Genomic DNA, 42,185 nt, shown 5'->3' on the forward strand with positions numbered 1-42,185 from the left:
GGGCGTCTGCGCTCCTCGGCGCCCCCGACAGCGCCGCCATCCCCAGGCCGCTCAGTCCTTGGCTGAATCCACCGTTGGCATACTGCAGCGGTCGAGGCCCACAGCGGCCTACGGCCGCTGTGGGCAGAAAGCCGCCAACCACTGGTCGACTCCAGCGACAATCGCCCCGCCCCCCACGCGCCCATCCCAGCCCACCATGTCCCGCATCTTCTGCATCGCCAACCAGAAAGGCGGCGTCGGCAAGACGACCACCTGCGTCAATCTGGCCGCCGGCCTGGCCAAGGTGGGGCAGCGCGTGCTGCTGGTTGACCTGGACCCGCAAGGCAATGCCACGATGGGCTCGGGCGTGGACAAGCGCAGCCTGGAGATGAGCGTCTACGACGTGCTGCTGGAAAGCGCCAGCGTGGCCGAGGCCCGCGCCCGCGCCGAGAAGGCCGGCTACGACGTGCTGGGCGCCAACCGCGAGCTGGCCGGTGCCGAGGTCGAGCTGGTCCCCCTGGAGCACCGCAACGAACGCCTGCGCCGCGCGCTGAAGGCTGCCGAGGCCGACTACGACTTCGTGCTGATCGACTGCCCGCCGTCGCTGAGCCTGCTCACCCTCAACGGCCTGTGCAGCGCCCACGGCGTGATCGTGCCGATGCAGTGCGAGTACTTCGCGCTCGAAGGCCTGACCGACCTGGTCAACACCATCAAGCAGGTCCACGCCAACCTCAACCGCGACCTGCAGCTGATCGGCCTGCTGCGGGTGATGTTCGACCCCCGCATCACGCTGCAGACCCAGGTCAGCGACCAGCTCAAGTCGCACTTCGGCGACAAGGTCTTCAACACCGTCATCCCGCGCAATGTGCGCCTGGCCGAGGCGCCCAGCTACGGCCTGCCGGGCGTGGTCTTCGATCCGGCGTCCAAGGGCGCGCAGGCCTTTGTCGAGTTCGCGCGCGAGATGGTGCAGCGCGTCGGCAGCCCCTGAACCCGCGCTAGACTCCTGCGCAGCCGGTCCACCGGCTGGGCTTCTCACGCGTTGTGGGTGCTCACACCAACGTGATCCCAGGGAGTCGATCCATGTCAGTTCTTCGCCGCAGCGCGCTGCGCCGCGCCGCCACCCTGCTGTCGTGCCTGCTGCTGGCCGCACCGGCCTGGTCCGCCACCTCCAGCTACGCCGACCTGCCCGGCAGCGCCGACCATCCGCTGGTCAAGCGCTTCGCCGGCTCCACCCTGGTGGGCTTCAAGAAGGCCGACTGGGACCAGGCCCTGCTGCCACTGTCCGACCGCGAAAGCAGCGACGGCCGCTCCAAGCTGCTGGACACGCGCATCGTCGAGGGCAAGCTCACCCGCCTGGTCTACCTGGCACCGCTGGGCAAGACCCCGCTGGAAGTGCACCGCAACTACGAGTCCGCCCTACAGGCGGCCGGCCTGAAGAAGCTCTACTCCTGTGACCGCGACTGCAGCAAGCTCTATTTCTCATGGACCAAGACCGCCGACATCGACGCCGGCATGGCCTGGTCCAAGGGCTCGATCGCCAGCGTCAACAGCGGCACCTACAACGTCTCCTCGCCGCTGAACTACGACGGCCGCATGCTGGTAGGTACCCTGAACCAAGGCGGTCGTGAGGTGTATGTGCTCACCTATACCTCCAGTGCCGTCGGCGAAGACACCCGCACCACCGCCACCTACCTGGAAATCGTCGAGCCCAAGGCCATGCCCACCGGTCAGGTCACAGTGGACGCCAAGGCGCTGCAGGCCGGCCTGCAAGCCGAGGGCAAGATCGCGCTGTACGGCCTGTTCTTCGACACCGGCAAGGCCGACATCAAGCCCGAGTCCAAGGCCCAGCTCGACGAGATGGCCAAGCTGCTGCAAAGCCAGCCCGCGCTGAAGGTCTACATCGTCGGCCACACCGACAACCAGGGCAGCCTGGACGCCAACCTGGCGCTGTCGCAGCAGCGCGCGCAGGCGGTGGTGGCCGCGCTGAGCGGCGCGCCCTACAAGATCGACGCGCGCCGCCTGCAGCCGCGCGGCGTGGCCAACCTGGCACCGCTGGCCAGCAATGTGGCCGAGGACGGCCGCGCGCGCAACCGCCGGGTCGAGCTGGTGGTGCAGTGAGGGGCGCCTGGGGTCGCCGGCCTCACAGGCCCAGCGACTCCTCGCAGCCCAGGTGCACATTCATCGCCTGCACCGCGGCGCCGCTGGCACCCTTGCCCAGGTTGTCCAGCCGCGCCATCACCACCGCCTGGGTGTCGTTGGCGAAGACGAACAGGTCCACCCGGTTGGTGTCGTTGCAGGCCTGCACGTCGAAGAAGCCGTCGGCCAGGGTGTCCGGGTCCGAGAGCGGCATCACGCGGATGAAGCGCTCGCCAGCGTAGTACTCGGCCAGCGCCTGCTGCAGCTGCGCGCCGGTCGTGCCGGGCTTCAGAGACGACAGATGCAAGGGCACACTCACCGCCAAACCCTTGTAAAAGCTGGCAACGATCGGCATGAACACCGGCGGCCTCGCCAGCCCGGTGTGGGCCTTCATCTCGGGCAGGTGCTTGTGCGCCAGCGCCAGCGCATAGGGGCGAGGCGCCGTCAGCGCCGCATCGCCACCCGCCTCGTACTGGGCGATCATGCTCTTGCCGCCGCCCGAGTAGCCGGTGATCGACGTGGCCGTGACCGGCGCATCGGCCGGCAGCAGCCCGGCCTGCACCAGTGGCCGCACCGCCAGCACGAAGGCGCTGGCGTGGCAGCCGGGGTTGGCGATGCGCTTGCCGGCGCGGATCGCGTCGCGCTGGCCCGGCGCCAGCTCGGGCATGCCGTAGGTCCAGCCCGGCACCGTGCGGTGGGCGGTGCTGGCGTCGATCAGGCAGGTCTGGGGGTTGGTGACCATCGCGGCCGCCTCGCGCGAGGCCGCGTCGGGCAGGCACAGGAAGGTGATGTCCGAGGCATTGATCAGGCGCGCGCGCTCGGCCGCGTCCTTGCGCTTGTCGGCATCGATCTTCAGCACCTCCAGGTCCGCACGGCCCGCGAGGTACTCGTGGATCCGCAAGCCTGTGGTGCCTTCCTGGCCATCCACGAACACCTTGAACGTCATGTCGATCTGCCCCGCGCGCACAAGCCGTGCGCAAGAATCCGAAGAACCGCTGATACTACGGTAGAAACCCGCGCCATGAACACATCGCCCCGCATCCTGCTGCTGCCCGGTTGGCAGGACTCCGGCCCCACCCACTGGCAAAGCCGCTGGGAAGCACTGCACGCCGACACCCGCGTGCAGCAGCACGACTGGCTGTGGCCCAAGCGCGGCGACTGGATGATGCAGCTGGAAGAGGCGCTGCTGGCCGACGCCCGCCCCGCCGTGCTGGTGGCGCACAGCCTGGGCTGCCAGCTGGTGGCCGCCTGGGCCGCCCACAGCAAGCACACCGCCCGCGTGACCGGCGCGCTGCTGGTGGCGCCACCCGACATCGAACGCGCCGACGCGCCGCCGCAGATCGCTGGCTGGGCGCCGATCATCCGCCGCGCGCTGCCCTTCCCCGCCATCGCCGTGATCAGCAGCGACGACCCCTACTGCAGCAGCGAGCGCGCCCACGAAATGGCCGGCGACTGGGGCGCGGCGGCGCTGGAGATCGGCCCCTTCGGCCACCTCAACGGTGACTCGGGCCTGGGCGACTGGGCCGAGGGCCGGGCGCTGCTGCGCAGCCTGGCCGAGCCGGTCGACGACGACAGCTGATCGCCGACAATAGGGGAATGAACCAACCCCAAGCTCACTCCGTTCGCGGCCCCCGAGGGGCGCGTCAGCGCCTACGGGCGGCCGGGCGACGCTGACATGGCAACCAAGAAACCCAAGGGTCTGGGCATGGGCCTGGAGGCGCTGCTGGGCCCCAAGGTCGGCGACGGCCCCAAGCCCGCCGAGACCCGCGACGGCGCCCCCGCCACGCTGGCCGTGGCCCAGTTGCAGGCCGGCAAGTACCAGCCGCGCACGCGCATGGACGAGGGCTCGCTCTACGAGCTGGCCGAGTCCATCCGCAGCCAGGGCATCATGCAGCCGATCCTGGTGCGCCCGGTGGGCGACCCGGTGCTCGCGCGCTACGAGATCATCGCCGGCGAGCGTCGCTTCCGCGCGGCCCAGCTGGCCGGCCTGAGCGAGGTGCCGGTGCTGGTCAAGCCCGTGCCGGACGAGGCCGCGGCGGTGATGGCGCTGATCGAGAACATCCAGCGCGAGGACCTGAACCCGCTGGAAGAGGCCCAGGGCCTGAAGCGCCTGGTCGATGAGTTCGGCCTGACGCACGAACAGGCCGCGCAGAGCGTGGGCCGCTCACGCAGCGCCGCCAGCAACCTGCTGCGCCTGCTGCAGCTGGCCGAGCCGGTGCAGAAGCTGCTGATGGCTGGCGACCTCGACATGGGTCACGCGCGTGCGCTGCTGGCCTTGCCCGCGGCGCAGCAGATCCTGTCGGCCACCGAGGTGGTGGCCAAGAAGCTCTCGGTGCGCGACGCCGAGAAGCTGGTCCAGCACGCGCTGAACCCCGGCCGCCAGACGCCGCTGCTGCGGGTCAAGAAAGAGAAGTCGCGCGACATCGCTCGCCTGGAAGAGCGGCTCGCCGACCGTCTGACCGCCGAGGTCGAGATCCGCGTGCAGAAGAAGACCAAGCGCGGCGAGCAGGGCGAGATCGCCATCCGCTTTGCGTCGATCGACGAGCTCAACGGCCTGCTCGAGAAGCTGGGCGCCGACGAGGGCTGACGCGAAGGCCCTTTTGAGTCAAGAGATCCCATGGCCACGCGTTGACCCGCGCGCTGAGCGTGGTACTTCAGATCTGGTTCAAGACGTGTTTAGGATCTACCTTAGCCGCGCTCGATTCCCCAAAAACGAACATACCCCCGCGGCCCTCCACCTTCATCAACCGCCCAGCCTTGTCGTCGGTCAAGGCCGTCCAGCGATCCTCAAGGTCGCGATAGGTCCTCGCCGCAATCTTGTCGACTCCATACCAGTGGTACAGCTCGTCCCAAGAGATGTGCGATACCCCGTTCAGCCAAGCCTCTTCAAGGCGGTTAAGTAAGTTGTCCTGATGACGGCGTTCCATCGAGTCCTCCTATGCTGAGGAAGAAATTTTAATTGAACAAAATTCTTTGTTCAATTAAGTTCCTTAGACTTCCGAGGCTTGCCTCACCCACGCTACCCGCGACATGCGTTGACTGGGCCATAAGGTGATAGTCACAAGACTCAAGGTACTCCTTGGTTGCCGCGCCAGGCAAGCCAGGTAAGGGCCGCGCCCACCGCGGCGATCGGCAGCAACGAGCCCAGGTTCAGCCAGGTCCAGCCCTGGGTGGTGATCAGCGCGCCTGACGAGAACGAGGTGACGGCCATCACCGAGAACATCACCGTGTCCATCGCGCCCTGCGCGCGGTTCTTTTCCTCGGGCCGGTAGGTGGTGGTGAACAGCGTGGTGGCGCCGGTGAACAGGAAGTTCCAGCCCACGCCCAGCACCAGCAAGGCCCACAGGAAATCCATCACCGCCACACCCGACAGCGCCAGCGCCACGCAGGCGGCGTTGAGCACCACGCCCGCGGCCATCACTGGGACCGCACCCCAGCGCTTGATCAGGTGGCCGGTGAAGAAACCCGGCACGAACATGCCCAGCACATGCCACTCCAGCACCAGCGCCGCGGCCGAGAACGGGTGCTGGCACTGCGCCATCGCGATCGGCGTGGCCGCCATCAGCAGGTTCATCACGCCATAGCCCAGGGCGCCGGCCAGGATGGCCACGACAAAGGCCGGCTGCTGCGCCAGCTCGCGCACACTGCGCCCCGGCGCCGCGCCGGGGGCCGGCGCCTGGTGCGGCGGGAACTCGATGAAGGACAGCGCCACCAGCGCCAGCGCCGCCACCCCGATCAGCGCCAGGTAGGCGCCAGCAAAGGGCACGGCCAGCCAGTCGCGCGTGGCGCTGGCCAGGTTGGGGCCCGCAAACGCACCGATGATGCCGCCGCCCAGCACCAGCGAGATCGCCATCTCCTTTTTCTGTGGCGCCACCAGCTCGGGCCCGGCGAAGCGGTAGAGCTGCGCATTGGCGTTGTAGAAGCCGGCCACCACGGTGGCCGCCAGCAGGCTCCAGAAGTCCTGCCGCCAGATCGCCCAGGCGCACCAGGCCGCCGTCAGCATCGCCACCAACAGACCCAGCTGGAACGAGCGCCGGCGCCCCCAGCGCGCCTGCACCCGCGCCACCAGCGGCGCACTGAGCGCGCCGCCCACCACATAGCCGGTCACCGGTAACGTGGCCATCCAGCCCACCGGAGCCAGCGCCAGCCCCACCAGGCCGTTGATGGCAATGAAGGTGACGTTGTTGGTGAGGAACAAACCCTGGCACAGCGCCAGCAACGCAAGGTGGCGGTTCATGCCCCCGATGTTCGCACCGGATTGGCGTCAACCCGCATGCACCCGGTGCGCGTTGAGGCCATCATGGGGCTGTCCAGGCCGCTGCGGAACCAAAGCCGTGCGGCATGGGTCTTGCGAGAAAAGCCATGACATGGTGCCGTTTCTCGCCCCTTGACAGAAGAGCGACCCGCGAGAAGCTGCGCCCCATGCACTGACCACACGGAAAGCTCTGATGACGCCCGGGTCTGTCCAGCCGGGACGCCATCAGAACTTCCCCGACGCCCCGCCGGCCTGATCCCCGGCGCGCGCCGCCTGATGCCCGACAGGAGGTCTTGCATGGACGTGATCAGCAGCTTCGCCGCGCGCTACGAGCGCACCCGTGAGGAAGAGATGTCCCTTGAGGACTACCTCGCCGAGTGCAAGCGCAATCCGCTGGCCTACGCCACCGCCGCCGAGCGCATGCTCAAGGCGATCGGCGAGCCGCAGATGGTGGACACGCGCAACGACCCGCGCCTGTCACGCATCTTCGCCAACAAGGTCATCAAGATCTACCCGGCCTTCGCCGAGTTCTACGGCATGGAGGACGCGATCGAGCAGGTCGTCTCCTACTTCCGCCATGCCGCGCAAGGCCTGGAAGAGAAGAAGCAGATCCTCTACCTGCTGGGCCCGGTGGGCGGCGGCAAGAGCAGCATTGCCGAGCGCCTGAAGGCGCTGATGCAGGAGGTGCCGTTCTACGCGATCAAGGGCTCGCCGGTGAACGAGTCCCCGCTGGGCCTGTTCGATGTGGCCGAGGACGGCCCGCTGCTGGAGGAACAGTTCGGCATCCCGCGGCGCTACCTCAACCGCATCATGAGCCCCTGGGCGGTCAAGCGGCTGGAAGAGTTCGGCGGCGATGTGCGGCAGTTCAAGGTGGTCAAGCGCTACCCCAGCATCCTCAAGCAGGTGGGCATCGCCAAGACCGAGCCGGGCGACGAGAACAACCAGGACATCTCCAGCCTGGTGGGCAAGGTCGACATCCGCAAGCTCGAAAGCTACGCCCAGGACGACCCCGACGCCTACAGCTACTCGGGCGGCCTGTGCCTGGCCAACCAGGGCCTGCTGGAATTCGTGGAGATGTTCAAGGCGCCGATCAAGGTGCTGCACCCGCTGCTGACCGCCACCCAGGAAGGCAACTTCAAGGGCACCGAGGGCTTCGGCGCCATCCCGTTTGACGGCGTGGTGCTGGCGCACAGCAACGAGAGCGAGTGGAAGGCTTTCCGCAACAACAAGAACAACGAGGCCTTCCTCGACCGCATCTACATCGTCAAGGTGCCCTACTGCCTGCGCGTCAGCGAAGAGGTCAAGATCTACGAGAAGCTGATCCGCAGCTCCAGCCTGGCCCAGGCCAAGTGCGCCCCGGGCACGCTGAAGATGATGAGCCAGTTCGCCATCCTCACGCGCCTGAAGGAGCCCGAGAACTCCAGCCTGTACAGCAAGATGCAGGTCTACGACGGCGAGAACCTGAAGGACACCGACCCGCGCGCCAAGAGCTACCAGGAGTACCGCGACTACGCCGGTGTCGACGAGGGCATGAGCGGCATCAGCACGCGCTTCGCCTACAAGATCCTCTCCAAGGTCTTCAACTTCGACAGCCAGGAGGTGGCCGCCAACCCGGTGCACCTGATGTACGTGCTGGAGCAGCAGATCGAGCGCGAGCAGTTCCCCAAGGAGACCGAGGAAAAGTTCGTCGCCTTCATCAAGGAGCAGCTCAGCCCGCGCTATGCCGAGTTCATCGGCAAGGAGATCCAGACGGCCTACCTGGAGAGCTACTCCGAGTACGGCCAGAACATCTTCGACCGCTACGTCACCTACGCCGACTACTGGATCCAGGACCAGGAGTACCGCGACACCGACACCGGCGAGGTCTTCGACCGCGCCGCGCTGAACGCCGAGCTGGAGAAGATCGAGAAGCCCGCGGGCATTGCCAACCCCAAGGATTTCCGCAACGAGATCGTCAATTTCGTGCTGCGCGCACGGGCCAACAACCAGGGCAAGAACCCGGTCTGGACCAGCTACGAGAAGCTGCGCTCGGTGATCGAGAAGAAGATGTTCTCCAACACCGAGGAGCTGCTGCCGGTCATCAGCTTCAACGCCAAGGCCAGCGCCGACGAGGCCAAGAAGCACGAGGACTTCGTCGACCGCATGGTGGCCAAGGGCTACACCGCCAAGCAGGTGAGGCTGCTGTGCGAGTGGTATCTCCGGGTCCGCAAGTCCAGCTGAGTCCGTCGCCGTCCCCCGTCTGAGGATGCTCCATGGCGTTGCAACAGATCATTGACCGTCGGCTGGCCGGCAAGAACAAGTCGATCGGCAACCGCGAGCGCTTCATCCGCCGCCACAAGGACCAGATCCGCGAGGCGGTGCGGCGCGCGGTGGATGGCCGCGGCATCCGCGACCTGGAGCGCGGCGAAGAGGTGCGCATCCCCAAGAAGGACCTCTCCGAGCCGGTCTTCCACCATGGCCAGGGCGGCCAGCGCGAGTACGTGCACCCAGGCAACCAGGAGTACGTGCAGGGCGACCGCATCGAGCGGCCCAAGGGCGGCCAGGGGCAGGGCGGCGGCAAGGGTGAGGCCAGCGACTCCGGTGACGGCGAGGACGACTTCGTCTTCGCGCTGTCCAAGGAGGAGTTCATGCAGATCTTCTTCGAGGACCTGGCGCTGCCCCACCTGATCCGCACCCAGCTCGCCGAGATCCCCGAGTACAAGACCCACCGCGCCGGCTTCACCACCGACGGCACGCCCAACAACCTGCATGTGGTGCGCTCGATGCGGGGCGCGCTGGGCCGGCGCATCGCGCTGGGCGGCGAGTCGCGGCGCGAGCTGCATGCGCTGGAAGACCGCGCCGCCGAGCTGCGCCGCCACCCCGCCGATGACCCCGTCACACAGCGCGAGCTGGCCGAGGTGGAGGCGCGCATCGCGGTGCTCAAGGCCCGCCTGGGGCTGATCCCCTTCCTCGATCCGATCGACCTGAAGTTCCGCAGCCGCGTGAAGACGCCGGTGCCCAGCTCCAAGGCGGTGATGTTCTGCCTGATGGATGTGTCGGGCTCGATGGACGAGCAGCGCAAGGAGCTGTCCAAGCGCTTCTTCATCCTGCTCTACCTGTTCCTGACGCGGCACTACGAGAAGATCGACCTGGTCTTCATCCGCCACCACACGCAGGCGCAGGAAGTGAACGAGCACGACTTCTTCCACGCCCGAGAGACCGGCGGCACCGTGGTCTCCAGCGCGCTGGAGCTGATGGACCAGATCATCCGCGCCCGCTACAACCCCAGCGAGTGGAACATCTACGGCGCCCAGGCCAGCGACGGCGACAACTGGCACCACGACTCCGCCCGCTGCCATGAGCTGCTGTCGCAGCGCGTGCTGCCCGCCTGCCGCTACTTCGCCTATGTGCAGGTGGCCGAGGAAGAGCAGAACCTGTGGGAGGAATACGCGCGCCTGGCCGAACACCACAAGAACTTCGCGATGAAGAAGGCGCTGGACGCCGCGCAGATCTACCCCGTGTTCCGCGACCTGTTCAAGAAGGAAGGGGCGCCGGCATGACCGATGCAGACCGCCGCGAGTACTCGCAGGACCGCCGCTGGCACGACGACCGCGCCAAGATCCCCGAGGCCGGTGACCGCCGCCGCGCGCGCGAGAAGCTGCTGGCCCCGCGCCCGCTGCCCGAGCGCCCCGCGCAGCCCCTGCCCGACCCCAGCGACTGGTCCTTCGAGCTGATCGAGCAGTACCACACGGTGATCGCCGCCACCGCGCGGCGCTTCGGCCTGGACACCTACCCCAACCAGCTCGAGATCATCACCGCCGAGCAGATGATGGACGCCTACGCCAGCGTGGGCATGCCGGTGAACTACCGCCACTGGAGCTACGGCAAGGAGTTCATTGCCACCGAAAAGAACTACCGCCGCGGCCACATGGGCCTGGCCTACGAGATCGTCATCAACAGCAATCCCTGCATCAGCTACCTGATGGAGGAGAACACGATGGCGATGCAGGCGCTGGTGATCGCCCACGCCGCCTACGGCCACAACAGTTTCTTCAAGGGCAACTACCTGTTCCGCATGTGGACCGATGCGGCGTCGATCATCGACTACCTGGTCTACGCCAAGAACTACGTGGCCGAGTGCGAGGAGCGCCACGGCGTGGACACGGTGGAGCTGTTCCTGGACTCCTGCCACGCGCTGCAGAACCACGGCGTCGACCGCTACCGCCGCCCCAGCAAGAAGAGCCTGGCCGAGGAACTGGCCGCGCGCGCCGACCGCGAGGCCTATGCGCAGCAGCAGGTCAACGACCTCTGGCGAACGCTGCCACGCAAGGCCGAAGCCGCCGAGGAAACCCAGGCCGCGCGCCGCTTCCCGGCCGATCCCGAGGAGAACATCCTCTACTTCATCGAGAAGAACGCCCCGCTGCTCGAACCCTGGCAGCGCGAGATCATCCGCATCGTGCGCAAGGTCGCGCAGTACTTCTACCCACAGCGCCAGACCCAGGTGATGAACGAGGGCTGGGCCACCTTCTGGCACCACCGGCTGCTCAACCAGATGTACGACGACGGCTACCTCACCGACGGCGTGATGATCGAGTGGCTGAAGTCGCACACCAACGTCATCTACCAGCCCAAGGTCGGCCAGCGCGGCTACAACGGCATCAACCCCTACGCGCTGGGCTTCGCGATGTTCACCGACATCAAGCGCATCTGCGAAGAGCCCACCGACGAGGACCGCGCCTGGTTCCCCGACATCGCCGGCACGCCCTGGCTGCCGGCGCTGGACCAGGCGATGCGCAACTACAAGGACGAGAGCTTCATCGGCCAGTACCTCAGCCCCAAGCTGATGCGCGACTTCCGCTTCTTCGCGATCCGCGATGACGAGAAGGACAGCGAACTGGAGGTCAGCGCGATCCACGATGACAGCGGCTACCGCCGCGTGCGCGAGGCGCTGAGCCGCCAGTACGACCTGGGCAGCCGCGAGCCCAATATCCAGGTCTGGAACGTCAACCTGAGGGGCGACCGCAGCCTGACGCTGCGCCACACCCAGCACCTGGACCGCCCGCTGGACGACGGCGCCCACGAGGTGCTGCGCCATGTGGCGCGGCTGTGGGGCTTTGGCGTGCAGCTCGAAAGCGTCAACGGCCAGGGCGACATCACCCGGCGCTGGAGCGTGCCGGCACCGACCAACTGAAGGGCATTGACGCGGCGCAAGGCGAGCCACCGGCACCGGCGTAGAACAGGGGTGCCGGCCGGCGATCTCGCCCGAAGGCGGTGGCGGTCGCCCGAGGGCCGGTGAACCACCGAAGGAAGTACGCCATGTCTGCCCTGTTCCGCTCCCCCGCGCCGCGCGCGTTCGCGCTGTCCTGCCTGTTCTCGGCCGTCACGGCCCTCACAGCCTCTGCGGCCCCCGTCCTCACCGACCTGCCCCACATGGCACCGGCCCAGCGTGCCCTGGCGCTGCAGACGCTGCAGTCCGCCCGTCCGCTGGGCGCACTCGACACGACGCCGCCCACCGTGCTGTCCCTCCAGGCAGCCACCAGCGTCAACGCCAGCAAGAACATGAACCAGCTGGTGGTCGACCTGCAGATCAGCGATGATCTGTCCGGTCTGCTGCACACCTTCATGACGGCCCGTGGCCCCAGCGGCACGCAAACCGTGGCCACGGGCCAGCACCTGGGCGGCTGGCCGTCGTTCAAGGGCCAGATGGCCCTGCGCTTCGGCGCGTTTGCCGAGCCGGGCCTGTGGACCATCACCGAGGTCTACGGCAGCGACATCGCCGGCAACGTCTTTTCCTGCGACAGCGCCTGCCTGACGGCCTTGGGCGGCAACCGGCAGTTCACCGTCACCGGGACCACCGCCGACACCCAGGCGCCGACGATGACCGGCGGGCGCATCCTGACGCCCGCCGTGTCGCTGAGCACACCGGTCAAGGGCACGGTCGACCACCTGCCCTTCGTGCGCATGACGCTCAATGCCGCCGACCAGGGCGGCTCGGGCACCGCGGGTGCGTATGCCACCTTCTGCCTGCCCGACCAGAGCAACTGCTTTGGCACCTGGAGCGAGAACTGGGTTTACGCGCAGAAGAAGTCCGTGCTCAATAGCTACGCCAGCACCTGGGTGGGCATGCCCACCGGCGTCTACCTGCTCAAGGACGTGAGCCTGCACGACCATGCCGGCGGCACGCGGCTCTACACCAGCACCACCTTCGGTGGCAGCACCGACTTCTCGGCGCTGATGCCCGCTGGCACGCAGGTGATCGTCAACCCCTGAGCGGGCCCGCCGCTCAGCCCAGCAGGTCCAGCAGCGTGCGCGCCACCACCTGGGTGGCGCGGCGCAGGTCCTCCAGCACCAGGTGCTCGTCGGCACGCTTGGCGTTGCTCTCGCGCACGGTGCGCGGACCGGCGCCGTAGATCACCGCGGGGATGCCGCGCTCGCAGTACAGGCGCACGTCGGTGTAGAGCGGCGTGCCGCTCTCGGGGATGGGTTCGCCGAAGACCGCCTCGCCGTGCTTCTGCAGCGCGGCCACCAGAGGCCGGTTGCCGGGCAGGGGCTTGAGCGCGTGGGCCATCAGCAGGCGCTTGATCTCGACCGTCACGCCGGGCACGCTGGCGGCGGCCTCGGTGATGACGCGGCGGATGTCGGCCTCCACCGCCACCGGATCCTCCTCGGGGATCATCCGGCGGTCGAGCTTCAGCACCACCTTGCCCGGCACCACGTTGGTGTTGGTGCCGCCCTCGATGCGGCCCACGTTCAGGTAGGGGTGGGTGATGCCCGGCACCTGCGAGCTGATCTGCTTGTAGGCGGTGTTCTGCGCGTACAGCGCCGACAGGATCGCCGTGGCACCTTGCAGGGCATCCACGCCGGTGTGCGGGATGGCCGCGTGGGCCATCACGCCGTGCACCGTCACCTCCATCTGCAGGCAGCCGTTGTGGGCGGTGACCACCTGGTAGCTGAAGCCGGCGGCAATCTCGTAGTCGGGCTTCGTGTGACCGTGCCGGAGCAGCCAGCCCGGGCCCAGCTCGCCGCCGAACTCCTCGTCGTAGGTGAAGTGCAGTTCCACCCCGCCTTTCAGCGGCAGCCCCAGCGCCTCGATCGCGCGGGTAGCGAAGGTGTAGGTAGCGAAGTCGCACTTGCTGACCGCGGACGCACGGCCGTAGAGCTTGCCGTCGACCACGGCGCCACCATACGGGTCATGCGTCCAGCCTTCGCCCGGCGGCACCACGTCGCCATGGGCGTTGAGCGCGATCACCGGGCCGCCGTCGGCGTAGCGGCGGCGGGCGATCAGGTTGGTCACGCTCTGCAGGCCGTGGGCCTGGGCCTCGGCCGCGGGGATGGGGAACTTCTCGGCGGTGATGCCAAAGCCGGCCAGCAGCTCGGCGGTGCGCTCGGCGTGCGGCGCGTTGTTCCCGGGCGGGGTGTCGGTGGGCACCTGCACCAGGGCCTGCAGGAAGCGCACTTCCTCGTCGAAGTGGGCATCGATCCATTGATCGAGTGAGGCGTAGCGGTCGGTCATCGGTGGTCCGCGGCAAGTTGTTCGGTCAGGTGGGTGAAGGCGCGCACCGCGAGCTCGCAGTCGTCGTTGCTGACGCCTTCCAGCGGGTTGTGGCTGATGCCATCGTTCAGGCCGCGCACGAACAGCATGGCCTGCGGCATCGCCTCGTGCAGCTTCATCGCGTCATGGCCGGCGCCGCTGGGCAGCGTGAACACCGGCAGGCCCAGCGCCTGCACCGCGGCTTCCCAGCGGCGCTGCCAGGCCGGCGCGCTGGGTGCGGCGGCGGCACGCATCGTCTCTTCCAGCGTGATCGCCACGCCGCGGCGCGCGGCGATGCGGGCCGCCTCGGCCTGCACGTCGGCCAGGCAGGCGTCGCGCACCGCGTTGGTGGTGGCGCGGATGTCCAGGCTGAAGCGGCAGCGGCCGGGCACCACGTTGATCGAGCCCTCGGGCACCTGCAGCAGGCCCATCGTGCCGACCAGGTCGGGCACGCTGGCGGCGCGCTGCTCCAGGAACAGCGCCAGCTCGGCCACCGCGCAGGCGGCGTCGCGGCGCTGGCCCATCGGCGTGGTGCCGGCGTGGCTGGCCAGGCCCACGGCCTCGCCCAGCAGGCGCACGCTGCCGTTGATGCTGGTGACCACGCCCAGCGGCAGGTCGCGTGTGCTCAGCACCGGGCCCTGCTCGATGTGCACTTCCACGAAGCCCAGGTAGCGTGCCGGGTCGCGCCGCAGCGCAGCAATCGCGGCCGGGTCCAGACCGGCCTGCTGCATCGCGCTGCGCATCGTCACGCCGTCGGCATCGGCCTGGTCCAGCCAGGCCGGATTGAACTGGCCCACCAGCGCGCCCGAGGCCAGGAAGGTGGCCTTGTAGCGCTGGCCTTCCTCTTCCGCAAAGCCCACCACCTCAAGGCCGAAGGGCAGGCGCCGGCCGGCATGGTGCAGCGCGCGCACCACCGCCATCGGCACGAAGATGCCCAGGCGGCCGTCGTACTTGCCGCCATTGCGCACGGTGTCGTAGTGGCTGCCCGTCAGCAGGCGCTTCGCACTGGGGTCCACGCCGTGGTAGAGGCCCACCACATTGCCCACCGCGTCGACGGCCACCTCGTCGAAGCCGCACTCCTCGCGCATCCAGGTGCACAAGTCACGGGCGCAGGCGCGGTGGGCGTCGGTCAGGTAGGTCACGGTCAGCTCGCCGCGCTCGGCGAAGCCGGGATCGCTGTGCACGGCCAGGCGCTCGGCCCAGTCCCACACGCGGTTGCCCTCGGTGGGCTCCACGCCGAACTTGTCGTTCAGGCGAATTTCGGCAATGCGGTGGATGTTGCGCAGGCACTCGGCGCGCTCCATGTCCACCGGGTTGTTCAGGCGGCGCGCGAAGGTGGCAATGATCGCGTGGCGGTCCAGCCCCAGGCCGCGCGGGCCACGCACCGCCAGGATGAACGGAAAGCCGAATTTCGCGTTGTAGTCGGCATTGAGCTGCTGCAGCCGCGTGAACTCTTCCGGGCTGCAGTCGGTCAGGCCGGCCTTGCCCTGCTCGTTCGTGGACTCGGCGGTGAGGCTCTTGCTCACCATCGCCTTGCCGGCCAGCTCGGGGTGGGCGCGGATCAGCGCCAGCTGCGCGGCCACGCCGGCCTCGTCCAGCACCCGCACCAGGCAGTGCTTCAGGTGGGCCAGACTGCGAAAGGGTCGCAGCGCGCAGGCCCGCTCAGCGATCCACGGCGAGTGCTCGTAGGTGCCATCCAGCAGGCGGGTCACCTCATCGACCGAGGCGGCATTGAGTTGATCGATGGTCAGCGGCACAGCGCGCTCACTCCCAGATGAAGGCGGTCTGCGCGTCGAACGGGTGCTCGGCGCGCCAATGGTGGGCAATGTCGATGCGCCGCGTCACCCAGACGCGCTCATGCGACTGCACATGGTCCAGAAAGCGCTGCAGCGCACGCATCCGGCCCGGGCGACCCAGCAGGCGGCAGTGCATGCCTATGCTCATCATCGCGGGCCGCTCGTCGCCTTCGGCATACATCACGTCGAAGGCGTCCTTCAGGTACTGGAAGAAGGGCTCGCCGTGGCTGAAGCCCTGCGGCAGCGCAAAGCGCATGTCGTTGCAGTCCAGCGTGTAGGGCACCACCAGGTGCGGCGCCAGCGTGCCGTCGGTCTTCTTCACCTGCAGCCAGAAGGGCAGGTCGTCGCCGTAGTAGTCGCTGTCGTAGGCGAAGCCACCATGGTCGGCCACCAGGCGGCGGGTGTTGGGGCTGTCGCGGCCGGTGTACCAGCCCAGCGGACGTTCACCCGTCAGGCGTTCAATGATTTCCATGCCGCGTTGCAGGTGCTCGCGCTCCTCGCTCTCGGGCATGGTCTGGTAGTGGATCCACTTCCAGCCGTGGCAGGCAATCTCGTGGCCCAGTTCCACAAATGCCTGCGTCACCTCGGGGCAGCGGGCCAGCGCGCTGGACACACCAAAGATGGTCAGCGGCAGGCCGCGGCGCTCGAACTCGCGCAGCAGGCGCCACACGCCCACGCGCGAGCCGTATTCGTAGATGCCCTCCATGCTGAGGTGCCGCGCCGGGTAGCTGGCGGGGTTGAACATCTCGGAGAGGAACTGCTCGGAGCCGGCGTCGCCGTGCAGCACCGAGTTCTCGCCGCCCTCCTCGTAGTTCAGCACGAACTGCACCGCGATGCGGGCGTTGCCGGGCCAGCGGGCGTGGGGCGGCGTGCGGCCGTGGCCGCGCAGGTCTCGGGGGTAGCGGGTGGGGTTCATGGGGTCGGGGCTGGCGACAGCACGGCGGCCAGGTCTGGGGTGCGGGGATCGAGGCGCAGGTTGCGCTCGACGCTGTGCAGATGCTGCTCCATCAGGCGCACCGCGGCGCGCGCATCGCGGCGCGCCAGCGCATCGACGATCTGGCCGTGCTCGTCCTGCGAGTGCTCGGCCGAATGGGCCGACTGGTACATCAGTGAGATCAGCGAGGAGCGGCTGAGCAGGTCGGTCAGCAGCTGGGCCAGCACCTCGTTGCCCAGCAGGCGCGCCAGCACCACATGAAAGTCCGCCAGCAGCCGGGTGCGGCCCGAGACATCGGTGCGCGCGATCGCCTCGCGCTCGGCCTTCAGGTGGCGGCGCAGCTCGCCCACCTGGGCGTCGGTGATGACGGTGCAGAGCTGGCGCACCATGGACGCTTCCAGCATGGCGCGCACTTCGAACACCTGGCGCGCCTCCTCAGGGCTGGGCATGGCGACAAAGGCGCCGCGCGCCGGCTCCAGCGTGACCAGGCGGTCGCGGCTGAGCTGGTTCAAGGCTTGGCGCACCACTGTGCGAGAGACCTGGAAGATGTCGGCCAGCTTCTGCTCGGCCAGCTTGGTGCCGGGCATCAAACGGCGCTCGACGATGGCCGTGGTGATGGACTCGACGATGCGCTCGGTGCTGCCCATCACCGGTGCATCGGCCGCAGCCAGGCCGGCACGCGGCTTGCGTGATGGGCGATCGACGGGGGGCTTGCGGGTCATGAGCGGTTGACGTGTATTCCAAAGTGTATACACTTTTGGCCATTCTGCAAGACAATCACGTCACCAGCCGGGTCGTGCCCGGCACCTGAAAGGACCTCCCGATGGGACTCAGCACCCATGTGCTCGACACGATGAACGGCTGCCCCGCCGCCGGCATGGCGGTGCGCCTGGAGCGCCTGCTGCCCGGCGGCAGCCAGGTCATCCGCAGCCTCGTGCTCAATGACGACGGCCGCACCGACGGCGGCCCGCTGCTGTCCGGCCTGGACATGCAGATCGGCCGCTACCGCCTGGTGTTCTCGGTGGCCGAGTATTTCCGCGGCCGCGGCGTTGTGCTGCCTGACCCGCCCTTTCTGGACGAGGTGACGCTGGACTTCGGCATCGCCGACATCGCCGCCCACTACCACGTGCCGCTGCTCGCCAGCCCCTGGTCCTACTCCACCTACCGCGGTTCCTGATGGAAGCCTATCTGCTCGACTGGGCCAACCTGCTGCTGCGCTGGCTGCACGTGATCACCGCGATCGCGTGGGTCGGCTCGTCCTTCTACTTTGTCTGGCTGGACAACCACCTGATCCGGCCCAAGTCGCCCGACCTGCTGGAAAAGGGCGTGGATGGGGCGCTGTGGGCGGTGCACGGCGGGGGTTTCTACAACCCGCAGAAGTACATGGTGGCGCCCAAGAAGATCCACACCGAGCTGCACTGGTTCTTCTGGGAAAGCTATTCCACCTGGCTGTCGGGCTTTGCGCTGTTCACGGTGCTGTACCTGTTCAACGCCAGCACCTTTCTGATCGACCAGAGCGTCTACGCCTGGACGCCCCTGGGCGCGATCGCCGCGGCGCTGGGCTTTCTGGTGGTGTTCTGGCTGGTCTATGACGGCATCTGCCGCACGCTGGGCGCCGGCCCCGAGGCCGACACCAAGGTGGGCGTGCTGGTCACCGTGCTGGTGGTCTTCGCCGCCTGGCTGGCCTGTCAGCTGTTTGCGGGCCGCGCTGCCTTCCTGCTGGTGGGCGCGATGATGGCCACGGCCATGAGCGCCAACGTGTTCTTCTGGATCATCCCGGGCCAGCGCAAGATCGTCGCGGCGATGACCGCCGGCCAGCCGTCCGACCCGATCCACGGCAAGCGCGGCAAGCAGCGCAGCGTGCACAACACCTACTTCACGCTGCCGGTGCTGGCGGCCATGCTGAGCAACCACTACGGCATGCTCTACAGCCACCGCTGGAACTGGGTGATCCTGGTGCTGATCATGCTGGGCGGCGCGCTGATCCGGCACTTCTTCGTGGCCCGCCACAAGACCCACGTCAAGGGCCTGCCCGACCCCTGGGCCTGGGCCGTGGCCGGCATCGTTCCGCTGCTGCTGGCCATCGGTCTGGCCGCACCCTGGGACCGCCTGAACGCCCCGCCGCCGCGGGCCGACGCCCCGGCGCCCACGCTGGCCGCCGTGCAGACCATCGTGCAGCAGCGCTGCGTGATGTGCCACAACGAGCAGGTCAACAACAAGGGCGTGATGCTGCACAGCGCCGAGCTGATCACCCGCCATGCGCCGCAGGTCTACCAGCAAGTGGTGGTGCAGCGCCTGATGCCGCTGAACAACGCCACCGGCATCACCGAGGACGAGCGCGCGCTGATCGGCCGCTGGTTCGACGCCGGCGCAAGACCCTAAACCCCCACGCTCCCTACCGGTCGCTGCCCCCCGAGGGGGCTTTGGTAGCGGACCGGCAAAGCCGGATCCGCGCCAATCCCTTGACGGGGTCTACAGACTGCTGAACGAAGAGACGAGGAGACATCCATGACATCCGCATCCACGGTCCACCCGGTGGACGAGAAACTGCCTGCCGGCCGCCTGGCCGCGCTGGGCCTGCAGCATGTGCTGGTGATGTATGCCGGCGCGATCGCGGTGCCGCTGATCGTCGGCCGGGCACTCAAGCTCAGCCCCGAGCAGGTGGCGCTGCTGATCTCGGCCGACCTGTTCTGCTGCGGCCTGGTCACGCTGATCCAGTCGCTGGGCTTCACGCGCTGGTTTGGCATCAAGCTGCCGGTGATGATGGGTGTGACCTTTGCGGCCGTCGGCCCGATGGTGGCCATGGCCAATGCCACACCCGGCCCGGACGGCGCCCGCGCGATCTTCGGCGCCATCATCGGCGCCGGCGTGATCGCCATGCTGCTGGCGCCGGTGATGGGCCGGCTGCTGCGCTACTTTCCGCCGGTGGTTACCGGCACCATCATCGCGGTCATCGGCATCAGCCTGATGCGGGTGGGCGTGGGCTGGGCGCTGGGCGGCCCGGCCAACCTGGCGCAGAACGTGGACGTGCCCAAGCTGGTGGCCATGGTCGATGGCGCCAAGGCTGCGGCCGAAGCGGCAGCCGCGTCGGCCGCCCCAGGCGCCTCGGCACCCGCGCTGAAGCTGGGCCCGGTGCCCATGGTCAACAACCCCGGCTACGGCGCGCTCGACAACCTGGCCATCGCCGGCTTCGTGCTGGCCGTGGTGTTGCTGCTGGTGAAGTACGGCCGCGGCTTCGTCGCCAACATCGCGGTGCTGCTGGGCATCGTCGCCGGCAGTGTGCTGGCGGTGGGCCTGGGCAAGATGAACTTCGACAAGGTGGCCAAGGCCGCCTGGGTGGACGTGGTCACGCCCTTTGCCTTCGGCATGCCCAGCTTCGACCCGCTGATGATCGGCACGATGACGCTGGTGATGATCGTCGTGATGATCGAGTCCACCGGCATGTTCCTGGCGCTGTCCGACATCACCGGCAAGCGCGTCAGCCAGGCCGAGCTCACTGCCGGCCTGCGCACCGACGGCCTGGGCACGCTGATCGGCGGCCTGTTCAACACCTTCCCCTACACCAGCTTCTCGCAGAACGTGGGCCTGGTGGGCGTGACCGGCGTGCGCAGCCGCTTTGTGTGCGTGGCCGCGGGCGTCATCATGATCGTGCTGGGCCTGCTGCCCAAGATGGCCGCGCTGGTCGAATCGGTGCCGCAGTTTGTGCTGGGCGGCGCCGGCCTGGTGATGTTCGGCATGGTGGCCGCCACCGGCATCCGCATCCTGGGCCGCGTGGACTTCGCCGGCAACCGCCACAACCTCTACATCGTCGCCATCTCGGTGGGCATGGGCCTGGTGCCGCTGGTGGCGCCGCGCTGGACGCAGCAGATGCCGCATGGGCTGCACCCGCTGCTGGAGTCGGGGATTCTGCTGGCGGCCTTGACTGCCGTGCTGTTGAACCTGTTCTTCAATGGCAGCCGCGGTGCCGACACGGCCGCCTCGGTCGAGGCGTCCAAGAGTTTTGACGCGCATTGAGTTCTCTGCTTTCTCCACACCTGTCTTCATAGACATCTCATTGGTAGGAGTAGTAGAGGACGCCCTGCGCTGTGGACAAGCCGGTTTTGTTGTGGCCTAACAGGCACTTGGCGCACCGGTCTTCCTGTGTCCAGGCCCAGGGACGGCCGCACCGTCGGGCAACAACAACTCGGCGCTGAAGGCCCTGCCCTGTGGACAAGCCCGACTTGTTCAGCACACTGTCCACAGCCTTGTGCGTTGACAGCGCGCCAGAATGCCGCCATGAGCCGCCCCGCCCCCGCCTGGAAGCCGCCGCCGCGCCAGGGCGTGGGCGCCAGCGCGGTGGCCTTGCCCCACGGCGACTGGCCCACGGTGCTGGCCTTCCTGGCCTGGCGCCTGCCCAAGGCCAGCACCGCCGAATGGGCCGAGCGCCTGGCCGCGGGCGAGGTCTTCGACGAGACCGGCCAGCCGGTGCCGCCTGACGCCGCCTACCGCCCGGGCACCCGGCTCTGGTACTGGCGCACCCCGCCCGCCGAGCAGCCGGTGCCCTTCCAGGCCGAGATCCTGTTCCAGGACGCCCACCTGCTGGTGGTCGACAAGCCGCACTTCCTGGCGATGACGCCCAAGGGCCGCCATGCCCGCGAGACCCTGCTGGCCCGGCTGCAGCACCAGCTGGGTCGGGACACCCTGGTGCCCATCCACCGCCTGGACCGCGAGACCGCCGGCGTGGTCGTCTTCAGCCTGCGCCCCCAGGACCGCGGCGCCTACCAGGCGCTGTTCCGCGAGCGGGCCGTGGCCAAGGTCTATGAGGCGCTGGCGCCTGACCGGCCCCATCTGGCCTTTCCGCTGACCCGCCACACCCGCCTGGCGCCCTGCCCCGAGCAGTTCATGGTGGTGCGCGAGGTGCCTGGCGAACCCAACGCCCTCACCCGCATCGAGCGGATCGAACGCCTGGGCGACCTGGCCCGCTACCGCCTGCACCCGCAGACTGGCCAGACCCACCAGCTGCGCGTGCACCTGAACGCGCTGGGCCTGCCCATCGTCGGCGACCGCATCTACCCGGTGCTGCAGCCGGCGCCCGCGGCCGGTGAGGCCGAGGACTTCAGCGCGCCGCTGCAGCTGCTGGCGCGGCGCATCGCCTTCACCGACCCGGTGACCGGTCAGGCCCGGGAATTCGAGAGCCGGAGGCGCCTGGCGCTGCTCTCCGGTATTCACGCCATGTCTTCAATATCAAACTGGTCGTAGCAGTAGAGGAGGCGCCGAGCTGTGGACAGTGCCCGAAACGGTTGGCCCGACAGGCACTTGCTGCGCCCCTGAACCTGTGGGCGAGCCCATGGATGGCGCCGGGAGCCACCGATAACAAGTGGGCGCGTGCTCCAACCACTGTGGACAAGTGCCAACTTGCCCCAGCATCATCCACAGTTTTGTCCACACCGTGGCGCAGTAGCTGCTGGGTCCTCCGATCAAATGGCGGGCTGGACGCGCTTCGCTGAGATGGCAGGCACGCGCATCAATGCGGCCGCGCCAGCGGTGCAGTGCCTGATGTCCTGACCCCGCCCCGGTGTCCCACGCAAGGAACCGCCGAGCTTGCCGCTCGCGCTTCGGTTTGCCCGGTACGCAAGCTTGTGGATGCACCCAGGGACCGACGAGCCTCCAATAGGCTCCATCTCACAACCCAGGGAGTCGCGCATGAATTCCACCGAATGGCTACTGGTGCTAGTGGTCGGGGCCGTCGCGGGTGCAGTCGGCCAACTGGTGAGGGCCATCGCCGGACTCGCTGGTGCCAACCGCACGTCGGCCGGACAGCCGGCAGAAGCATTGGATCTGTCCCGCTTGCTGGTCAGCACCCTGGTCGGTGCGACCGCCGGTGCGATGGCGGCGCTGACGATGAACGACAAGCTTCAGCATGCGCCGGTTCCTCCTGAGGTCATTCTGGGTCTGGTTGCCGCCGGATACGCGGGGGCGGACTTCATTGAAGGCGTGGCCGGCAAGTTTGGTCGCGCCGGGGCAGACTCGCCGACTGGGCCAACACCCCCGCCGCCGCCACCTGTCATGCCTGCACCTCAGGTGCCATCCACAGGACAGACCACGCCCGTATCTGGCGCGGTCGGTTGACCCGCCGGAGCAGCGCCATGTTCAATATTCAGTCTCAGCTTCTGGCGGGCACATCCGACAACGGCCGTGAGGTGGCCTTCGAGGCCAGCCCGAACATCAACGCCCACCCGATCGTTCCCAAGTTCCTGGTCTTTCACTACACCGCGTGCTCATTCGACGCCGCCCGCCGGACCTTCCTCGATGGGTACGGGGCCAATCGCGTCTCGGCGCATCTGCTCGTCGATGAAGACGGCTCGGTTGTCCAGTTCGTGCCCTTCAATCAACGAGCATGGCATGCGGGGACCAGCTTCTGGCGCGGGTTCACAGATTTGAATTCGCACTCGATTGGCATCGAGGTGGTCAACCACGGCTATCTGCTCAGGCGCGCGGACGGTGGCTTCACAACCAGCGATGGCTCACAACAGGTCTCTGCCGACCGTGTGGTCGAGGTCCGGCACAAGAACACCGCCGAGCCGCATCGCTACTGGCACGCCTACACATCCGAACAGATCGAGACCTGTGCTCAGTTGGCGCAGCTTCTCGTCGCGAGCTTCGGTCTGAGCGAGGTGGTGGGACACGACGACATCGCGCCAGAACGCAAGGTCGACCCCGGTCCGGCGTTCCCGATGCGCCGCATGACTTCGCGCGCGATTGGGCGCGCTGGCGACGACGCCATGGGACAGCGACTCTTTGTCAGCGCGGACCGGCTGAACCTGCGAAGCGGGCCTGGCGTTCAGTATCAGCTGGTACGCGCCCCGCTGGTTCAGAACACGATGGTGATCGCGCGATCGGGCAACACCGACGGGTGGTTGCAGGTCGAGGCCGAGGTTTCCGCACCGAACATCGGCTGGGTGGCTAGCGGCTACCTGAGGTCTGCGCCCTTGGTCTCTGCCCAATGAGTGCCGGGGGCGCTTCGCCGCTGGCCGTGACCCTGGTGATGGTGGCAACACTGTGCTCGGCCTGTACGACGCTCTATGTCGATGCGCCGGACGCCCTCAATGGCAGCCGTACCTATGTAGGCATCGTCAAGGTCCGAGCTGCCGAGGAGTCTAGTCAGGCGTCCGCCGCTTCCAGGGTCCGGCGCCACAGCTACTCAACACTCGGCCTGCGTGTCGACTCTGGCCTCAGCCTGGGCTATTTGAACGACGAGGTGGTCAGCATTCCGCTGAACTGCCATGTGGTGCTCTTCGTGCGGGCGCCCGAAGAGTGGGGGCATGCCGAAACGCTGCTGCGGCAGCTCAGAAGGGAGGACTCGTGTCTCATCCGATCAAACTGAACCCGGCAATCCGAACACTGCTGGTGGCAACGACGGCGCTGCTTTCGGCGTGTGCCACTCCGGATCATTCGAACACGATGATCTTCGGCACCTCAACGCGGGTGGCGCTTGACGTGTCCCAGGAGCCCACCGGCTCGCTAGGCGCAACCCTGGGCTACAAGCGACAGGAAGCCGTCTGGATGCCCCTGCTGGCGAACACGAAGACCGCCGAAGGCAAGTGGAATCCCACAGCCTGCACCGGTGACAAATGCCCCATGTTTGTCGGCACCACGGGCGAGCAAGGCGGCGCAGCTGGCGCCAATGCCTCTGACACCTACTCGGTTCTAGCGACGTTCTCGGGCGACATGGGAGGATCTGCCCAGAATGCTGGCGTCCAGGCCAAGGTGGCGCAGTATTTCGCCACCGGACTGGCTGCTAGGCTTCTGGCCCAGTACGGTGGCGCTGCGGCCGTCGGGGCTTCGGCGTCCGCCCCTGATTCCGCCACCATTCGGGCGGCCAACTCCGTGGTGGCAACTCAGCACAGACAGGCTGATGTGGTATCGATCAAGCTGTCCAAGACCGACGGCCTAGTCGATCCGGCCTTGCGCGACAGCTTGCTGGCAAAAACCCCAGCGAGCGAACTCAGCGATGGCGAGAAGACCCTGATCAAGAGCCTGAAGACCCGTGACGAGTTGCAGGACCATCTGAAGAATGCACCGCCTGGCATCGCTGCGCGGCTGTTCAGCACGTTGGACAAACTTTGAGGAATAGACCATGAAGCGAATGCGTATCGAACTGACCCGCGATCGGGCGACGGCCGACAAGAAGGTTGCCGAGCTGACTGTCAATGGCTTTCAGGTCTCGGGTCTGGAAGCCGCTGAAGTGATCTGGGTGACCGACGCGTCGGACCCCGGTGGGTTGCCAGCAATCACCTACGCCGATCCCGCCGACAAAGAGGTATGGGTGGTGATCGGCCGAAAGTAGGGCAGGCACCTGGGGAGTCTAGCCAGCGCTGCGTCGTTCGTCGTGCATCATGCAAGCGTCACCCGATCCACACCCCAGGAGTTCAACCATGTCCTACATCGACGGCTTCGTGATCGCGGTGCCCACCGCCAATCGGCAGGCCTTCATCGACCATGCCCAGCATTTCGACGCCCTGTTCCTGGAACTGGGTGCGCTGCGCGTGATGGAGTGCTGGGGCGACGACGTCCCTGACGGCCAACTCACCGATTTCCGCCGCGCCGTTCAGGCCACGGCCGACGAAACCGTGGCTTTTTCATGGGTGGAGTGGCCCGACAAGGCCACCCGCGACGCCGGCATGAAGAAGATGCTTGAGGACCCGCGGATGGACCCCAACACCCCGGGCAACCCGCCCATGCCCTTTGACGGCAAGCGGATGATCTTCGGCGGCTTCCAGCCGGTGGTCGAGGTGAGTGCGCCTCAGGCGTAACTCAGCGCCTGGGCCTTGCCGCGGAACACGCGGTACGAGAACACCGTGTAGCCAGCGATCGCCGGCACGGTGATCGCGCAGCCGATGGCGATCACTGCCAGCGATTCGGTGGCGCTGGCCGCCTGCCACACCGTCAGCCGGTCCATCACCACGTAGGGGAACAGGCTGTAGGCCAGGCCGGTGGCGCCCAGGCCAAACACCGCCACCGTGGCGGCGAACGGCAGCCAGGCCAGGCGGTCCAGCACCAGGCGGCTGTTGAGCACCACGCGCGCCGCCACCAGTGCGGCCAAGGTGGTCAGCGGAATCGGCAGCAGCGCGATCAGCTCGGGCATCGCGAACCAGCGTGCGCGCACTGTGGGGCTGACCAGCGGCGTGGCCAGCGACACCAGGCCCATGCCCAGCACCACCGGCGGCCAGGCGATCTTCGCCCAGCGCACGGCGCGGCGCTGCAACTCGCCCTCGGTCTTCAGGATCAGCCAGGCCGCGCCCAGCAGCACATAGGCGGCCGGCAGCAGCAGCGCGATGGCCGCGGCGAACAGCGTGGACAGCGGCGTGTCGCTCAGGCCGGTGATGTAGCGGCCCAGCATCCAGCCCTGGGTGGCGGCGGCCAGTGCGCTGCCGGCGAAGAAGGCGGCGTTCCAGGCCGGCTTCCAGGGGTCCTGCGCCTTGGCGCGAAAGTCAAAGGCCACGCCACGCAGCACCAGGCCCACCAGCATCAGCGCCACCGGCAGGTACAGCGCCTGCAGCACCATGCCGTGCGCCTTCGGAAAGGCGATCAGCAGGATGCCCACGCCCAGCACCAGCCAGGTCTCATTCGCGTCCCAGAAGGGGCCGATGCTGGCGATCATCGTGTCGCGCTCGGCGGGTGTGGCGCGCGGCAGCAGCATGCCCACACCCAGGTCGTAGCCGTCCAGCACCACATAGGCCAGCATGGCCACGCCCATCAGGCCCAGGAAGACCACGGGCAGCAGCGTGTCCCAGTTCATGCGTTCACCTCCAGGCCAGGCTGCCCGGGCCGCCGCGGCGGCGCCAGCGCGGCTTCGCCCTTGCCGGCCATGTGCAGCAGCACCGCCACATACGACACCAGCAGCGCGGCATACAGCGTCAGGTACATCGCCAGCGTCAGCGCGATCTGCGGCGGCGGCACCTGGCTGGCCACCTCCGATGTGCGCAGCAGGCCATAGACGATGAAGGGCTGGCGGCCGATCTCGGTGACGTACCAGCCCGCCACCGTGGCCACCCAGCCGCTGAAGGCCATGCCGCTCAGGCCCCACAGCAGCGGCCGCGGCAGGCGCTCGGCCACCCAGGCGCGGCGCCGGTAGAGCCACAGCCCTGCCCAGCTGAAGCCCAGCATCAGCACGCCCATGCCCACCATCACCCGGAAGGCCCAGAACACCGGCGCCACCGGCGGGTGGGCGCCCTCGAACTCTTCCAGCCCGCGGATTTCACCATCGGTGCTGTGGCGCAGGATCAGGCTGGCGCCCTTGGGAATGCCCACGGCATAGCGGTTCTCGCGCGCGGCCTCGTCCGGCCAGGCGAACAGCAGCAGCGGCGCGCCGCGCTCGGTGCGCCACACGCCCTCCATCGCGGCCAGCTTGGCGGGCTGGTGTTCCAGCGTGTTCAGGCCGTGCAGGTCACCCGCGGCGATCTGCAGCGGGATCAGCACCGCGCCCAGCGTCAGGCCCACGCGCAGCACCTTGGGCGTGCTGGCGTTGGCCTGGCGGCGCAGCAGCTGCCAGGCGCTCAGGCCGCTCAGCAGGAAGGCCACCGTCAGCCCGCTGGCCAGCAGCATGTGGGTCAGCCGGTAGGGGAAGCTGGGGTTGAAGATCACCTCCCACCAGCTGGTCACGAAGAACGCGCCGTCGCGCAGTTCCACCCCGGCCGGCGTCTGCATCCAGGAGTTCAGCGCCAGGATCCAGAAGGCGCTCATCGTGGTGCCAAAGGCCACCAGGGCGGTGGCCAGCAGGTGCACCCGCTCGCTGACCCGGCCATGGCCGAACAGCATCACGCCCAGGAAGGTGGCTTCCAGGAAGAAGGCGCTCAGCACCTCGTAGCCCAGCAGCGGCCCGGCCACGTTGCCGGCGCGCTCCATGAAGCCCGGCCAGTTGGTGCCGAACTGGAAGCTCATCACGATGCCGCTGACCACGCCCAGCGCAAAGGTCAGCGCAAACACCTTGGTCCAGAAGCGGTAGGCGCCCAGCCAGGCGCTGTCCTGGGTGCGCAGCCAGCGCAGGCGGAAGAACAGCAGCACCCAGCACAGCGCGATGCTGATGGTGGGAAACAGGATGTGGAAGGTGATGTTGGCGGCAAACTGCATGCGCGCCAGGAGCAGGGCGTCCATCGGATGTGTCCTCAGGGGTTGCGGGCGGCCTTGCCCTGGAGCCGGTCCTTCAGCGCCAGCACGCGCTGCACCTGGGCGCCCATCTTCATCAATTGGCCCAGCGTGGCGGCGTCCAGCTTCTGCACGTCGTCGAACCAGGTGGTCATCAGCTCGATCAGGTCATGCATGCCCTTCATGCGCTGCTGGGCGTGGCGGTCCTCGTCGGTGGTGGGCTCTTCCAGCAGCGCATTGCGCAGCATCGACAGCGTGGGCTCGATCTCGCGGCGGCGGCGCTCCTCGGCCAGCGTGCGGAACACCTCCCAGGCGTCGCCCGGCGCCTCGAAGTACTCGCGCCGGTCACCGGGCAGGTGGCGCAACTGCACCAGGCGCCAGGCCTGCAGCTCCTTCAGGCCCATGCTGACGTTGCTGCGGCTGAACTCCAGGTGCTCACCGATCTCGTCGGCGTTCAGCGGCCGCTGCGACACATAGATCAGCGCATAGATCTGGCCGACCGTGCGGTTGATGCCCCAGCGGCTGCCCATCTCGCCGAAGTGGGACACGAAGCTGCGGACCAGGGGCGACAAACTTGACATGCGGCAAGTCTGCTTGAATTTTCAGAAATTTGTGAAAATTCAGAAAATGACCCAGCTGCCCACCGGGTTGATGACGCATCGCGCCGGATGCGGTGGACGTCGGGCGGGCCAGCGGCGCATCATGGCCCGCTGCCGCGACCATGCCTGCCGACGACCGCCCCTCCTTTGCCGCCTTCATCAGCTACCGCCACGTTGAGCCCGACCGCTCGGTGGCGCGCTGGCTGCATGGCGCGCTGGAAACCTACCGCGTCCCGTCGCCGCTGGTGGCGGCAGGGGTGCGCGAGCGCCTGGGGCGGGTGTTCCGCGACGACGAAGAGCTCGCCGCGTCGACCGACCTGAGCGCTGCCATCGACAGCGCGCTGCGGCGTTCCGACGCGCTGGTCGTGGTGTGCTCGCCGCGTACGCCGGGCTCGCACTGGGTCAACGAAGAAGTTCAGCGCTTCCGAGCGCTGGGTCGCGGCGATCGCATCTTCACGCTGCTGATCGAGGGCACACCCACCGAGAGCTTTCCGGCGGCGCTGGACCGCCAGCACGCCGAGCCGCTGGCCGCCAATCTGTCTCCGGTGGAAGGCATCGCACCCCGCGAGACCCGGCGCTTGGCCCTGCTCAAGCTGATGGCCGGCCTGCTGAGCCAGGGCCCGAACGAGGTGCGTCTGGACGACCTGCGCCGGCGCGACGAGGAGCGGCGTCGGCGCCAGTGGGCTCGCCTGGCCATCGGCGCCGCGCTTCTGGCCGTGGTGTTCGCCGCACTGACGGCGGTCGCGCTGTTGCAATGGCAACGCGCCGAGCGCGAGCTGCGCGTGTCACGCGCGGAGCGCCTGGCCGCCATCGCGCAGCTGGCCTTGGCGCAGGCCACCGCGCCCGAGGTGGCCGACGGTGACCTGCGGCCCGACATCGAACGCAGCGCCTTGCTGGCCCTCGAATCGCTGCGCCTGCACCCCGGCCTGGCGGCCGACGCCGTGCTGCGCCGCGCGCTGCATGCGCAGGGCGACCGCCTGGCCGCGGTACTGGCCCCTGGCGAGCGGGTGACCGGTGTGTCGTCCGAGGGCCAATTGCTGCGCGCCGCCGGGGACGACGCCGACACGGTGCAGGTGCCCGAGGACACGCTGCTGGCGCACAGCGCCGACCGCCGCTGGTGGCTTCGGGGCTCGGACGAGCACACCGGTGGCGGCGTGGTCCAGACGGCGGCGCTCTCGCCCGCGGCCAGTGGCCCCGCGCTGGCCTGGCTGCCCCATGAGTGGTTCATCCAGCGGGCTGCGTTCACCCAGGATGGCCGCTGGCTGGTGACCGTCACCGGTGCCGCCAGCGCCGATGCTGCTTCGCCCGAGGCGACGGCGCTGGTCGGCCACACGCTGCGTGTCTGGCAGGTGGACGACCAGCGCGAGCACACCCGCGTGTCGCTGGCCGCCGAGGGCGGCATCCACGGGGTCTGGATGGACCCGGGCAGCGAGTGGCTGGCCACGCTGAGCCGGGTCGGTGAACGCCGCCTGGTGCGCCTGTGGCCCGTGCGGCCCGAGCGCCTGCAGGCCCTGGCCTGCGAGCGGCTGAGCCGCAACCTGTCGCCGTCCGAGTGGACCAGCTTCGTCGGCGATGGCGCGCCGCGCGCCACCTGTCCGGGTCTGCCGGTGATCAGCGAGTGAGCCGCCCGCCAGCACGGCGGCGGCTTCAGCCGGTGAAGCGCAGGTCCAGGTCGCCGTGGGCGTAGATCACCACGCCGGTGTCGGTCTCGGTGATGCGGTGGCCGGTGCCCGCCGGCGCCAGCTGGTAGTCGCCTTCCTGCAGCAGCAGGTCGTCCAGGAACAGCTCGCCCTGCACCATCAGGCATTCCTCGTCGTGGCCGTGGCTGTGCTGCGGCACCGACGCGCCGGGCTCGGCCAGGTAGAGCAGCGCCGCCTGGCCCTGGTCCTGCCACAGCACGCGGCGGCAGATGCCCGGTGCGTAGGCCGGCCAGCCGGCCTCGGTGTCGCGCACGGTCAGCGGCTGGCCCAGGCCGGGCGCAGGCAGCTGGGATTCGCGCAGAAAGAGCAGCGCGCCTTCGGCGCTGTGCACCGCCTCGGCGGCCCAGCCGGCGGGCGTGGCGCGGTAATCGCGCAGCGCCAGCGGGGTGTCGCCCACCTGGGCGCTGCCGCGCAGCAGCAGCCATTCGCGGTGCAGCGCCGGGTCCGGCCCGCGCCAGCGGGCGCCGGGCGCCAGCTCCACCAGGCATGCGCGCAGCGGCTCGCCCGGGCGCAGCGGCCGGTCGCTGGGCGCCGCGTACAGCGTGCGCAGCGACACGCCCGCGGCGGGCTGCTCGGCGGCCAGCTGGTGCAGGCGCGCGGTGACCATCGCCGCCGAGGCGGCCTTGGACGCGGCCAGCCGCGCCTGCAGCCGGCTGCGCAGGGGCTGGGCCGCGCCCGGTTCGGCCGACCAGGCGCTGGCAAAGGGCTCACCCAGCAGCGGTGCCAGCGCGGGGTCGATCGGGTCGGGCGCGGGGAGGATGCGCGGCGGCGGAAGGCGGGAGGCCATGGCGGGAGTGTCCTGAAGCGTGAAGTGTCGGTGGTGCGTGGGGTGGTGGCAGTCAGGAGGCCAGCAGGCGCGTGCCCGCATCGCCCAGCGCAGCCCGCAGCGCCTGCAAGGCGCGCCAGATCTGCGACTTCACCGTGCCCAGCGGCAGGTCCATCTGGTCGGCGATCTCCTGGTGGCTGAGCCCGCGGAAGAACGACAGCGACACCAGCTGGCGCGGCTGCGCCCCCAGCCGCATCAGCGCCTGGTGCAGGTCGGCGTGGTGGCGCGCCAGGTCCAGCAACTCGTCCTGCAGCGGCAGCTCGCCGGGCAGGTCGGGCGCCTCCTCGTCCAGCGGGTCGTGGGCGAAGCGGGCCTCGCGGCGCAGCGCGTCGATCGCCCGCGAGCGCGCCATTGCCAGCAGCCAGGTCAGCGCCTTGCCGCGCGCGGGGTCGAAGCGCAGCGCCTGGCGCCAGACCTGGAAGTAGGCGTCCTCCACCACCTCCTCGGCCAGCGCGGTGTTGTGCACGATGCGCCGCACCAGACCGTAGACGCGCGAGAAGCTGGCGTCGTACAGCGCCACCAGCGCGCGTTCGTCCTGCTGCGCGATGGCGGCGATCCAGGCGGCCAGCTGCTCCTCGGTGGCGGTGGCGGCCGCACCGGCGCGGGCCAGCGCAGCGCCGGACGCGGCCGCATCCAGATCGGCCGCCGCCAGGTCAGCCGGGTCGGGCCAGTCGTCGTCCAGCGGCGGTGCCTGGGCTTCTTCGTCGGGCGGCCTGGTGGTCATGCTCATGCGGCAAGCCTCTCGATGCGGCTACAGCAACTGGTCCGCCTGCGGCACCGCGCCGCGCAGGAAGATCGTGGCCCCGGTGTCGGTGCTGATCGTGGCATGCAGCGCGCCGCCGTGGGCCAGGTGGTAGCTGCCGGGCCCGAAGGCCGGCAGCGTGCCGACGCGCAGGCAGCCCTCGATCACGATGCACTCCTCGTCCTGCGGATGCCGGTGGGGGGGCAGGCGGGCCCCCGGCGCCAGGCGCAGCAGGTAGGACAGCACCTCGTCCTGCTCGCGCAGCACCTTGATCTGCACGCCGTCCAGGAACGGCTGCCACAGGCCCTGGTCCAGCGGCACCGTCAGGTGGCTGGCGTCGGCGTCGGCCACGCGCTCCATCAGGCGCTGGCGGATCTGGCGGGGGCGGCCGCGGGCATCGGTGGGGTCCATGGCGCTCCTACGGGGCAGGGCGGCGTCTGGATTCAAGGCCGAGTTCGGCGTGGGGTCAAGCGGGCGGACCCGCTGAGCATCCGGTCCGGCGCGCGCCGCGTATGCCGCACTGCACCCCCCCACTGATGGCCGGCCATGCCCAATCGCCACCCCCTTGACCTGGTCAGCCACTGGCGGCTGCAGGCGCCCGTCGAGCCGGTCTGGGCCGCCCTGGCCGACCCCAGCGGCTGGCCCCGCTGGTGGCCGCAGGTGCGGCAGGTGCGCACGCTGCGCGAGGGTGGGGCCGACGGCGTTGGGCGCGTGTGCGGCATCACCTGGACGACCCGCCTGCCCGCCCGCCTGATGATCGAGGTGGAGGCGATCGAGCGGGTGCGCCACCAGCGCCTGCGCGGCCGCACACGCGGCCCGCTGGACGGCGAAGCCCTGTGGCTGCTGCGCAGCGAGGGTGGCGCCACCCATCTCACCCACGTCTGGCGGGTGCACCTGGTGCGGCCCTGGATGCGCTGGCTGGCGCCGCTGATCCGCTGGCGCCATGCCCGCGTGATGCGCGCCGGTGAGCGTGGCCTGCAGCGCCACCTGCAGACCCCGCCGCGCGCCTGACTACGGCGCCGACAAGGCCCGCGCCAGCACCGCCTGGTAGCTGGCAAAGCGGTGCACATCGTCGTGCGCCGCGCCCGGGATCACGACCAGCCGCGCCTGCGGTGCCTGCTGCGCCAGCGCCTGGTCGCTGCGCAGCGGGTAGCGCAGCAGGGCCGAGGGCACCCAGGGGTAGTGCTGCGCGGCCAGCGCCTGCATGCTCTCGTAGGGCGACACCAGCACGGTCAGCGCCGGCTGGTGCTGCGCCGCCCAGGCCGCCGCCAGCCCGCTGCCCAGCGAGCGGCCGTAGACGATCACCCGCAGCCCCGCATAGCGCGCCGCCACCGACTGCCACACCGCCTCGACATCGGCCTGCAGCTGCGCCTGCGATGCAATGCGCCCGCTGCTCTTGCCAAAGCCGCGGTAGTCCATCATCACCAGGTCCAGATTGGCGCGCCGGTAGGGGCCGCCGTCGGTGAACCACTCCTTCAGGTGGCCGCTGTTGCCGTGCAGGAAGAACACCACGCCGTCCGGCCGCGGCCGGCGCAGCTCCAACACAGATATCCGCGCGCCGGGCACCTCCACGAAGCGCTCGCTGACATCGGGCTCACGCGACAGCGCCACCGTGTCGGCCAGCGGCACCGGGTGGAACAGCAGCCGCTCCTGACCGAACCACAGCGCCACCAGCGCCAGCACCCACAGCAGCCCGCCCAGCAGGGCCAGCGCAGCCAGCAGGCCGGCGCCGCGCCGCAGAGCGGGTGGCCAGCGGCCGATGCGGGTGGTGGCGATCGTGGGTGTGACGGTGGGCGGCATGCAGGGCTCCGGGGCAGCGCCGGGCGGCGCATCGTGGCATACGCTGGGGGCGCCCGTCTGGATGCACCCCGCCCATCAACGCCCCATGCCCGGCTGCAGCCAGGCGACCGCCATCGCAAAGCTGGCGAAGGCGCCCACGGTGCTGACCAGCACCACCTGCGCCAGCCGCCCCGGCTCGGCCCCGTACCGCCCGGCCAGGATGGGCACGTAGCTGGCGCTGGGCAGCGCGGCCACCAGCACCAGCACCACCGCGGCGAACGGGTCCAGCGGCAGGCCTGCGGCGCGCGCCGCCCAGCCGGCGGCCAGCACCACCAGCGGGTGGACGATCAGCTTGAGCGCCACGACGTCCCAGGCGGCCGGGGGCCGTGGCGCGCCCGGCGCGCGCTGCATCGGCCCACGCGCCAGCATGCCGCCCAGCGCGAACAGCGCCACCGGCGACGCGGCATCGGCCAGCAGCTCGACGATGCGCCACACCGGCGTGGGTGGCCGCCAGCCCAGCGCCGACAGCAGCGTGCCGCCGGCAATCGCCCAGGGCAGCGGGTTGACCGCCATGCCGCGCAGCGCGCGCGCCAGCGCCGGCCGTACGCCACCCGGGTGACCCAGCTGCGACAGCGCAATGCACAGCGAACTGGTCAGCACCATGTCCAGGGCCAATGCCACGATCGACGGTGCCGCGGCCCGTGGCCCGAGCAGCGCCACCAGCAGCGGCACGCCCATGAAGCCGCTGTTGGGGAACACCGCCAGCAGCGTGCCGAAGGCGGCATCCGGCCAGCGCTGCCCTTGCAGCCGGGCCAGCGCCACCGCCAGCGCGCTCATCAGCGCCGCACAGCCCAGGTAGACCGCCACCACCGCGCCGTCCAGCAGCTGGGCGATCGGCGTGACCGCGCTGAAGCGCAGCAGCATGCAGGGCAGGGCGAAGAACAGCACGAAGCCGTTCAACCCAGGGATCGCCTCCAGCGCCAGCAGGCCGCGGCGCGTCATCCACCAGCCGGCCAGCACCAGGCCGAAGAAGGGCGTGGTCACGCCCAGGATGCCCAGCAGCGTGGACATCAACCGCGCACCTGGCGCCAGCCGGCCTCGGCCATGCGGCGCGCGCGGGCGCCGGTGGCCTGGGCATCGGCGGCGGCGGCATTGCCCTGGCGCGCGCGCGCCAGGATGCCCTGCAGGATGGCCGCCATGCGGAACATGTTGAAGGCCATCAGCCAGTCCATCGTGGCCGCGTCGGGGCCGGGCCGGCCGCCCAGGTAGCGCGCCAGGTGCGCGGCCTCGTCGGGAATGCCCAGCGCGGCCAGGTCGTGGCCCTTCAGGCCGCGGAACTCGTCGGGCGCGACGCGCCAGGCCATCAGGTGGTAGCTCAGGTCGGCCCAGGGGTGGCCCAGCGTGGACAGCTCCCAGTCGATCACCGCCAGCACGCGCGGCTCGGTGGGGTGGAAGATCAGGTTGTCCAGCCGGAAGTCGCCATGCACCAGCGCGCCGGGGTGCTCGTCCAGGCCGGCGGGCAGGTGGGCCGGCAACCAGTCGATCAGCGCCTCCATCGGCGCGATGTCCTCGGTCTGGCTGTCGCGGTACTGGCGGGTCCAGCGGGCGATCTGCCGCGACAGGTACTGCTGTGGCTTGCCGTGGCCGCTCAGGCCGGCGGCGGCCACATCCACGCGGTGGATCGCGGCCAGCGCGTCGGCCATCGCCGCATAGACGGCGGCGCGTTCGTCAGCAGCCATTCCGGGCAGCGCCGGGTCCACGAAGACGCGGCCGTCCACCAGCTCCATCACCACGAAGGTGGAGCCGATCACCGTATCGTCCTCGCACAGCGCCCACATGCGCGGCACCGGCACGCCGTGGCCGGCCAGCGCCGCCATCACGCGGTACTCGCGGTCCACCGCATGGGCCGAGGCCAGCAGCACGCCCGGCGGCTTGCGGCGCAGCACCCAGCGGTGCGCGCCGGCCTCCACCCGGTAGGTCGGGTTGGACTGGCCGCCGGCCAAGGTGGACAGCCTCAGCGGGCCGTCGAATGGCGCCACCTGGGTGCGCAGCCAGTCGGCCAGGCGCTGTTGCTCGTCGGGGCTCATCGCGGGTCCTTCACAGGCTGCCCACCAGGTGCCCGCCATCAACGGCCAGCACGCTGCCGGTCATGAAGCGGCCGCCCTCGCCCGCCAGCAGCAGCAGCGGGCCGTCCAGGTCGGCCGGCGTGCCAAAGCGCTTCTGCGGGATGCGTGCCATCAGGCGCTGGCCGGCCGGGCTGGCCAGGAAGTCGCGGTTCAGCTCCGTGGCGATGTAGCCCGGCGCCAGCGCGTTGACGCGAATGCCGTGGGGCGCCAGCTCCAGCGCCATGGCCTTGGTCAGTTGCAACCGCGCGGCTTTCGAGGCGCAGTAGGGCGCCACGCCGCCGGCCACCCGCTCGCCGGTGATCGACGCGATGTGGATGATGCCGCCGCCGCGCCCCGCCGCCGCCAGCCGGCGCGCGGTCTCCTGGCCCACCAGCCAGGCGCCCTTGAGGTTGGTGTCCAGCACCCGGTCGTAGTCGGCCTCGGTCTGCTCCAGCAGCGGCCGGGACACCGCCACGCCCGCATTGCAGACCAGCAGGTCCGGCACCGCGCGCCAGGCGGCGATGGCACCCAGCGCATCGCGCACTGACGCCGCATCGGTCACGTCCATCGCCACCGCGAAGGCGCTGCCCCCAGCCGCGGCGATCTCATCGACCAGCGCCGCCAGCCGGTCGGTGCGCCGCGCGGCCACCACCACCGCTGCGCCGGCCGCGGCCAGCGTGCGCGCGAAATGCCAGCCCAGGCCGCTGGAGGCACCCGTCACCAGCGCGGTGCGGCCAGCCAGAGAAAACAGATCGCTCACGCCGGCAGCCCCTTCATGATGCGCTTGGCCAGGCTCCAGCGGTGCACCTCGGACGGGCCGTCGTAGATGCGGAAGGCGCGCATGTCGGCGAAGATGCGCGCCACCACGGTCTCCGACGTGGTGCCCTGCCCGCCCAGCACCTGCACGCAGCGGTCGGCCACGCGCCACACGGATTCCGAGACGATCACCTTGGCGCGGCTGGACTCGGCCAGTCCCAGCTCGCCCTGGTCCAGCACCCACGCGGCCTGCCAGGTGGTCAGGCGGGCCAGGTGCAGGTCCATCGCGTTGTCGGCCAGCATGAAGCCCACGCCCTCGTGGCGGCCGATCGCCTGGCCAAAGGCCTGGCGTTCGCGCGCATAGGCGCTGGCCACCTCGTGCGCGCGGCGCGCCGCGCCCAGCCAGCGCATGCAGTGCGTCAGCCGCGCCGGCGACAGCCGCACCTGCGCGTAGTGGAAGCCCTTGCCCACCTCGCCCAGCACGTCGTCGCGGTGCACGCGCAGGCCCTCGAAGCGCAGTACGCCATGGCCGCCGGGGAAGCAGCGGTCCAGCGTGTCCATGTTGCGCTCCAGAACGATCCCGGGCGCGTCCATCGGCGACAGGAACATCGTCGCCCCTGCCCCCGGCACCATCGCCATGATGATGGCCACGCCCGCGCCGTCGGCGCCGGTGATGAACCACTTGCGGCCATCGATCACGAAGTGCTCGCCGTCGGGCCGGGCGGTCGTGGCCAGCATCGACGGGTCGGAGCCGGCGCCCGGTGCCGGCTCGGTCATCGCAAAGCACGAGCGCAGCGTGCCGGCTGCCATCGGGCGCAGCCAGCGTTCCTGCTGCGTGGGTGTGGCCACCTCCTGCAGCAGGTGCATGTTGCCCTCGTCGGGCGCGAACACGTTCAGCGCCACCGGGCCCAGCAGCGAGGTGCCGGCCTCTTCAAACACCACCGCGCGCTCCACATGGCCCAGGTCCAGGCCGCCAAAGTCGCGCGCGACGTGCGGCGTCAACAGGCCGGCGGCGCGGGCGCGGGCCACCAGTTCGTCGCGCAGCGCCGGCTCGGGGCCGTGGGCGCCCTGGCGCGGGTCGGCTTCGAGCGGAATCACCTGCTCGTCGATGAAGCGGCGCACGCGCGCCTGCAGTTCGGCCAGCGCGGGCGGAAGGGAAAAGTCGATCATCGGAGGTCCTTGCAAAGCATCAGGAAGCGGCGCGCCAGCGCGCCTCGGCCTCGTCCCAGGCGGCCAGCGGTTGCAGGTCGGGCACCCAGGCCAGGCCGGACTTGGCGTCGGATGATGCCGCCTCGGGCGTCACCACCACGTCCAGCAGCGCCGGGCCGCCGGCATCCAGCGCGGCCAGCGCGCGGGCGATGGCGGCGGGCAGGTCCTCGGCGCGCTCCACCCGCTCGCCGTGGGCGCCCAGCGCCCGCGCCAGCATCGCGTGGTCGGCAAACTGCAGGTGCGTGCCCACCACCTTGCCATGGGTCTCCTGCTGGTCGCGCACCTCGATCGCCCAGCTGCCGTTGTTGGCCACCACCACCAGCACCGGCACGCGGTGGCGCACGGCGGTGTCCAGCTCCATCGCGTTGAAGCCGAAGGAGCCGTCGCCGGTGGCCACCAGCACCCGCCGGCCCGGGCAGGCCAGCGCCGCGGCCACGCCAAAGGGCGTGCCCACGCCGATGCAGCCCAGCGAGCCGGGATCGAGGTAGGTGTCGGCCGGCAGGCCCACACGGGCGAAGCTGAGGAAGTCACCGCCATCGGCCACTACCACGGTGTCGGTGGGCAGGGCCTCGCGCAGCGCGGCGATCACGCGGTTGGGGTGCATGCGGCCGTCGCGGCCGGCGGGCGCGGCGGCCATCGTCTGCAGCAGCTTGGTGGAGCGGGCCACGTGCTGCTCGCGCAGGCCGGCGGCCCAGACGCGGTCGGTGGCGGGGGCGCGCTCGCCCGCGGCCTGAAGCAGCGCGCGCAGCGCCTCGGCCGGGTCGGCCAGCAGCTCGGCGGCGCCGCGGCGGTTGTCGCGCAGTTCCGCGGCGCAGTCGGCGATGCGCACGAAGCGCGCCTGCCCAAACACCGCGGGCGAGCCATAGGCCAGCTGGAAGTCCAGCCGCCGGCCCAGCGTGAGCACCACATCGGCCTGCTGCATCACCGCGCCGCGCATCGCGGCCACCACGCCGGGGTGCGACTCGGGCACCAGGCCGCGGCTCTCGCCGGTGTCCAGGTAGACGGCGCCCAGGCGGTCGAGCAGCGCCACCAGCTCGGGGCCGGCGCGGCGCGCGCCGCGGCCGCTGATCACCAGCGGGCGCTTGGCCGACCACAGCACATCCACCGCGCGCTGCACCGCGGCCTGGTCGGGCCCGGCCACGGTGGCGGGCGGCGGGTTGAACAGCTCGGGCAGCTGCACCGCGGGCGAGACCCGCGCGCGCAGCACATCCACCGGCACGTCCACGAACACCGGGCCGGGCTCGCCGCCCTGGCCCAGCGCGCGGGCCACGGCCTCGTCCAGCGCGCTCAGCAGCAGGTCGGGCTCGCGCACGGTGCGGGCGAAGCGGGTGAGCGGTGCCACGAAGGCGCAGTGGTTCATGTCCTGCAGCGCGCCGCGGTGCTCCTGCGCCCGCGGCGGCGTGCCCGACAGCACCAGCACCGGTGCCCGCGCCACATGGGCGTTGGCCAGGCCGGTCATCGCATTCGTCACGCCGGGGCCGGCGGTGACCAGGGCCACGCCCAGACCGCCGGTCAGCTCGGCGTGGGCGTGCGCCATGTAGACGGCGGCGCGCTCGTCGCGCACGTCGATGATGCGGATGCCCTCGGCGTCCAGCCGCATCCAGGTGGGCATGATGTGGCCGCCGCACAGCGCGAACACGCGGTCCACGCCGCGGGCCTTCAGGAAGCGGGCGATCAGCGCGGCGGCGCTGTCTTCAGTGACGGTGGGAGTGCTCATGGTGGGGCCCTGTGGAACGGTCCCCGGACTGTAGCACTCTGAATTCAGAGTGCAAAAGCCAGGGATTCCCCGAATGCATTTTGAATTCAGAGTTCGGAGAATCGCACCATCGACGGAGAAGCCCATGAACCACCTGCTGACCCTGGCCGACGCCGTGGCCACCCACGCCCGCCTCACCCCCCACAAGCTGGCCGTGCGCGACTCGCGCCGCAGCCTGAGCTACGCCCAGTGGCACGAACGCGCCTGCCGCCTGGCCAACGCCCTGCTGGGCCTGGGCCTGGCCAAGGGCGACCGCGTGGCCCTGCTGGCGTACAACAGCGCCGAGTGGATGGAGCTGTACGCCGGCCTGGCTGCCGCCGGCCTGGTGGCGGTGCCCATCAACTTCCGCCTCACCGCGCCCGAGATCGCCTACATCGTGCAGCACGCCGAGGCCCGCGCGCTGATTGCCCAGGACGAGCTGACCGACCGGGTCGACCCGGTGCGCGCCGAGCTGCCGGTGCCGGCCGACGGCTACATCGCCTTCGGCCCCACTCTGCCGGCCGGCTGGCGCAGCTACGAGGGCCTGATCGGCGCCGCCCGCCCCGCCGCCCCCACGGTGGCCGTGGCGCCGGGCGACCCCAGCGCGCTGATGTACACCTCGGGCACCACCGGCAAGCCCAAGGGCGCGATCCGCAGCCACGAGGGCAGCACGCTGATCGCGCTGGCCACCGCGCTGGAAATGCGCTTCACGCGCGACGACACCGCGCTGCTGGTGATGCCCATGTGCCACGCCAACTCGCTGTACTTCAGCCACACCTTCGTGCACCTGGGCGCCACCTGCGTGATCGACGACCGCCGCAGCTTCGACCCCGAGGCCCTGCTGGCCACGCTGGCGCGTGAGCGCATCACCTTCACGTCACTGGTGCCCACCCACTACATCATGATGCTGGGCCTGCCGCCCGAGGTGAAGGCGCGCCACGACGTGAGCCGGGTGGAGAAGCTGATGATCTCGTCCGCCCCCGCGCGCAAGGACACCAAGCTGGCCATCCTCGACCACTTCCGCAACGGCCAGCTCTATGAGCTGTACGGCAGCACCGAGGCCGGCTGGGTCACGCTGCTGCGCCCCGAGGAACAGATCGACCGCCTGGGCTCGGTGGGCCGCGAGTGGGCCGGCTCGGGCGCCATCCGCCTGCTCGACGCCGATGGCCACGAGGTGCCCGACGGCGAGGTGGGCGAGCTCTTCTCGCGCACCGCCTATGTCTTCGACGGCTACTGGAAGAACCCCGAGAAGACGGCGGAAGCCTTCCGCGGACCCTGGTGCTCGGTGGGCGACATGGCCCGGCGCGACGCCGACGGCTACATCCACCTGGTCGACCGCAAGAGCAACATGATCATCAGCGGCGGCGAGAACGTCTACCCGTCCGAGGTGGAAAGCGTGCTGGGCGCGCACCCCGCCATCAAGGACATCGCCGTGGTGGGCGTGCCGCACGACAAGTGGGGTGAGGCCGTGCACGCCGTGGTGGTGCTGCATCAGGGCACCGCCCTCACCGAGGCCGAGCTGCTGGACTGGTGCCGCCCGCGCATGGCCGGCTACAAGCGGCCGCAGTCGGTGCGCTTCGTGAGTGAGGAACAAATGCCGCGCACGGCCACCGGCAAGATCCTGCACCGCCTGCTGCGCACCCCCCAGGCCGCCTGAGCCGCCACAGACCCAGACCGCTACACTGGCGTGGCATTCCGGATTCGGCATTCAACATGAAGCCCCTGACCACCCAGCCCAACCTTGTCGAGCAGGTGCGCGACGCCATCCTCGAGGAAATCGCCGCCGGCCATTTCGCGCCCGGCGACCGCATCATCCAGGAGCAGCTGGCGCAGGCGCTGGGCGTGTCGCGCCAGCCGGTGCAGCAGGCGCTGGTGCTGCTGCGCAACCAGGGCGTGCTGCATGACGCCCCCGGCCGCGGCCTGCTGGTGGCGCCGCTGGACCCCAACCACGTGCAGCACATGTACGACATCCGCGCCGCCATCGAAGGCCTGGCCGCCCGCCGCGCCGCCGAGCTGGGCGCCGAGCGCGCCGCCAAGGCCGGCCCCGCGCTGATCGAGGCCGGGCGCAAGGCCGTGGCCGCGGGCTCGGTGGCCAAGCTGATCGCCGCGGACATGAAGTTCCACGAGTTCATCTACGGCCTGTCCGGCAACCCGCTGATCGCCCCGGCCCTGGAAACCCACCTCACCTACACCCAGCGCGTGATGGGCGAGGTGCTGATCCGCGACGAAAAGCCGCGCGACATCTGGGACCAGCACGCCGAGATCCTGGACGCCATCGCCACCGGCAACGGCGACCGCGCCGAAGCCCTGGTGCGCGGCCACCTGCTGCAGGCCGCCCAGTTCATGGTCAACCGGGTGCGCGCCAAGACCGCCACACCATGATGCTGCGCGCCGTCGAGTCGGTCATCTTCTTCGTGGCCGACATCGACGCCGCCGCGGCCTGGTGGGCCGACCTGCTGGGCAGCACGGTCGGCCACGAGAACCCCCAGTTCGCCTTCGTCCGCGGGCCGGGCGGCGTGGTGCTGGGCTTTCACCCGGCGGACGCCAAGTGCCCGGGGGGCATTGGCGGCACCACCGTTTACTGGGAAGTGGACGATCTGGATGTGGCGGTGAAGGAACTGCAGCGCCGAGGGGCGCGGCTGCACCGAGGACCGATGCGCACGGACTTCGGGGCGGGGGTGGCGATGATGGTGTGTCCGTGGGGGTGTACGGTGGGGTTGAATCAGGCCACCGAGGAGTCGACGGCGGCAATCGGGTCTGATTGAGCGCCGCCTACAGACTGGGGACGGACATTCTTTTCTCGGCGGCGAGTGTCAGCGGCCGCCGTAACTGGACATTCGACTTCGGCCGCGGCGTGCGACCGCAATGGCCAGGTGGACTAAACCGCTCTCGCGGTAGGCGACCTCGATGCGTTGAGACGGTGGTCGCGGCATTGGGTTGTGCGAAGTTGAATAGCGAGGCGATTGGCCTCGTTGATCAACGGAGCTGCAACCATGGACA

42 protein-coding genes are annotated in these 42,185 nt (G+C 69.7%); 23 read left to right on the forward strand and 19 right to left on the reverse strand.

Going from position 1 to position 42,185, the window contains the following annotated elements; translation table 11 throughout:
* Positions 1-196: 196 nt before the first annotated feature.
* Positions 197-967 carry a ParA family protein gene (locus KAK06_RS21405; RefSeq protein WP_210804191.1) on the forward strand — a complete coding sequence of 257 codons (771 nt, stop codon included), beginning with the start codon at positions 197-199 and terminating at the stop codon, positions 965-967.
* Positions 968-1,059: 92 nt separating this feature from the next.
* A complete protein-coding gene (locus KAK06_RS21410; protein ID WP_210804192.1) occupies positions 1,060-2,097 on the forward strand; it encodes an OmpA family protein in 1,038 nt (345 codons plus the stop codon).
* 22 nt (positions 2,098-2,119) lie between these two features.
* Here KAK06_RS21410 and argC read toward each other — a convergent pair whose 3' ends face one another.
* Positions 2,120-3,061 (reverse strand): N-acetyl-gamma-glutamyl-phosphate reductase, encoded by a 942-nt coding sequence (argC, locus tag KAK06_RS21415; RefSeq protein ID WP_210804193.1) that lies wholly within the window; start codon positions 3,059-3,061, stop codon positions 2,120-2,122.
* Positions 3,062-3,136: 75 nt separating this feature from the next.
* On the opposite strand from argC, the gene KAK06_RS21420 reads away from it, so the two are divergent.
* Together KAK06_RS21420 and KAK06_RS21425 are read left to right on the forward strand one after the other, a co-directional pair.
* Positions 3,137-3,694, forward strand: coding sequence for an RBBP9/YdeN family alpha/beta hydrolase (locus KAK06_RS21420; RefSeq protein ID WP_210804194.1), 558 nt, complete (start codon positions 3,137-3,139; stop codon positions 3,692-3,694).
* 96 nt (positions 3,695-3,790) lie between these two features.
* Entirely contained in the window at positions 3,791-4,702 is a 912-nt protein-coding gene (locus KAK06_RS21425) for a ParB/RepB/Spo0J family partition protein (RefSeq protein WP_210804195.1), read from the forward strand.
* 67 nt (positions 4,703-4,769) lie between these two features.
* Here KAK06_RS21425 and KAK06_RS21430 read toward each other — a convergent pair whose 3' ends face one another.
* Positions 4,770-5,042: a hypothetical protein gene (locus tag KAK06_RS21430; RefSeq protein WP_210804196.1), complete on the reverse strand. Its 273-nt coding sequence runs from the start codon at positions 5,040-5,042 to the stop codon at positions 4,770-4,772.
* 140 nt (positions 5,043-5,182) lie between these two features.
* Positions 5,183-6,352, reverse strand: coding sequence for an MFS transporter (locus KAK06_RS21435; protein ID WP_210804197.1), 1,170 nt, complete (start codon positions 6,350-6,352; stop codon positions 5,183-5,185).
* Positions 6,353-6,667: 315 nt separating this feature from the next.
* Here KAK06_RS21435 and KAK06_RS21440 point away from each other — a divergent pair, with 315 nt between their 5' ends.
* From KAK06_RS21440 to KAK06_RS21455, 4 genes are all read left to right on the forward strand, one after another.
* Entirely contained in the window at positions 6,668-8,590 is a 1,923-nt protein-coding gene (locus KAK06_RS21440; RefSeq protein WP_210804198.1) for a PrkA family serine protein kinase, read from the forward strand.
* A 32-nt stretch (positions 8,591-8,622) separates the two neighbouring features.
* The gene (locus KAK06_RS21445; RefSeq protein ID WP_210804199.1) at positions 8,623-9,909 is read left to right on the forward strand and encodes a YeaH/YhbH family protein; all 1,287 of its coding nucleotides are present in this window, start codon (positions 8,623-8,625) and stop codon (positions 9,907-9,909) included.
* Positions 9,906-11,540, forward strand: a complete 1,635-nt coding sequence (locus KAK06_RS21450; RefSeq protein WP_210804200.1) for a SpoVR family protein — start codon at positions 9,906-9,908, stop codon at positions 11,538-11,540. The genes KAK06_RS21445 and KAK06_RS21450 overlap by 4 nt, the downstream gene beginning before the upstream one ends.
* Before the next feature lie 125 nt (positions 11,541-11,665).
* Positions 11,666-12,619, forward strand: coding sequence for a hypothetical protein (locus KAK06_RS21455; RefSeq protein WP_210804201.1), 954 nt, complete (start codon positions 11,666-11,668; stop codon positions 12,617-12,619).
* Positions 12,620-12,632: 13 nt separating this feature from the next.
* Here the strand turns inward: KAK06_RS21455 and KAK06_RS21460 are convergent, their stop codons facing one another.
* The 4 genes from KAK06_RS21460 to KAK06_RS21475 are packed head-to-tail and all read right to left on the reverse strand — an operon-like array spanning position 12,633 to position 17,332.
* Complete coding sequence (locus KAK06_RS21460) at positions 12,633-13,862, reverse strand: M20 family metallopeptidase (RefSeq protein WP_210804202.1); 1,230 nt, start codon at positions 13,860-13,862, stop codon at positions 12,633-12,635.
* A complete protein-coding gene (gene uraD, locus KAK06_RS21465; RefSeq protein ID WP_210804203.1) occupies positions 13,859-15,637 on the reverse strand; it encodes a 2-oxo-4-hydroxy-4-carboxy-5-ureidoimidazoline decarboxylase in 1,779 nt (592 codons plus the stop codon). The genes KAK06_RS21460 and uraD overlap by 4 nt, the downstream gene beginning before the upstream one ends.
* Positions 15,638-15,644: 7 nt before the next feature.
* Positions 15,645-16,592: an allantoinase PuuE gene (gene puuE / locus KAK06_RS21470; RefSeq protein WP_210804204.1), complete on the reverse strand. Its 948-nt coding sequence runs from the start codon at positions 16,590-16,592 to the stop codon at positions 15,645-15,647.
* Positions 16,589-17,332, reverse strand: coding sequence for a GntR family transcriptional regulator (locus KAK06_RS21475; protein ID WP_210804205.1), 744 nt, complete (start codon positions 17,330-17,332; stop codon positions 16,589-16,591). Before KAK06_RS21475 ends, puuE begins: the two co-directional genes overlap by 4 nt.
* A gap of 101 nt (positions 17,333-17,433) precedes the next feature.
* Between KAK06_RS21475 and uraH the strand changes: the two genes are divergently transcribed.
* The 10 genes from uraH to KAK06_RS21525 all read left to right on the forward strand — a co-directional run bounded on the left by uraH (position 17,434) and on the right by KAK06_RS21525 (position 25,402).
* Positions 17,434-17,787 (forward strand): hydroxyisourate hydrolase, encoded by a 354-nt coding sequence (gene uraH / locus KAK06_RS21480; RefSeq protein ID WP_210804206.1) that lies wholly within the window; start codon positions 17,434-17,436, stop codon positions 17,785-17,787.
* Positions 17,787-18,992, forward strand: a complete 1,206-nt coding sequence (locus KAK06_RS21485; RefSeq protein ID WP_210804207.1) for a urate hydroxylase PuuD — start codon at positions 17,787-17,789, stop codon at positions 18,990-18,992. The genes uraH and KAK06_RS21485 overlap by 1 nt, the downstream gene beginning before the upstream one ends.
* Positions 18,993-19,118: 126 nt before the next feature.
* Positions 19,119-20,624, forward strand: coding sequence for a nucleobase:cation symporter-2 family protein (locus KAK06_RS21490; protein ID WP_210804208.1), 1,506 nt, complete (start codon positions 19,119-19,121; stop codon positions 20,622-20,624).
* Between the two features lie 261 nt (positions 20,625-20,885).
* Positions 20,886-21,848, forward strand: coding sequence for a pseudouridine synthase (locus KAK06_RS21495; protein WP_210804209.1), 963 nt, complete (start codon positions 20,886-20,888; stop codon positions 21,846-21,848).
* 444 nt (positions 21,849-22,292) lie between these two features.
* Positions 22,293-22,718 (forward strand): hypothetical protein, encoded by a 426-nt coding sequence (locus KAK06_RS21500; protein WP_210804211.1) that lies wholly within the window; start codon positions 22,293-22,295, stop codon positions 22,716-22,718.
* 17 nt (positions 22,719-22,735) lie between these two features.
* On the forward strand, positions 22,736-23,596 hold the full coding sequence (locus tag KAK06_RS21505) for an N-acetylmuramoyl-L-alanine amidase (protein ID WP_210804212.1): 861 nt from the start codon (positions 22,736-22,738) through the stop codon (positions 23,594-23,596).
* 26 nt (positions 23,597-23,622) lie between these two features.
* Positions 23,623-23,973 carry a hypothetical protein gene (locus KAK06_RS21510; protein ID WP_210804214.1) on the forward strand — a complete coding sequence of 117 codons (351 nt, stop codon included), beginning with the start codon at positions 23,623-23,625 and terminating at the stop codon, positions 23,971-23,973.
* Positions 23,952-24,716 carry a hypothetical protein gene (locus tag KAK06_RS21515; protein WP_210804215.1) on the forward strand — a complete coding sequence of 255 codons (765 nt, stop codon included), beginning with the start codon at positions 23,952-23,954 and terminating at the stop codon, positions 24,714-24,716. The genes KAK06_RS21510 and KAK06_RS21515 overlap by 22 nt, the downstream gene beginning before the upstream one ends.
* Before the next feature lie 19 nt (positions 24,717-24,735).
* A complete protein-coding gene (locus KAK06_RS21520) occupies positions 24,736-24,936 on the forward strand; it encodes a hypothetical protein (protein WP_210804216.1) in 201 nt (66 codons plus the stop codon).
* Between the two features lie 88 nt (positions 24,937-25,024).
* Positions 25,025-25,402 carry a DUF1428 domain-containing protein gene (locus KAK06_RS21525; RefSeq protein WP_210804217.1) on the forward strand — a complete coding sequence of 126 codons (378 nt, stop codon included), beginning with the start codon at positions 25,025-25,027 and terminating at the stop codon, positions 25,400-25,402.
* Here KAK06_RS21525 and KAK06_RS21530 read toward each other — a convergent pair.
* Genes KAK06_RS21530 through KAK06_RS21540 form a run of 3 tightly spaced genes read right to left on the reverse strand, consistent with a single transcriptional unit; the run spans position 25,393 to position 28,315 of the window.
* Positions 25,393-26,388, reverse strand: a complete 996-nt coding sequence (locus KAK06_RS21530) for a cytochrome d ubiquinol oxidase subunit II (RefSeq protein ID WP_210804219.1) — start codon at positions 26,386-26,388, stop codon at positions 25,393-25,395. The two genes, KAK06_RS21525 and KAK06_RS21530, sit on opposite strands and share 10 nt — an antisense overlap.
* Positions 26,385-27,743: a cytochrome ubiquinol oxidase subunit I gene (locus tag KAK06_RS21535; RefSeq protein WP_210804220.1), complete on the reverse strand. Its 1,359-nt coding sequence runs from the start codon at positions 27,741-27,743 to the stop codon at positions 26,385-26,387. Before KAK06_RS21535 ends, KAK06_RS21530 begins: the two co-directional genes overlap by 4 nt.
* Before the next feature lie 11 nt (positions 27,744-27,754).
* Positions 27,755-28,315, reverse strand: a complete 561-nt coding sequence (locus KAK06_RS21540; protein WP_210804221.1) for a GbsR/MarR family transcriptional regulator — start codon at positions 28,313-28,315, stop codon at positions 27,755-27,757.
* Between the two features lie 140 nt (positions 28,316-28,455).
* Between KAK06_RS21540 and KAK06_RS21545 the strand changes: the two genes are divergently transcribed.
* On the forward strand, positions 28,456-29,955 hold the full coding sequence (locus KAK06_RS21545) for a toll/interleukin-1 receptor domain-containing protein (protein WP_210804223.1): 1,500 nt from the start codon (positions 28,456-28,458) through the stop codon (positions 29,953-29,955).
* A 25-nt stretch (positions 29,956-29,980) separates the two neighbouring features.
* On the opposite strand, the gene KAK06_RS21550 is transcribed toward KAK06_RS21545, so the two are convergent.
* Genes KAK06_RS21550 through KAK06_RS21560 form a run of 3 tightly spaced genes read right to left on the reverse strand, consistent with a single transcriptional unit; the run spans position 29,981 to position 32,012 of the window.
* Positions 29,981-30,820, reverse strand: coding sequence for a cupin domain-containing protein (locus KAK06_RS21550; protein WP_210804224.1), 840 nt, complete (start codon positions 30,818-30,820; stop codon positions 29,981-29,983).
* Between the two features lie 52 nt (positions 30,821-30,872).
* On the reverse strand, positions 30,873-31,589 hold the full coding sequence (locus KAK06_RS21555) for an RNA polymerase sigma factor (protein WP_210804225.1): 717 nt from the start codon (positions 31,587-31,589) through the stop codon (positions 30,873-30,875).
* 21 nt (positions 31,590-31,610) lie between these two features.
* Complete coding sequence (locus KAK06_RS21560) at positions 31,611-32,012, reverse strand: cupin domain-containing protein (RefSeq protein WP_210804226.1); 402 nt, start codon at positions 32,010-32,012, stop codon at positions 31,611-31,613.
* A 135-nt stretch (positions 32,013-32,147) separates the two neighbouring features.
* Between KAK06_RS21560 and KAK06_RS21565 the strand changes: the two genes are divergently transcribed.
* Positions 32,148-32,612, forward strand: coding sequence for an SRPBCC family protein (locus KAK06_RS21565; protein WP_210804227.1), 465 nt, complete (start codon positions 32,148-32,150; stop codon positions 32,610-32,612).
* Here KAK06_RS21565 and KAK06_RS21570 read toward each other — a convergent pair whose 3' ends face one another.
* The 6 genes from KAK06_RS21570 to KAK06_RS21595 form a co-directional block, all read right to left on the reverse strand.
* The gene (locus KAK06_RS21570; RefSeq protein ID WP_210804228.1) at positions 32,613-33,401 is read right to left on the reverse strand and encodes an alpha/beta hydrolase; all 789 of its coding nucleotides are present in this window, start codon (positions 33,399-33,401) and stop codon (positions 32,613-32,615) included. It lies immediately after the preceding gene.
* Positions 33,402-33,476: 75 nt separating this feature from the next.
* A complete protein-coding gene (locus KAK06_RS21575) occupies positions 33,477-34,442 on the reverse strand; it encodes an AEC family transporter (protein ID WP_210804235.1) in 966 nt (321 codons plus the stop codon).
* An 8-nt stretch (positions 34,443-34,450) separates the two neighbouring features.
* Positions 34,451-35,467, reverse strand: coding sequence for a phosphotransferase family protein (locus tag KAK06_RS21580; protein WP_247653040.1), 1,017 nt, complete (start codon positions 35,465-35,467; stop codon positions 34,451-34,453).
* A 10-nt stretch (positions 35,468-35,477) separates the two neighbouring features.
* Positions 35,478-36,245 carry an SDR family oxidoreductase gene (locus tag KAK06_RS21585; protein ID WP_310741137.1) on the reverse strand — a complete coding sequence of 256 codons (768 nt, stop codon included), beginning with the start codon at positions 36,243-36,245 and terminating at the stop codon, positions 35,478-35,480.
* A complete protein-coding gene (locus tag KAK06_RS21590) occupies positions 36,242-37,408 on the reverse strand; it encodes an acyl-CoA dehydrogenase family protein (RefSeq protein ID WP_210804238.1) in 1,167 nt (388 codons plus the stop codon). Before KAK06_RS21590 ends, KAK06_RS21585 begins: the two co-directional genes overlap by 4 nt.
* A gap of 22 nt (positions 37,409-37,430) precedes the next feature.
* Positions 37,431-39,167: a 2-hydroxyacyl-CoA lyase gene (locus KAK06_RS21595; protein ID WP_210804231.1), complete on the reverse strand. Its 1,737-nt coding sequence runs from the start codon at positions 39,165-39,167 to the stop codon at positions 37,431-37,433.
* Positions 39,168-39,291: 124 nt separating this feature from the next.
* On the opposite strand from KAK06_RS21595, the gene KAK06_RS21600 reads away from it, so the two are divergent.
* Genes KAK06_RS21600 through KAK06_RS21610 form a run of 3 tightly spaced genes read left to right on the forward strand, consistent with a single transcriptional unit; the run spans position 39,292 to position 41,950 of the window.
* Positions 39,292-40,842, forward strand: a complete 1,551-nt coding sequence (locus KAK06_RS21600; protein WP_210804232.1) for a class I adenylate-forming enzyme family protein — start codon at positions 39,292-39,294, stop codon at positions 40,840-40,842.
* Between the two features lie 56 nt (positions 40,843-40,898).
* Positions 40,899-41,567: a GntR family transcriptional regulator gene (locus KAK06_RS21605; protein WP_210804233.1), complete on the forward strand. Its 669-nt coding sequence runs from the start codon at positions 40,899-40,901 to the stop codon at positions 41,565-41,567.
* Positions 41,564-41,950 (forward strand): VOC family protein, encoded by a 387-nt coding sequence (locus KAK06_RS21610; protein WP_210804234.1) that lies wholly within the window; start codon positions 41,564-41,566, stop codon positions 41,948-41,950. The genes KAK06_RS21605 and KAK06_RS21610 overlap by 4 nt, the downstream gene beginning before the upstream one ends.
* Positions 41,951-42,185 lie beyond the last annotated feature (235 nt).

Source organism: Ideonella aquatica (assembly GCF_018069755.1).
Lineage (GTDB): Bacteria > Pseudomonadota > Gammaproteobacteria > Burkholderiales > Burkholderiaceae_C > Ideonella > Ideonella aquatica.

Coding starts and splice junctions, on each gene's coding strand:
- argC (WP_210804193.1), bottom strand. CDS start 3,061: ATGACGTTCAAGGTGTTCGTGGATGGCCAGGAAGGCACCACAGGCTTG.
- KAK06_RS21405 (WP_210804191.1), top strand. CDS start 197: ATGTCCCGCATCTTCTGCATCGCCAACCAGAAAGGCGGCGTCGGCAAG.
- KAK06_RS21610 (WP_210804234.1), top strand. CDS start 41,564: ATGATGCTGCGCGCCGTCGAGTCGGTCATCTTCTTCGTGGCCGACATC.
- KAK06_RS21435 (WP_210804197.1), bottom strand. CDS start 6,352: ATGAACCGCCACCTTGCGTTGCTGGCGCTGTGCCAGGGTTTGTTCCTC.
- KAK06_RS21530 (WP_210804219.1), bottom strand. CDS start 26,388: ATGAACTGGGACACGCTGCTGCCCGTGGTCTTCCTGGGCCTGATGGGC.
- KAK06_RS21505 (WP_210804212.1), top strand. CDS start 22,736: ATGTTCAATATTCAGTCTCAGCTTCTGGCGGGCACATCCGACAACGGC.
- KAK06_RS21410 (WP_210804192.1), top strand. CDS start 1,060: ATGTCAGTTCTTCGCCGCAGCGCGCTGCGCCGCGCCGCCACCCTGCTG.
- KAK06_RS21560 (WP_210804226.1), bottom strand. CDS start 32,012: ATGGACCCCACCGATGCCCGCGGCCGCCCCCGCCAGATCCGCCAGCGC.
- KAK06_RS21545 (WP_210804223.1), top strand. CDS start 28,456: ATGCCTGCCGACGACCGCCCCTCCTTTGCCGCCTTCATCAGCTACCGC.
- KAK06_RS21460 (WP_210804202.1), bottom strand. CDS start 13,862: ATGACCGACCGCTACGCCTCACTCGATCAATGGATCGATGCCCACTTC.
- KAK06_RS21425 (WP_210804195.1), top strand. CDS start 3,791: ATGGCAACCAAGAAACCCAAGGGTCTGGGCATGGGCCTGGAGGCGCTG.
- uraH (WP_210804206.1), top strand. CDS start 17,434: ATGGGACTCAGCACCCATGTGCTCGACACGATGAACGGCTGCCCCGCC.
- KAK06_RS21535 (WP_210804220.1), bottom strand. CDS start 27,743: ATGGACGCCCTGCTCCTGGCGCGCATGCAGTTTGCCGCCAACATCACC.
- KAK06_RS21550 (WP_210804224.1), bottom strand. CDS start 30,820: ATGGCCTCCCGCCTTCCGCCGCCGCGCATCCTCCCCGCGCCCGACCCG.
- KAK06_RS21525 (WP_210804217.1), top strand. CDS start 25,025: ATGTCCTACATCGACGGCTTCGTGATCGCGGTGCCCACCGCCAATCGG.
- KAK06_RS21430 (WP_210804196.1), bottom strand. CDS start 5,042: ATGGAACGCCGTCATCAGGACAACTTACTTAACCGCCTTGAAGAGGCT.
- KAK06_RS21485 (WP_210804207.1), top strand. CDS start 17,787: ATGGAAGCCTATCTGCTCGACTGGGCCAACCTGCTGCTGCGCTGGCTG.
- KAK06_RS21555 (WP_210804225.1), bottom strand. CDS start 31,589: ATGAGCATGACCACCAGGCCGCCCGACGAAGAAGCCCAGGCACCGCCG.
- KAK06_RS21540 (WP_210804221.1), bottom strand. CDS start 28,315: ATGTCAAGTTTGTCGCCCCTGGTCCGCAGCTTCGTGTCCCACTTCGGC.
- KAK06_RS21420 (WP_210804194.1), top strand. CDS start 3,137: ATGAACACATCGCCCCGCATCCTGCTGCTGCCCGGTTGGCAGGACTCC.
- KAK06_RS21495 (WP_210804209.1), top strand. CDS start 20,886: ATGAGCCGCCCCGCCCCCGCCTGGAAGCCGCCGCCGCGCCAGGGCGTG.
- KAK06_RS21445 (WP_210804199.1), top strand. CDS start 8,623: ATGGCGTTGCAACAGATCATTGACCGTCGGCTGGCCGGCAAGAACAAG.
- puuE (WP_210804204.1), bottom strand. CDS start 16,592: ATGAACCCCACCCGCTACCCCCGAGACCTGCGCGGCCACGGCCGCACG.
- KAK06_RS21500 (WP_210804211.1), top strand. CDS start 22,293: ATGAATTCCACCGAATGGCTACTGGTGCTAGTGGTCGGGGCCGTCGCG.
- KAK06_RS21580 (WP_247653040.1), bottom strand. CDS start 35,467: ATGAGCCCCGACGAGCAACAGCGCCTGGCCGACTGGCTGCGCACCCAG.
- KAK06_RS21450 (WP_210804200.1), top strand. CDS start 9,906: ATGACCGATGCAGACCGCCGCGAGTACTCGCAGGACCGCCGCTGGCAC.
- KAK06_RS21570 (WP_210804228.1), bottom strand. CDS start 33,401: ATGCCGCCCACCGTCACACCCACGATCGCCACCACCCGCATCGGCCGC.
- KAK06_RS21595 (WP_210804231.1), bottom strand. CDS start 39,167: ATGAGCACTCCCACCGTCACTGAAGACAGCGCCGCCGCGCTGATCGCC.
- KAK06_RS21520 (WP_210804216.1), top strand. CDS start 24,736: ATGCGTATCGAACTGACCCGCGATCGGGCGACGGCCGACAAGAAGGTT.
- KAK06_RS21490 (WP_210804208.1), top strand. CDS start 19,119: ATGACATCCGCATCCACGGTCCACCCGGTGGACGAGAAACTGCCTGCC.
- KAK06_RS21565 (WP_210804227.1), top strand. CDS start 32,148: ATGCCCAATCGCCACCCCCTTGACCTGGTCAGCCACTGGCGGCTGCAG.
- KAK06_RS21600 (WP_210804232.1), top strand. CDS start 39,292: ATGAACCACCTGCTGACCCTGGCCGACGCCGTGGCCACCCACGCCCGC.
- KAK06_RS21605 (WP_210804233.1), top strand. CDS start 40,899: ATGAAGCCCCTGACCACCCAGCCCAACCTTGTCGAGCAGGTGCGCGAC.
- KAK06_RS21440 (WP_210804198.1), top strand. CDS start 6,668: ATGGACGTGATCAGCAGCTTCGCCGCGCGCTACGAGCGCACCCGTGAG.
- KAK06_RS21475 (WP_210804205.1), bottom strand. CDS start 17,332: ATGACCCGCAAGCCCCCCGTCGATCGCCCATCACGCAAGCCGCGTGCC.
- KAK06_RS21455 (WP_210804201.1), top strand. CDS start 11,666: ATGTCTGCCCTGTTCCGCTCCCCCGCGCCGCGCGCGTTCGCGCTGTCC.